Raw genomic sequence first — 55846 nt, 5'->3', positions numbered from 1 at the left:
CTTCCAGAACGCGCTGATGCTCGACATGCTCGGCAACGTCGCGGAGTTCGGCAATTCCAACGTGTTCATGGCCAAGGACGGCGTGGTCTACACGCCGGTGCCGAACGGCACCTTCCTCAACGGCATCACCCGCCAGCGCGTCATCAGCCTGCTTCGCGCCGACGGCGTCACCGTGGTCGAGAAGACGCTGCGCTATGCCGACTTCCTCGCCGCCGACGAGATCTTTTCCACGGGCAATTTCGCAAAAGTCGCGCCGGTGATCCGCATCGACGATCGTGAGCTGAAACCGGGCCCGCTCTATACGCTGGCGCGCAAGCTCTATTGGGACTTTGCCCATGCGGTGAAGCTGGCGGCGTAGGCGGCAATCCCGTCGTTGCGGAAGCTTGAGCGCGCTGCTTCTTCATCGTCGTCCTGGCGAAAGCCAGGACCCATACCGCGCGGTCCATCCGTGGAGATCGCTAGCAGTACCGGGCGACGGGTCTTCGCCAAACCACTCCCTGGGGTAATGGGTCCTGGCTTTCGCCAGGACGACCTTGCGGGAGCAGTCGGCTCACTTCGGCGCGGTGGGGCAGGACTTACTCGTCCTTCTTCGACATCCGCTCGAGGCGTTCCTGCATGTCCTTCATCTGCTGGCGCAGATCGTCGATGTTGCTGTCGTTCGGCGCTTCGGCGGTCGCCTCGGGGGCCGGCTCCGCGGAGCCTGCGGGGCGGGCTGCGCCGGGCGCGAAAGGCTTGAACATCGAGAAGGTCTGCTGGAACAGCTCCATATTGCGGCGGACCTGTTCCTCCAGCGGCGCAAACGGGGTCCCGGACAGCGAGGTGGCGATCTGTTTGCGGAACTTCTCCTGCTCCTGCGTGAGCGAGGCGATGGCCTGCTCCAGATATTTCGGCACCACCATCTGCATGCTGTCGCCGTAGAAGCGGATCAGCTGGCGCAGGAAGGTGGTCGGGAGCAGGTTCTGGCCGGCTTTGTTCTCCTGCTCGAAGATGATCTGGGCAAGCACGGAGCGGGTGATGTCGTCGCCGGTCTTGGCGTCGTAGACCAGGAAATCTTCGCCGTCCTTGACCATGGAGGCGAGGTCTTCCAGCGTCACGTAAGTGCTCGTCCCGGTGTTATAGAGCCGACGGTTCGCGTATTTCTTGATGGTGGTGGGTTGGTCTGATTTCGCCATGGGCTCTCACTTGCAAGACGCGGAGAACGGGAACCTGACGGGCTATGCCGCAGGGCGGGAAGAGTACGCAACGCAACAAAATAAGCATTTTCAAAGGGGTCACGCTACCGTTTTGTGCGCCACGGTTAATCGGGCAGCAAAAACGTGCTTGCGAAAGCGCCAAGAACGCTATTTTGAATGCGCTGCGGGATGAATTCGGCCGCCGGCCGATTGACATGCCTCAACGACGTTAACAGGATGCCGTCCGAGACTGGCGAGCCGTTTTCCCCAGCCCCGTCTGCCCCCATACAACCCAGGAGATGCCCATGTCAGACGATGTCGTCATCGTCAGCGCCGCCCGCACCCCGGTCGGAAGCTTCAACGGAGCGTTCGCAACCCTTCCCGCCCATGATCTCGGCGCCATCGCCATCAAGGCCGCGCTGGAGCGCGGCGGCATCGAGCCCGGCCGGGTCTCCGAAGTCATCATGGGCCAGATCCTGACCGCCGCCCAAGGCCAGAACCCGGCCCGCCAGGCTTCGATCAATGCCGGCATTCCGGTCGAGAGCCCGGCCTGGGGCGTCAACCAGCTCTGCGGTTCGGGCCTGCGCACCGTTGCGCTCGGCTATCAGGCACTGCTCAACGGCGATTCCGAGATCGTGGTCGCCGGCGGCCAGGAATCCATGAGCATGGCTCCGCACGCCCAGTACCTGCGTGGCGGCGTCAAGATGGGTGCAGTCGAATTCATCGACACCATGATCAAGGACGGCCTGTGGGATGCCTTCAACGGCTATCACATGGGCAACACCGCCGAGAACGTCGCGCGGCAGTGGCAGATCACCCGCGCCCAGCAGGACGAGTTCGCGGTCGCCTCGCAGCAGAAGGCCGAAGCCGCGCAGAAGGCCGGTAGATTCAACGACGAAATCGTTCCCGTCACCATCAAGGGACGCAAGGGCGATGTCGTCGTCAGCGCCGACGAATATCCGCGCCATGGCGCAACGGTCGACGCGATGGCGAAGCTCCGTCCCGCCTTCGAGAAGGACGGCACGGTCACCGCGGGCTCTGCGTCCGGCATCAATGACGGCGCTGCGGTCGTGGTGCTGATGACCGCCAAGCAGGCCGCCAAGGAAGGCAAGACGCCGCTCGCGCGCATCGTGTCCTGGGCGCAGGCGGGCGTCGATCCGAAGATCATGGGCTCGGGCCCGATCCCGGCCTCGCGTGCCGCGCTGAAGAAGGCCGGCTGGAACGTCGGCGATCTCGACCTGATCGAGGCCAACGAAGCCTTTGCGGCGCAGGCTTGTGCCGTCAACAAGGATCTGGGCTGGGATACCTCTAAGGTCAACGTCAACGGCGGCGCGATCGCAATCGGCCATCCGGTCGGTGCTTCCGGAGCCCGCGTTCTGGTGACGCTGCTGCACGAGATGCAGAAGCGCGATTCGAAGAAGGGCCTCGCCACGCTGTGCATCGGCGGCGGCATGGGTATCGCGATGTGTGTGGCGCGCGACTGAGATAGTTGACGCATCATTTGTGCGTGCGCTGCACGCGTTGCTGAGTGCGTTGCACGCGATTAAAAAGGCGGCGGTTGCAAATCAAATATTCTTCGCAACCGTACAAGCCTCGACTAAAGAGAAACGCCCGGCTCGACGCCGGGCGTTTTGTTCTTGATGTCCGTCAAACGTCCCCCATAATCCGCACTTAAAAACGATCACTCAGAAACGTCCGAAGAGTCCAAGGGAAGGAAATACGATATGGCACGTGTTGCATTGGTGACGGGTGGTACGCGGGGCATCGGAGCTGCGATCAGCAAGGCGCTGAAGGCAGCCGGCTACAAGGTTGCGGCGAGCTATGCCGGCAACGATTCGGCGGCAGAGAAGTTCAAGGCCGAGACCGGCATCGCCGTCTACAAATGGGACGTCAGCAGTTTCGATGCTTGCGCCGAGGGCGTGAAGAAGGTCGAGGCCGAGATCGGCCCGATCGACGTGCTCGTCAACAATGCCGGCATCACCCGCGACACCGCCTTCCACAAGATGACGCTCGAGCAGTGGAACGCCGTCATCAATACCAACCTCGGTTCGCTGTTCAACATGACGCGTCCAGTCATTGAAGGCATGCGTGCGCGCAAGTTCGGTCGCATCATCTCGATCTCGTCGATCAACGGCCAAAAGGGACAATTCGGACAGGTCAACTATTCCGCCGCGAAGGCCGGTGACATCGGCTTCACCAAGGCACTCGCGCTCGAGAACGCCAAGGGCGGCATCACCGTCAACGCGATCTGCCCCGGCTACATCAACACCGAAATGGTGCAGGCCGTGCCGAAGGACGTCCTGGAAAAGAACGTGATCCCGCAGATCCCGGTCAACCGGCTCGGCGAGCCGGAAGAGATCGCGCGCGCGGTCGTGTTCCTGGCGGCCGACGAGGCCGGCTTCATCACCGGCTCGACGCTGACCATCAATGGCGGCCAATACCAGGCCTGATGACGCCAATTCTCTCCGCTGGATGTCGCTGAGCCAAATGCCTGTAGCTTCAGGCGCGACAAGGCGATAGTGAAGACGAAAATGCCCGGCCTCGTGCCGGGCATAAACGTCCTCAGAGCCTTTGATCGATGACTCCCCGCACGGCAACGCTGATCGGATTGACCGCGATCCTGATGTGGTCGCTGCTGTCGGTGATGACGGTGGCGACCGGAAAGATCCCGGCGTTCCAGCTGGCCGCGATGACGTTCGCGATCGGCGGTCTCGTCGGCCTGCTCACCTGGATCGGCCGCGGCGAGGCGGCCAAAAGCCTGCGTCAGCCGCTTGCCGTGTGGACCGTCGGTGTCGGCGGACTGTTCGGCTATCACGCGCTGTACTTCCTCGCGCTGCGTTTTGCGCCGCCGGCTGAAGCCGGCCTGCTGAATTATCTGTGGCCGCTCCTGATCGTGCTGTTCTCGTCGTTCCTGCCGGGCGAGCGGCTTGCCTTGCATCACGTCGTCGGCGCCGTGCTCGGCCTCGTCGGCACCGTGCTGCTGTTCGCCGGGAACGCCTCCGGCTTCACGCAGGGGCAATTGCCGGGACTGGCCGCGGCTTTCATCGCAGCGTTCGTGTGGGCGATCTATTCGGTGTTGTCGCGGCGATTGAAGGCGGTGCCGACCGATGCGGTCGCGGGATTCTGTCTTGCCACCGCGATGCTTGCCGCGCTGATGCATGGTCTGCTCGAAACCACGGTATGGCCTGACACGACGCTGCAATGGCTCTCCGTCATCGCGCTCGGCATCGGTCCCGTCGGTGCTGCGTTCTACGCCTGGGACATCGGCATGAAGCGCGGCGACATCCGCGTGCTCGGCGCCGCGTCCTACGCGACGCCGCTACTCTCGACCGGCTTCCTCATCGCCGCTGGCTTTGCGAAGGCGAGCGCCAACATCGCCATCGCCGCGATCCTGATCGCCGGCGGCGGCCTGATCGCGGCGAAGGACATGGTGCTGCGGAAGCGGTGAGGGCGCCGCTAAAGCGCCGGCTGCCAACCCGGCGGCCGATACATCGCCTCCGGAATCTGTCCGAGTTCGGAGCGCTGCAAGCGTTGCGGCATCAGGCCGTAGAACTCCTGGAAGCTGAGGATCAGCGGCCGCCATTTGTCCGGGTCGATGCGATTGGTGGCGCCATCCATCATGATTTCTGGGTGCGCGTGCACGCGGGTGATGCGGACCTCGATCGCAGCGAGATTGCCGCGCCAGACCAGGTCGTCCTGCGCCATCTCATGCACATGGGCGACCTTAGCTTCCATCTGTACGGGACACTCGGCCGCACGTGGTGCGGCGACTGTTTCGCCCGGCAGCGCGGTTAGTCCGCCACGACTGAACTTGTCCTTTTCGTGCCGATAGCCGCGATAGAGTTTGCCGGGCGGCACCGGATCCGATCCCGTGGTCCGTGCGAGGCGATCGACCGCGGCGACGAGATCGGCGGACGGCAGATTGAGCACGCATTCGCCCGTGCGAATCATGTTCTCGGTGGTCTTGGAATTCCGAGCCAGTCCCAGCATGCAGCGCCACCCGACCCACCATGCCGACGACATCGGCGCGAGATTGGAAGTGCCGTCTTCATTGGTTGAGCCGATGAGGACGACGGGCGTGCCGAAATACAAAATGGCCGGGTCGATCTGGACGGCGGCGGGGCCGAGTGTTCCGTGCATCGTGCGCTCCTGTTCGCTTGAAACGCTGTCCTAAGGCGTGACGCGGACCAAACCCACCCGATTCCAGATTGAGATTCAGGGCTCCCAACCTTTCGGCGCGAGCTCGAACTTGGCGAACTCGAATGCTGGCGCCACGGTGCAGCCGACCAGGGTCCACTCGCCGGTGGTCTCTGCCGTCTGCCACGCATCAGCCGGCACGATCGCCTGTGGCCGCTCGCCGTTCAACAGGTCCGTGCCGAGCCGCACCTCGTGCTGGGAGCAGCCGTCATGGGCGATGCGCAGCGTCAGCGGGCTGCCGGCGTAATAGTGCCAGCTCTCGACCGCATCGATGCGGTGCCAGTGCGAGCGCTCGCCGCGCGCCAGCAGGAAGTAGATGAGGGTCGAGCGCGCGCGGCCGTTGGAGTCGGTGGTCTGGTCGCGAAACGTCTCGCGATAGTGCCCGCCTTCGGGATGCGGTCGGAGTTCGAGGCGCGCGATGATCTCGGCTGCGGTTGGCATCGATTCCCGTCAGGATTTGGTCTTCAGGACTTGCTCTTCAAGATTTATTCTTGCGCTCGCGCAACTCGCCGAACACCGCGGTGGCATCCGCGCCCTTCATGTGCAGCCTGGCTGCGATCGACGGTTCATCGGCGCGCAGGAACACGTTTGTCCGCTTCTCGTCACCAAGCAGCGAGGGAATGGTCGGCTTGTTCTCGGCCCGCAGCCTCGCCACCTCGGCCGCGCGCGCCTGCAGCGCCGCATTGTCGGGGTCGACGGTCAGCGCGAACTTGACGTTGGACGCCGTGTATTCATGGCCGCAATAGAGCTTGAAGTCGTCGGGCAGGGCACGCAGCTTCAGAAGCGAATCCCACATCATCGGATAGGTGCCCTCGAACACGCGGCCGCAGCCGATCGAGAACAGCGTGTCGGCGGCGAACAGCGCTTTCTCGGTGTCGAACACATAGGAGATGTGGTCGAGCGTGTGGCCGGGCGTCTCCAGTATGCGCCCCAGCAAGTTGCCGACCTTGACGATTTCGGCATTGGCGACGCGCAGGTCGACGTCTGCGATCTTAGTGGTCTTGTCGTGCGGCGCGACGACGCGGCAATTGTATTTCTGCTTGAGTTCGGCGACCCCGCCGACATGATCGCCATGATGATGGGTGATCAGGATGTCGGTGAGCTGCCAGCCCTCGCGCTCGAGCGCCTTCAGGATGGGGCCGGCCTCCGGCGCGTCGATCGACGCCGTCGCCTTGGTTTCCACATCGTGGATCAGGTAACCGAAATTGTCGTTTAAACAGGGGAAAGTACGAATTTCGGCGGCCATGTCATCTCCGATCGCGCTCAGCTCCGTCAGACAAATATGGCGTTAACGTTGCGCAGGCAATGCAATATTCCGCGCGCGGCGGCCACCTCGTGCATGTTACATTGCGATCATGACCATTGATGTCGTCGACCTCCGCGAGTTCTACTCCCGTCGCCTCGGGATTGTGGCGCGGCAAATGATCAATCGCGGCATTCGGGAGCGCTGGCCGCGCGTTGATGGCCAGCGGGTGCTCGGCTTCGGCTATCCCACGCCCTATCTCGGATTGTTCCGCGAGGACGCCGAGCGCTGCCTCGCCTTCATGCCGTCGGCCCAGGGCGTCCTGAAATGGCCGACGGGACGGCCGGCGCTCGCCTCGCTGGTGGACGAGTTCTCGCTGCCGCTTCCCGACGCCGCGGTCGATCGCATCCTGCTGGTCCACGCACTGGAAATGTCGGACGATCCGGCCGCGCTTCTGCGCGAGGCATGGCGGGTGCTGTCGCCGTCCGGTCGCGTGATTGCGGTGATCCCGAACCGGCGCGGGGTCTGGACCCGCACCGACAGCACGCCGTTCGGTCACGGCCGGCCCTACTCGCGCTCGCAGATCACGGACCTGTTGCGCCAGACCTGGTTCACCCCGACCGCCTGGGGCGAGGCGCTGTTCATGCCGCCCTATGCCGGCGGCTGGGTGCTGAAATCCGCACAGATGTGGGAGCGGGCCGGCGCGGCGCTGTCGCTGCCCTTTGCCGGCGTGCACATCGTCGAGGCGACCAAGCAGGTCTACCGCGCGATCCCCGCCAAACGCGAGCGGGCGCGGCTGATTCCCTCATTGGCGAAGCCGGTGCTGGTGCCGTCCTCGACGACGGCGACGCGCAGCTAAAAACAAATCGTCCCGGTCAGGCCGGGACGATTCAGGTCAGGGTATCTGGCGCAGGATGTCCGGCGAAAAGCTTACTCGCCGGGGGCCACTTCGTCGCTCGAGGCGGCCGGAGCGGCTTCGCGCTCGGGGCGCGGGCCATTCGGCCGGCGGCGGCGCCGTGGAAAGCGCTCGCCACCACCAGCACCTTCGAAGCCGGCCTGGCCGGGCGCGCCACTGCTCACCTGCGGCTGCGGGCCGGTGATGAAGGAGGGCAGACGATCGACGCTGACGGCGTCGGCGACGACGGGCTGGGGCTGGTTCAGCGGCAGCGGTTGCGGCTGGGGTTGATATTGCGGCTGCGGACGATGGTCGCGTTCGCGATGCTCGCGCGGCTGCTGATTGTCGCGCTGATAGTGGTTGTCGCGGGGCTGATGATCACGCGGCTGGTGATCGCGCGGGCCGTCGCGGTCGCGCGTGAAGGGCTGCGGTGGCGGCTGTGGGACAAAACCCGGCTCCTGGCCGAAGTTCGAGAAATTCTCGCCGTCGTCCTCGCCGTCGTCGCCGCTGCTATTGCTGATGGGCTCGTCGCCGCGTGGCTGCTGGTTCTGCCGGAACTGTTCCTGGGCCGTCGCAATCAGGCGAAAATAATGCTCGGCATGCTGGTAGTAATTCTCGGCCGCAACGGGGTCTCCGGAGGAGCGCGCGTCGCGCGCGAGCTGGAGATATTTTTCAGCAATATGCGAAGCCGTGCCGCGGATCTTGATGTCGGGTCCGTTGGACTCGTAGACCCGGGTCATCGGGTTCTGGCCGCGCCGGTTATTATTGTTGTTATTGTTATTGTTATTATTGTTGCGGTTGCGCATCCGCTGCTTGTTCTGACCGTTTCTCATGTCCTGCCTTTAATTCCAGCCCTAAAGGTTGCACGCATTACTGATTGCCGAGAGTGACCTGATGACAGCGGTTCACATCGCTTGCGCGCAACCGCACGCAAGAGCGGATTGATCCCTGCCGATGTTCGTCGACCGTCGCGTTCAACAAAAGACGCGTTCCCCACCGCCAGCATCCATCGCCAGCGAACCCATTCATATCGCCTGCCGAAACAAGCCCTGCTTTGTTGCGTAAGTCTTCAAGCGCAATATCAGGCTTTCGTTCACGTTGCGGTCGGTAAGCAGCGCAGCTCAAATGGCCATCGCGCTCAACAGGACCTGCGGCTTGGAACCGTTATCAGTAAGCTCTCGCCCGAGAGCCCGGCTTTCGCCCGTAAGTCTACGGGGCCGGCACCGATGTGTTGATCGGAAGGTAGTCGTTCCCAAGGGATATTCCAAGAGGTTTTTTGCAGCCCAATCCGGCTTTTATGGGGGCATTTTCCGGGCCGAAACCGCCCGCGGGATGCCCGCCAGATCGGCCTTGGGTGGCCTGTCCATCACCAACGCGGCAGCAATCATCAAGGTTTCAATATTTCGGGCCTGGCCCTGTCCGGCCTCGACGATCAGCGCTCCGCCGGGGGCGAGACGTTCAGCCGCCTGCGGGATCAGGGCCCGATAGGCGTCGTAACCGTCATTGCCGCCGTCGAGTGCCAGATGCGGATCATGCTCGCGCACCTCGATGCTCAGTTTCGGAATTTCCGCCGACGGGATGTAGGGCGGGTTCGACACGACGAGGTCGAACGGGCCGCGGAGCGCGGCTGCGTAGGAGCAGGCGGCGAAGGTGGCGCGGTCGGCGAGGCCCAGAGCCGCGGCGTTGTCTCTGGCGGTCTTGAGCGCGCTCAGACTGAGATCGGTGCCGACGCCGAAGGCGCCGGGAATTTCGTGCAGCAGCGCGAGCAGGATGGCGCCGGAGCCGGTACCGATATCCGCGATGCGGATCTGATGGGAGTGTTGCCGCTCGCGAAAGAGTTCGAGCGCGCGTTCGACCACGGTCTCGGTATCGGGGCGCGGCACCAGCGTCGCTTCCGACAGACGAAACGGCAGGCCCCAGAATTCACGTGTGCCGAGAATGCGGGCGACCGGCTCGCCGGCGATGCGGCGCCCGGCATATTGCGCGAGCCGCGACGTCTCGGCTTCCGCGAGCCGGCGGGCGGCCTGCGCAACGAGGCCTGTGAGATCAAGTCCAAGTGCCGCGCCGAGCAGGATACGCGCGTCGAGCTCGGCTTCTTCGAGCTGCGCCGATCTCAGTTGCGCGGCCAGCGCGCGCCGCGCGCTCTCAACGGATAATCCGGTGAAGGGATTGCTCACGCGCCGGTCACGCCGCCGCGCCCTGGGCGGCGAGCTGTGCGGCCTGGTGCTCGGTGGTCAGCGCGTCGGTCAGTTCGCCCAGCGCTTCGCCCGCGATCACCTGCGGCAGCTTGTAGAGCGTCAAATTGATGCGGTGATCGGTGACGCGTCCTTGCGGGAAATTATAGGTGCGGATGCGCTCGCTGCGGTCGCCGGAGCCGACCTTCTCCTTGCGCTCGGCGGAGCGCGCCGCGTCGAGGCGTTGCTGCTCGGCGTCATAGATGCGCGAACGCAGGATGTTCATGGCGGAAGCGCGATTCTTGTGCTGCGAGCGGCTGTCCTGCATCATCACCACGATGCCGGTCGGGATGTGGGTGATGCGGATCGCCGATTCGGTCTTGTTGACGTGCTGGCCGCCGGCGCCTCCGGCGCGCATGGTCTCGATACGCAAATCATCGTTCCGGATCTCGACATCGACCTCCTCGACCTCGGGCATCACGGCGACGGTGGCGGCGGATGTGTGGATGCGCCCCTGCGTCTCGGTGTCCGGCACGCGCTGCACGCGGTGCACGCCCGACTCGAACTTCAGCTTCGAGAACGCGCCGCGGCCCTGCACCTCTGCGATGATTTCCTTATAGCCGCCGACGCTGCCTTCGCTGGCCGAGATCACCTCGACCTTCCAGCCCTGCAGGGCCGCGAAGCGCTCGTACATCCGGAACAAATCGCCGGCGAACAGCGAAGCCTCGTCGCCGCCGGTGCCGGCGCGGATTTCCAGCACCACGTTGCGGTCGTCCATGGCGTCCTTCGGCAGCAGCGCGACTCGGATCTTCTGGATCAGCTCCTCGATCTTCGGCGTCAGCTCGCCGCGCTCGGCTTCCGCCATGGCGCGCATCTCGGCATCGGTCGCGGGGTCGGCGATCAGCGCCTCGGTGTCGGCGAGCTCCTTGACGGCCGATCGATAGGTCTTGACCGCTTCGATCAATGGCGTGAGCTCGGCGAGTTCACGTGTGATCTGCACATAGCGTTCGGAAGCGAGCTGACCGAGCGATTCGGCCTCCAGCGAGGCGTGATGCGCGAGCAGGACGTCCAGTTTGGCTTCGGGGAGTGACGACATCGGTTCAGTCTCAAAATGCGGGAAAGGCGAGGCGACAGGAAGGGGCGACAGGCCCGCTACAAGGCCAGGCCTTCAGCCTCGGCAAATTCCGTCAGCTTCTGCCGGATCGAGACGCTGCCGGCGGGCGCGTCCAGCAACGGCCCGAGCATCGCTTCGGCCTTCTTGGCGTCGAGATCGATCACCATCGCCTTGACCGGGCCGAGCGCGGTGGCCGAGAGCGACAGCGAGCGATAGCCCATCGCGATCAGCGCCAGCGCACCGATCGGCTTCGAGGCCATCTCGCCGCAGAGCGACAGCGATTTCTTCGCGGCTTGCGTCTTGCGTGCGATGTCGCGCAGCGCGCGCAGGATCGGCGCCGACATGGTGTCGAAGCGCTCGGAGACTTTTGCGTTGCCGCGGTCGACCGCGAACAGGAACTGGAACAGATCGTTGGAGCCGACCGAGATGAAGTCGACCTTCTTGAGGAGTTCGTCGAGCTGATAAAGCAGCGCCGGCACCTCGACCATGGTGCCGATGTCGATTCTTTCAGGCAGCGTATGGCCGTGCTGGCGCAGATAGGTCAGCTCGCGCTCGACCAGCGCCTTCGCCGAATCGAATTCGGCGACCTCCGAGATCATCGGGAACATGATGCGCAGCGCGCGGCCGCCTCCGGCGCGCAGCAGTGCGCGGATCTGGCCGCGCAACAGGCCGGGACGGTCGAGCCCGAGCCGGATCGCGCGCCATCCGAGCGCGGGATTCTCCTCGATCACCGCTTCCATGTAAGGCAGCGCCTTGTCGCCGCCGATGTCGAGGGTGCGGAAGGTGACGGGCTTGGTGCCGGCGGCATCCAGCACGGTGCGATAGAGCGCGAGCTGGTCGCTGGTGCGCGGCAGGCTCTGGCCCACCATGAATTGCAGCTCGGTGCGGAACAGGCCGATGCCGGCGCTGCCGGTGTCTTCGATATGCGGCAGGTCGATCGCGAGACCCGCATTGATCATCAGCTCGACCTTCTGGCCGTCTTTGGTGACGCAGGGCAGGTCGCGCAGCGCCAGATACTGCGCCTGGCGGCGGGCGCGGAAGCGCACACGCTCCGCGAAGGCCGCTTCGACCTCCTGCGATGGGCGCACATAGATCATGCCGGAGGTGCCGTCGACGATGACAGCGTCGCCGGGATCGGCGATACCAGGCGCGTTCGGGACTTCGCCGACCGCGGGAATGCCGAGCGCGCGCGCCACGATCGAGACGTGGGAATTGGCGGTGCCTTCCTCCAATATGATGCCGCGCAGGCGCTTGCGGTCGTAGTCGAGCAGCGCCGCCGGGCCCATCGCGCGCGCGATGACGATGGCATTGTCGGGCAATTGTTCGCGTGACGGCGCGTGATCCTGGCCGACCAGCTGCCGCATCAGGCGATAGCCGAGATCCTCGAGATCATGCAGCCGGTCACGCAAATAGGGATCGGTCGAGCGCAGCATGCGCGCGCGGGTGTCGGATTGCACACGCTCGACGGCGGCTTCCGCCGTGAGGCCGGTGGCGACCGCCTCGTGCAGCTTGTGCGACCAGCCCTGGTCGTTGGCGAACATGCGGTAGGCTTCCAGCACCTCGCGATGCTCGCCGCCTTCCGCGACGTCGCCGCGCTCCAGCATGCGGTCGAGATCGGCGCGTAGCTTGGCGAGCGCGGTGTCGAGCCGCTTGATCTCCTTCGGCAGGTCCTCGGCGATGTAGTCCTTGATGACGACGCGCGGCTCGTGCAGCACGACATGGCCGAGCGCGATGCCTTCCGACAGGATGGCGCCGACCTTCTGCGCCGAATGACGTGCCGCGGGCTCATGGCCCGGCTGGGCCAGCGCGGACAGCTCGCCGGAGGCGATCAGCTCCGCCAGCACCATCGCGGTGGTCTGAAGCGCCTCGAGCTCCTCCTCGACATAGTTGCGCTTGGCGCGGTTCTGCACCACCAGCACGCCGAGCGTGTTGCCGGCGCGCAGGACCGGCACGCCAAGGAAGGAGTGGTAGATTTCTTCGCCAGTCTCGGGGCGGAACGAGAACGCCGGGTGGCTCTGTGCGTCGTTCAGATTGAGTGGGGTCGCCTCGCTGGCGACAAGGCCAACCAAGCCCTCATGGGCGGTCAGCACGGTGTGATGCACCGCCTCGCGGTTGAGGCCTTCGGTGGCATAGAGCTCGAGCGTGTTGTCGACGCGCAGCACATAGACCGAGCACACCTCGGCCACCATGTTGGCCGCGATCAGCACCACGATCTTGTCGAGCCGCTCCTGGGCCGAGACCTGCTCCGCCATGGTTTCGCGGAGCCGTCTCAACAAGACGCGGGGACCTCCCGACGCGCTCCGCATGAACCGTCAATCTCCTCCGTCTGCCGGGGCCGAAAGGACCCGCGGCGGCTCGCCCAGAAATCCAGAAAAACAACAAATTTGCTCGTCCGGCGCCAGCCCCGGCGGTTGCCTGGGCCGAATCAGCACCGCCTCAACTGGGGCACAGTTTCCGGCAGCCCACCCTGTTCGCCGTATAGCGAATTGGGGCTTGTTTTGCCAAGCAAAACGCCTGCCAAACGCGAAAGTGTGGAGACCTCAGCGTTTGCTGCGACCGCTAAGAGAAAATTAGCCTAAGCTTGGTCGAGACCGTAGAGCGTATGCAGGGTGCGCACCGCAAGCTCGGTATAGGCGGTGTCGATCAGGACCGAGAATTTGATCTCGGAGGTTGTAATGGCCCGGATGTTGATATTCCGTCCTGCGAGGGCCGAGAACGCCTGGGCGGCAACGCCGGCATGGCTGCGCATGCCGCTGCCGATCACCGAGATCTTGGCGACATCGGTCGCGGTGTCGAGCCGGGCATAATTGATCTGGCCCTTGGCCGCGGTGATCGTCTCCTTGGCCCTGGTGTAGTCGGCGGCCGGAACCGTGAAGGTGAGGTCGGTGGTCTTGCCGTCCTCGGAGACGTTCTGCACGATCATGTCGACGTTGATGTTGGCCTCCGCGAGCGGGCCGAAGATCGACGCCGCCACGCCGGGTTTGTCCTCGATCTGGCGTACCGAGATCTGGGCCTCGTCCTTCGAAAAGGCGATGCCGGTGACGACGTGGCTTTCCATGATCTCCTCCTCGCTGCAGATCAGCGTGCCGGGCGGCTGGTTGGCATGCGGGTCGATATCCTCGGGCTTGTCGAAGCTCGAGCGGACGAAAATCGGCATGTTGTGGACCATGCCGAGTTCCACCGAGCGGACCTGGAGCACCTTGGCGCCCTGGGAGGCTAGCTCCAGCATGTCTTCGAACGCGATCTTGTCGAGCCTCTTTGCCTTCGGCACAATTCGCGGATCGGTGGTGTAGACACCGTCGACGTCGGTGTAGATGTCGCAGCGGTCCGCCTTGACGGCGGCGGCGATTGCCACGGCCGAGGTGTCGGAGCCGCCGCGGCCGAGCGTGGTGATGCGGTTGGTCTCCGGGTTGATGCCCTGGAAGCCGGCGATCACGGCGACTTCCTTGCGCTCCCTGAAGCGCTTGATGATCTCGCTGCCGTCGATGCCCTCGATCCGGGCCGAGGCATGGGCGTCGCTGGTCGTGATCGGGATCTGCCAGCCCTGCCAGGAGCGGGCCTGGATACCCATGCCCTGAAGCACGATGGCAAGCAGGCCGGAGGTCACCTGTTCGCCCGAGGCGACCACGGCGTCGTATTCGCGCGCGTCGTGCATCGGCGAGGCCTCGGTGCACCAGGCCACCAGCTCGTTGGTTTTACCGGACATCGCCGAGACGACCACGGCCACTTCATGGCCGGCGTCGACCTCACGCTTCACATGGCGTGCGACGTTGCGGATACGTTCGATGTTGGCGACGGATGTGCCGCCGAATTTCATCACGAGGCGGCTCATGACGACGCGTGCATTCCCTCATAAGGATAAGTATGGTGACCCGCGCTGGACGGGTGCCTGCGATACCGACCGCGCGTATACAGAGGGGCGGGGCCGGGGGCAAGCGGGTTCCTGCCCAGGCCAATCCGGGCAATGGGTTATTCGAGGTCATGGCGCGTTATATCGACGAGATCCTGCAACCGGGCGAGCGGGTGCTGTATTCGACCAATGCGCACTGGATCTTCTATTTTCCGGCGATCCTGGCCTGGATCGTGGCGCTGGCGCTGTTCGTCCTGTCCCGGCAAACCATCGTCGAGGGGCTCGTCCTGCTCTGTCTCGTCGCGGCCGGCCTGGTGGCTCTGGCGGCGCTGTACTGGACCGTGAAGGGCTGGTTCCATCGCTTTACCACCGAGACCGACGTGACCAATTTGCGGGTCGTGCACAAGACCGGCTTCATCAAGCGCCGGACCTTCGAGATGGCGCTGGACAAGGTCGAGAGCGTCGATGTGAATCAGACCATTCTTGGACGTATTCTCAACTATGGCGACGTCACCATCAACGGCGTGGGGGAGGGTCGCGAAACCATCCGGACCATCGCCTCGCCGCTCGCCTTCCGCAGTTCGATCACCACGCGGTAGGACCGCGCGTAACCATGAGCATGCAGCAAAATACTTCCGCAACAGCGACCACCGCGCCGGGCTCGACCGTCGACGCCGCCGAGATCGCGAAATTCTCAAAACTTTCGGCCGAGTGGTGGGACCCTAACGGCAAGATGGCGCCGCTGCACCGGATCAACCCGCTGCGGCTCGGCTACATCCGCGATGCCGCCTGCCGCAAGTTCGAGCGCAATGTGCGCAGCCTCAACTGCCTCGGTGGTCTGCGCGTGCTCGACATCGGCTGCGGTGCCGGCCTGCTCTGCGAGCCGCTGTCGCGCCTGGGCGCGCAGGTCATCGGCGTCGACCCGTCGGTCAGCAACATCGCGGCCGCGAAGCTGCATGCCGACAAGGCGCATCTCGCGATCGACTATCGCTGCACCACGGTTGAGGAGATCGATCCGCGCGAGCGCTTCGACATCGTGCTGGCGATGGAGGTGGTCGAGCACGTCGTCGACGTCGGCGTTTTCCTGAAGCGCTGCGCCGCGATGCTGAAGCCGAACGGCCTGATGGTGGTCTCGACGCTGAACAGGAACTGGAAGAGCTTTGCGCTCGCCATCGTCGGCGCCGAATACGTCCTGCGCTGGTTGCCGCGCGGCACCCACGAATGGAACAAGTTCGTCACTCCCGACGAGCTGACGAAATACCTGCTCGACAATCGCCTGGTCATCACCGAGCAGACCGGCGTCGTCTACTCACCCTTCGCCGACAAATGGACCCTCTCGTCGGACATGGACGTGAACTACATGGTGGTGGCGGAAGGCATGGTGTGAGGCCGCGCCGCTTCCAAACATTCGGCGTCGTCCTGGCGAAGGCCAGGACCCATTACCCCAGGGTCTAGTTAGGCGAAGGCTGATAACCACGAATCTTCGCCAAACCGCTCCCTGGGGTAATGGGTCCTGGATCTGCGCTTCGCTTGTCCAGGACGACGATTGAGTTTGTGGCGATAGCATCGCTCCCATGACGTTCGTGTGGTTGACCCATTGAACAGCTAGCGGCAGGTTGGCCGCGATCTCTGGCCCCCCGCACCCCATCCCCATGTTCACCATCGCCAGCCTCTGGATTCCCTTTACCGTCATTGCCGCGCTCGGCCAGGTCGCGCGCAATGCGATGCAGCGGTCGCTGACGAAGCCGCTGGGGACCTGGGGCGCAACCAATATCCGCTTCCTGTTCGGCTTTCCGTTCTCGCTGCTGTTTCTCGCGGTGGTGCTGGTCGCCACCGGTGATCATCTCGGTATGCCGCCCGGCGTGTTCTGGCCGTGGCTGCTGCTCGGCGCGCTCAGCCAGATCGTCGCGACCGGCCTGATGCTGCTCGCCATGAACGACCGTTCCTTCGTGGTGACGACCGCCTATTTGAAAACCGAGGCGATCCAGACCGCCATCTTCGGCTTCGTCTTCCTCGGCGATCATCTGACATGGCTGAAGGTGCTTGCGATCGTGATCGCGACAATCGGCGTCGTCATCACCGCGCTGCGGCCCGGCGGCGAGAAGAGTTTTGCCGAATTGAAGCCGACCATCACCGGTCTCGTCGCGGCGGCAGCGTTCGCGTTGTCGGCGGTCGGTTTCCGCGGCGCCATCATCAACGTGCCTGATGTCTCGTTCGTGACGGCGGCGTCCTTCACGCTGGTGCTCGGCCTGTTCGTGCAGACGCTGATCCTGACGATCTATCTGCTCTGGCGCGCGCCGAAGGTGCTTCAGGCGATCCTGGGGCTTTGGAAGCCATCGCTGCTCGCCGGCTTCATGGGCGCGTTCGCCTCGCAGTTCTGGTTCCTGGCGTTCGCGCTGACGGCCGCCGCCAATGTCCGCACCCTCGCTTTGATCGAGGTGCTGTTCGCGCAAGGCGTGGCGTATTATTCGTTCAAGCAGCCGATCGCGCCGCGCGAGGTTATTGGCATCGCGCTGATCGTGATCGGCGTGGCGGTGCTGGTGGGAGTTTAATTCCGATCTTCCGGCAGCGTCGGCAGCGGCGACACCTCGATGCCTTCGTCGATCAGCGACTTGGCCTCGTCGGGCGAGGCCTCGCCGTAGATCGGACGATGCTCCTTGTCGCCGTAATGCATCGCGCGGGCTTCGGTGGCGAATCGCTCACCGACATTGTCGGCGTTCTTCACGATGTGGTCGCGCAGCTCCTTGAGCTTGGCACGCAGCTCGCGCTCCTGCGCCATCAACAGCGAGGTCGGTGCGGATTGCGCAGCCTCGGGCGCGGGCGTCGTGGCGGTGGGCTCGGGCGGCGGCGTGGCGCGTCCGCGGCCCTTCTTGCCGACGATGCGCGGCGCCATGATCGCCTTGTCGACCTTGGCCGAGCCGCAGATCGGACAGGTCACGAGCTTGCGCTTCACCTGAGAATCGTACGCGGCCGAGCTCTGGAACCAACTCTCGAAGTCGTGGCTCCGGTCGCAGCGGAGCGCGTAGCGGATCATGCCGATCCCCGCACCAGGTGCAGATGGTCCGGCCCCGCCTTGGGGTCGGCGACGCCGAAGCGGCGGCCGTGCTGGAGCGAGGGGATGGCGCGGCGCGCGGTCTCGACCTTGGCCGGGTCGATTTTTGCCATGATGATGCCGGGCTCGACATCGCCCTCGGCGAGAATCTCGCCCCAGGGATCGATGATCAGCGAATGGCCATAGGTCTCGCGCTTGTTCTCGTGCAGGCCTGCCTGCGCCGCGGCGAAGATGAAGCACCCGGTCTCGATCGCGCGCGCACGCAACAGCACATGCCAATGCGCCTCGCCGGTCTTGCGGGTGAAGGCCGAGGGTACCGTGATGAAGTATGCGCCGCTTTCGGCCAGCGCGCGGTAGAGCGCGGGGAAGCGCACGTCATAACAAATCGTCAGGCCGACGCGGCCCCAGGGCAGGTCGGAGATCACCGCCGTCTCGCCCGGCTGGTAATTGGCGGATTCGCGATAGCTCTCGCCGTCCGGCAGCTCGATGTCGAACATGTGGATCTTGTCGTAGCTCGCGAGCACATTGCCCTCGGGCCCGATCAGGAAGGAGCGGTTGACCGCTTTCTCTTCGGAAAAGCGCAGCGCCAGCGAGCCGACATGGATGTGGATCTTCAGTTCGGCCGCGAGCGCCCGGTACGCCCTCAGCGAGTTGTCGTCGTCCTGACTCTGGAGGTGCTCGAACAGGGCCTTGCGGTTGAGCTGCATCATGTTGCTGACTTCGGGCGTCTGCACGTAGTCGGCGCCGTTGGCCGCAGCCTGGCGGATCAGCCTAGTGGCCTGCGCGAGGCTCGGCTCGGGCATCAGGCCGGTGCGCATCTGCACCATCGCCGCCGTGAAGGTCCTGTTGTCGCTCATGACTCCGCCTTGACGCTTTCGAGCATGGCGTCGAGCTTGCCTTCGCGATCGAGCGCGTAGAGCTCGTCGCAGCCGCCGATATGGGTTCCGCCGATCCAGATTTGCGGGAAGGTCGAACCCTCGCCGGCGCGATCGTACATCTCCTGACGCCAGGACGGATTTTTGGCGATATCGAACTCCGTGAAGGTCGCCTTCTTGCGGGTCAGCAGCGACTTGGCGGCGGAACAATAGCCGCAGCCCGGCCTCGTGTAGATCTCGACAGCAGCGGTCATCTTGCCTGGCGCTTTCATGTCATGAATTCATTGAATTATATGGGACTTCACCGGGTCTCGACAACCCGGGCAAACACCAGCACGTCCACTTGCGCCGCTTTGGCCCGGAGCAGGGCCCGCGCACAGGCATCCAGCGTCGCCCCGGACGTCAGGACGTCGTCGATGAGGACAATGCGCCGACCCTGAACCTCCGCCTGACGGTCGGGGGATACCTGGAATGCGCCCTGCACATTGGTGGTGCGCTGGGCCCGCGACAGGCCGATCTGCTGCTCGGTGGCGCGGACCCGGCGCAGCACCTCAGCCTTCGCTTTCACCCCGCTTTGCTGCTCGATGATCCGCGCCAGCGCTCCGGACTGGTTGTAGCGGCGGCGCCAAGCCCTTCGCCAATGCAGGGGAACCGGCACCAGCATGTCGGCCTCGGCGAGCAGCTCGCCGCCCGCGCGCGCCATCCAGCGGCCCATGGCAGGCGCCAGATCCGTGCGGTCCTGGTATTTCAGCGCATGCACCAGGGTGCGTGCGACGTCGTCATAACGCACCGCAGCGCGCGCCCGCTGGTAGGCCGGCGGGCTCGCGATCGCCTCCATCGACAGCATGTCGGGGCCGGGATCGTACACAAAAGGAATGCCGAGCCGCGGGCAGTAGGGCCGTTCGATGAACGACAGCCGTGCCCAGCACGCCGCGCACACGCCCTCGCCGTCGACCGGCTCGCGGCAGGACACGCACAGCGTCGGCAGCGCGATGTCGAGCGCAAGCCGTGCCGCACGTGACAGCACGTGGCGGCCAGCCGTCCATGCGGCACGCAGGGGAGCGGCGATGGAGCTGAAGGGGGCGACGTCGGATGCCATGGCCGAAAGCTAGCGCCGCACGCACCGGATTGCCAGAACCAGCATGATCGGCGTAACCAGCGGCATGGCTCAAGACCCGCAAACCCCGCCCGCTTTGTTCGATCGTGCTTTGCTGCACGCGCGACAGCGCCGCGCGCAGGCGCAAGGTGCCGTGAGCTTCCTGCTGGATCGGGTCGCCGAGGACATGTCCGACCGGCTGGCGGCGGTGATGCGGGAGTTTCACACAGCGGCAGATCTCTGGACGCCCGGCGAGGGTCTCGCGGTCCTGCGCGCGCGACTGCCCTCGATCGAGCGCATTGAGCTCGATGCGTCGGGTGCGGAGAAGCTGCCTTTTGCGCCGGAAAGCCTCGACCTCGTGCTCTCGGCGCTAGCGCTGCAATTCGTCAACGATCTGCCGGGTGTGCTCGCGCAAATCCGTCGCGCGCTGAGGCCGGACGGGCTGCTGCTGGCGGCGATGATCGGCGGCGACAGCCTGACCGAGCTGCGTCAGGCTTTTGCCGCCGCGGAGGCCGAATGCGAGGGTGGCGTGTCGCCGCGCGTCGCACCGTTTGCCGATCTGCGCGACGTTGGCGCGCTGTTGCAGCGGGCGGGGTTTGCGCTGCCGGTCACCGATGTCGACCGCGTCGTGGTGCGCTACGCCAACGCGTTCGCGCTGATGCAGGATATCAGGCGCATGGGCGCCGCCAATGTACTGATCGAACGACGCCGCACGCCGAGCCGGCGATCGACGCTGCTGCGGATGGCCGAAATTTACGCGGAACGCTTTGCCGATGCCGACGGCCGCATCCGTGCGACATTCGATATCATCTGGCTCTCCGGCTGGGCCCCGCATGCGAGCCAGCAGCAGCCGCTCAAGCCCGGCTCAGCCAAGGCGAGCCTGGCGGAGGCGGTGAAGAAGGCGAGAGGGACGTAACTCCTCATGGTGAGGAGGCGCGTCAGCGCCGTCTCGAACCATGCAGGCCCGGCTCTCATCCGCAGCCATCCTTCGAGACGACCGCTGCGCAGTCTCCTCAGGATGAGGTCTGAGCTCACATCAGCAGATCGATCAAATGCGGGATTAGCGGAATGTCCGCGGGCGGCATGGGATAGTCGCGCAGCTTGTTGGCGCGGACCCAGGCCAGGGTCTGGCCTTCGCGTGGCGTGACCTGTCCCTCCCAGCGTCGGCAGATGTAGAGCGGCATCAGGAGGTGAAAGGTCTCGTAGCCGTAGCTTGCGAATGTCAGCGGCGCCAGGCAGGGCTCCGCGACGGTGATGCCGAGCTCCTCGTGGAGTTCGCGGATCAGGCTCTGTTCCGGCCGCTCGCCGGGCTCACACTTGCCGCCGGGAAATTCCCAGAGGCCGGCCAGCGTCTTGCCCTCGGGGCGCTGCGCGATCAGGACGCGGTTGTCGGCGTCGACCAGCGCACAGGCCACCACCAGCGTCAGTTTGAGATCAGCCATGCCTGGAATGTCGCTCGCTGAAGGTCATTCGCAACGATTCGTTAACCCTGTTAAGGCCTGTGTTTCCGAGGTCTCCATAAGTCATATTTAATCCGCGGTTCCTAGAGTGGAAACGCCGAAACCAATCCGGGCCAGATCCATGCGCGCTGAGTGTCGTACCATCTTCCGCCGGTTCCTCCGCGACCGGCGCGGCAATGTGGCTGTGATCTTCGCAATCTGCTGCGTGCCTCTGATCACGTTCGTCGGCAGTGCGATCGACTACTCCCGCGCCACGCAGGTCCGGGCGAAACTTCAGGGCGCGGCCGACGCGGCCAGCGTCGGTGCCATCGCCAAAGCCTCGCCGGGGTTTGCCGCCGCGGGCTCGATGACCGCGGACGGCTCGATCGCGGTCGGCGTCACCGACGCCCAGAAAATCTTCGATGCCAATCGCGCCAACCTGACCGGCTATACGCTCAACAGCGTCACCCAGACCGTCGTCAAGACCGGCTCGACCATCAACTCGACCGTCTCGTTCACCGCCTCCATCAACACCATGTTTCTCGGCTTGATCGGCAAGACCACGCTGACCATGAGCGGCACGTCGGCGTCGACGGTCAATATGCCGCTCTATGTCGACTTCTATCTCCTGCTGGACAATTCTCCGTCGATGGGCGTCGCAGCGACACCGGCCGACATCACGAATTTGCAGGCGAAGACGGGCGGATGTGCATTTGCCTGTCACGACACCACCAAAGCGGCCGGCACAAGCAACTACGCCATCGCCAAAGCAAATGGCATCACGACCCGAATTGACGTGGTGCGCCAGGCGAGCGCCAACTTGATGGACACGGCCCAGAGCACGCAGACCTACTCGAACCAGTTCAGAATGGCGATCTACGATTTCGGCGCTTCGTCGGCGACGATCGGATTGAGAAATCTGTTCTCGCTCTCGTCGAGCCTGACCTCCGCCAAGACGGCGGCGGGAAATATCGACCTGATGTCGGTGGCCGGTCAGAATGATGCGTATACTGCCGACAAGGATACTCCGTTCACCACTATTTTTCCGGCAATCAATAGTGCAATCGCCTCGCCGGGAGCCGGCACATCTTCCGCCCCGCTGAAATATTTGTTTTTCGTATCGGACGGCGTTGCAGATGAAAGCAATGCCTCTTGCCTGAAGACGATGTACAATAGTCATTGGGGAAACATAGCGCCGCGCTGTCAGTCTCCTATCAATCCCGCGCTGTGTACGACGTTGAAGAACCGCAATATCAAGATCGCGGTCCTGTATACGACGTATCAGCCGCCTACCGACAACTGGTACAGCGACTGGATCGCGCCCTTCAACCCGGGGCCGTGGGGCCCATCGCCGAACAGCGAGATCGCGCAGAACATGCAGAGCTGCGCGTCGCCGGGATTCTATTTCGAGGTAAGCCCCACCCAGGGCATTTCGGCCGCGATGAACGCGCTGTTCAAGAAGGCGGTCGCCGACGCGCGGATTGCAGGGTGAGGCAGCCGTAAACTCTACGACCTGTAATCCCCGTTGATCGCGACATACTCCTTGGTGAGGTCGCAGGTCAGCACGCGGTCGCGGCCCTTGCCGAGGCCGAGCGAGACCTTGATCGCGATCTCCGGCGCCTTCATCGCTTCCGACACCTGCGCCTCGTCATAGGACGGATCGCGCGCGCCGCTCTTGGCGACGCGGATGCCGTTGAAGGAGATCGAGAGCTTGTCGCGGTCCGCCGGCTCTCCTGCCTTGCCGACCGCCATCACCACCCGGCCCCAATTGGCGTCCTCACCGGCGATAGCGGTCTTCACCAGCGGCGAGTTCGCGATCGACATCGCGATCTTACGCGCTGAGGCCTTGGTCTTGGCGCCCTCGACGGTGATCTCCACCAGCTTGCGCGCGCCTTCGCCGTCGCGGGCCACCTGCTCGGAAAGATTGGCGAGCACCTGGTTGAAGGCCTTGACGAAGGCTTTCAGGCGCGGGTCGCTGGCCCGGCTGATCTTCGGCGCGCCGTGTTCTGCAGCAGCACCGGTGGCAAAGGCCAGCAGCGTGTCCGAGGTCGAGGTGTCGCCGTCGATCGTGACCGCGTTGAACGTATCTTCGACGCCACTCTTGAGCAGCGCCTGCAGCGCGGCAGGCGCGATCGGTGCGTCGGTGAAGATGAAGGACAGCATCGTCGCCATATCGGGCGCGATCATGCCGGCGCCCTTGGCCATGCCGTTGATGGTGACCTTGGCCTTGCCGAGCTTCACGGTCGCGGTCGCGACCTTCGGGAAGGTGTCGGTGGTCATGATCGCCTTGGCGGCGGCGAGATAATCGCCGGCCTCGGCGGTTTCAGCGAGCCGACCAAGCACGCCGTCGAACTTGGTCGCATCCAGCGGCTCGCCGATCACGCCGGTCGAGGCCAGGAAGATTTCTCCCTCGGTGCAGCCGACGGCCTTGGCCGCGATCTTGGCGGTCAGTGCGGTGGAACTGCGACCGGTCTTGCCGGTGAAGGCATTGGCGTTGCCGGAATTGACCACCAGCGCGCGCGCCTTGCCGCCCTTCAGCTTGGCGCGGCACCATTCCACCGGCGCGGAGGGGCATTTCGACTTGGTGAAGACGCCTGCGACCGCGGTGCCCTTGTCCATCACCGCGAGCAGAACGTCGGTGCGGTTCTTGTAGCGGATGCCGGCCTCGGCCGTCGCGAGACGGACCCCCGCGATCACGGGCATGTTCGGAACGTTCTTCGGGGCGAGGGGAGAGACGGAGGAGGACATCGCGGGCGCCTTGATGGGATCTGGATATGCAGATGCCCGGCGCGGGGGCCGGGCATCACAAAGGCTTAGATACTCTTCACGTCACCGAAGTGACAGCGAATTCTTACTTCTTCGCGGGCGGCGCCATCTTGCTGTCGGACGGCTTCGCGTCGGCAGGCTTGGCATCGGCAGGCTTGGCATCGGTAGACTTGGCATCGGCAGGCTTGGCCGCATCAGCCGGCTTGGCGTCCTTGGCCGCATCCGCCGGCTGGTCCAGCCGTTCGACCTTGGCTTCCGCGCGCAGCTTGGCGACGTAGTCGGCCTGGGCCTTGCGGGTGACATACTGCTCGATCTGCGCCTTGACCTGCTCGAAATCAGGCGCCTTGCGGCTGCGCTTTTCCTCGACCTTGATGACGTGCCAGCCGAACTGCGACTTCACGGGGTCGGAGATCTTGCCCGGCTCGAGCGCGAAGGCGATTGCCGAGAATTCCGGCACCATCTGCTCCTTGGTGAAGAAGCCGAGGTCGCCGCCGTCGGCCGAGCCCGGATCCTTGGACTTCTTCTTGGCGAGTTCGGCGAAGTCGGCGCCCTTGTCGAGCTCGGCCTTCACCGCCTTGGCCTCGTCCTCGGTCTCGACCAGGATGTGGCGGGCGTGCACTTCCTGCTCGCCGGTGATCTGCTTGGAGGCCTCCTCATAGACCTTCTTCATGGCATCCGGGGTGGTGGCGGCCTTGCCCTCGCCGGCGAGCAGGCTGTCCATCAGCAGGCGGTTGCGGGCGAACGCGAGCCGCTTCTTGAACTCCTCGCCGTCGGCGAGCTTCTTGTCCTCGGCGGCTTTGCCGACGATCTTCATGTCGATCAGGAAGGACAGGACGTTCTCGTCCTTGGTCGCCGGGTCCATCTGGGCGAGGCTCGGCCCGAGTTCCTCTTCGGCCATGGCGACGTCGCTCTTCTTGATTTCCGCGCCATTGACCTTCGCCAGCACCGGATCGTCGGCAGCCCGGCCGGGACCTGCGATCAGCGCCAGCGCAAGGCAGCCCACGAGGGCGGTGGCGAGGCCGAAGCGCAGGCCGGTTTTGGTTACCGGGAACGAGGTGGTCATGGAAAATCCTTTTGTTGAAGCAGGGGGCTGCTCGAGCGGGGCGGACACTCGCCCAATTCAGGGGGCCTTGGCAACGCGAAAAGTCTGTCAAAATGATGAATTAGCCGCAATGCACCCGCCGTTGACAAGGCCCCGACCGGGCCATATCTCTGCCCGGTCGCGTCCATGCGATGGCGTTTATTTTGCTGCGTTTTTGGCCGTTGAACCCAGACTTGCCCAACTCCCACCCATATGGCGCATGGACCCCCCGCAGTCCGGGCTCCGGCGCCCGGCAGGCGTCACGGTGAGTTGATAGGCAAGCGGGCGACAACCTCTTGGCTGCAACGCGAACGCGGTTGAATCGCGAACACAGGAACTAAGCATGATCGGCGCGCTCGCCCGCAAGTTTTTCGGCTCCGCCAACGACCGGCGGGTGAAGGGATATCAGTCCCGCGTCAACGCGATCAACGCGCTGGAGCCCGAGGTCTCGAAACTCTCCGACGAGGCCCTCAAGGCCCGCACCGCCGAGTTCAGGAAGCAGCTCGCCGAGGGCAAGACGCTGGACGACCTCCTGGTCCCCGCTTTCGCCACCGTCCGCGAAGCCGCCAAGCGCACGCTCGGCCAGCGCCATTTCGATGTCCAGCTGATCGGCGGCATGGTGCTGCACGAGGGTGACATCGCCGAGATGAAGACCGGCGAAGGCAAGACGCTGGTCGCGACGCTCGCGGTCTATCTCAATGCGCTCGCCGGCAAGGGCGTCCACGTCGTCACCGTCAACGACTACCTCGCCCGCCGCGACTCCGCCTGGATGGGACAGATCTACGGCTTCCTCGGCCTGACCACCGGCGTGATCGTGCACGGCCTCGACGATTCCGAGCGCAAGACGGCCTATGCCTGCGACATCACCTACGGCACCAACAACGAATACGGCTTCGACTATCTGCGCGACAACATGAAGTACCGGCTCGAGGACATGGTCCAGCGGCCGCACTTCTACGCCATCGTCGACGAAGTCGACTCTATCCTGATCGACGAAGCGCGCACGCCGCTGATCATCTCCGGCCCGCTCGACGACCGCTCCGACTTCTACAACACCATCGACGGTTTCCTGCCCAAGCTCGACAAGTCCGATTACGACGTCGACGAGAAGCAGCGCACGGTGACGCTGACCGAAGCCGGCATGGAGAAGATCGAGACGCTGCTGCGCGATGCCGGCCAGCTGAAGGGCGAGTCGCTCTACGACGTCGAGAACGTTTCTGTCGTGCACCACATCAACCAGGCGCTGCGCGCCCACACGCTGTTCACGCGCGACAAGGACTACATCGTCCGCGACGACGAGGTCGTCATCATCGACGAATTCACCGGCCGCATGATGCAGGGCCGCCGCTATTCCGAAGGCCTGCATCAGGCGCTGGAAGCCAAGGAGCACGTGCAGGTCCAGCCGGAAAACCAGACGCTGGCCTCGATCACCTTCCAGAACTATTTCCGGATGTACGAAAAGCTCGCCGGCATGACCGGCACGGCGCTGACCGAAGCCGACGAATTGTTCGACATCTACAAGCTCGAGGTCGTGGAGATCCCGACCAATCTGCCGGTCGCCCGTCTCGACGAGGACGACGAGGTCTATCGCACCCAGAACGAGAAATACGCCGCGATCCTGGCCGAGATCGAGCGCGCCAATGCGCGGCTGCAGCCGGTCCTGGTCGGCACCGCCTCGATCGAAAAATCGGAAGTGATCGCCGAATATCTCAAGAAGCACGGCTATCGGCAGATCGATTTCGGCAACGAGAATTCGATGCAGAAGCTGTACGCCGCGGCCCGCGCCGGCAAACCGGCAAAGCTGTTCGCGGTGCTGAACGCGCGCTTCCACGAGCAGGAAGCCTACATCGTCGCGGAAGCCGGCGTCCCCGGCGCAATCACGATCGCGACCAACATGGCCGGCCGCGGCACCGACATCAAGCTCGGCGGCTCGCTGGAAATGCGGATCCAGCAGGAGGCTGCTTCGATCGAGGACGAGGCCGAGAAGGCCTTGAAGATCGAGCAGATCAAGGCCGACATCGAGCACTTCCGCGATATCGTCCTGAAGGCCGAGGAAGAGGTCGAGATCGAGCCGGCGAAGGGTTCGAAGCCGGCCAAGACCGTGAAGAAGCCCGGCGGCCTCTACATCATGGGCTCCGAACGCCACGAATCCCGCCGCATCGACAACCAGCTCCGCGGCCGTTCCGGCCGTCAGGGCGACCCCGGCCGCTCGAAATTCTTCCTGTCGCTGGAAGACGATCTGATGCGCATCTTCGGCTCGGATCGCCTCGACAGCATGCTGCAGCGTCTCGGCCTGCAAGAGGGCGAGGCCATCATCCATCCCTGGATCAACAAGGCGCTCGAGAAGGCGCAGCAGAAGGTCGAAGCCCGCAACTTCGACATCCGCAAGAACCTGCTCAAGTTCGACAACGTCCAGAACGACCAGCGCAAGGTGATCTTCGACCAGCGCGTCGACCTGATGAAGGACGACAGCGTCGCCGAGACCGTTGCCGACATGCGCCACGCCTTCATCGACGACCTCGTCGCCAAGCACGTGCCCGAGCATGCCTATGCCGAGCAGTGGGACGTCGCGGGCCTGAAGGAAGAGCTCAAGCGCGTGCTCGATCTCGACCTGCCGGTCGATGACTGGGCCAAGGAAGAGGGCATCGCCGACGAGGAGCTGCTCACGCGCATCGAGACCCGCGCCGACGAGCACATGGCCGCAAAGGTCGGGCAATGGGGCCCCGACGTGATGCGTTACGTCGAGAAGACCATTCTGCTGCAGACGCTCGACCATCTCTGGCGCGAGCATCTGATCATGCTCGACCATCTGCGCCAGGTCATCGGCCTGCGCGGCTACGGCCAGCGCGATCCGTTGCAGGAGTACAAGACCGAAGCGTTCAACCTCTTCCAGGAGATGAGCGCGCATCTGCGCGAGGCCGTCACGGCGCAGCTGATGCGGGTCGAGATCGTGCCGCCGGAGCAGGAAGCCCCGGTGCTGCCGCCGATGGAAGCGCACAAGTTCGACCCGAACACCGGCGAGGACGAAATGGCACTCGCCAGCGTCACGCTCGGAGCGCAGGCCACCGACGCCGCGTTGCGTGATCCCAAGAACCCGGCCAGCTGGGGCAAGATCGGCCGCAACGAGGATTGCCCGTGCGGCTCAGGCAAGAAGTACAAGCATTGCCACGGGCGGTATGCGTAAGGCTTGAATGTGAGGCGCCGACGTCGGTGCCCCACTGTCCCGCGAAAGCCGCGGCTTGCGCGAACTCGTAGCCCGGATGGAGCGAAGCGCAATCCGGGAATCCTGTCGCTGTGCGGGAAAGACCCGGATTACGCTTGCGCTCCATCCGGGCTACGGCCCTGCGGCGAGACGCGCAAACTGCTCGCCGCCACTCAATTCGAGCTGTCGATCAAGCTCTCCAGCAGCCGCTTCAATTCGCTCGTCGATTTGTCGCCGTAGCTCTCCAGGATGTGCTCCTCCTGGTCGACCGCGAGCGAGTTGAGCTTCTTGCTCAGCACCTTGCCGCGATCGGAGATGAACATCAGAACCTTGCGGCGATCGTTCGGGTCCTGCACGCGATAGACCAGCGTGTCGGAGACCATGCGGTCGATCATCTTGGTCAGCGTCGGATGGTTGAGCAGCACGGCATCCGCGAGCTCGCCCATCGAATGGCCGTTGCCATCCGACAGGACTTTCAGAATGCGCCACTGCTCGACGGGCACGCCTTCCTTGCTCAACCGCAGTTCGAGCTGCCGGTTGATCTCCCGGTTGGCTTGCGCGAGCAGGTAGGCGAGGTGTTCGGTGATCGGGGTGTTCGGTTTTGCCACGGCTAAGACTTTGTCTTGACCCAAATGAGTGAATGTCTTGCAATCGATGCTGCATCTATATGCACTTCAATTCTTGAATATTCAATATTTTCAAAATAGGATATTGCCCAACAATAGGGCGGGTGCCGCGGCCGCCTCTCGAATGAGCTTTCAAGTCTGGTATCAGACAGGAGTTGGCGTGCGCGCGACGGTAAACTTCCCGGCTCACGGCGGTCCGGCGTTACCGCCGTCCCTGCTGTTCAGGAATCTGTCGCCCGCGGCGGCAGATTTCGACCTGTCGCCGGCTGACGCGCATTTCATGAAGCGCCGCGGTGCACACAACAAGCTCCGCATCGGGGGCTTCATGTGCTGCACCGGTTCGCCCGGCGTTTGGGGCCCGTGCGCGACAAGCAGTGCGCAGCTCGCGGTCGCCGAGATCAACAGTCGCGGCGGCATTCTCGGGCGCGAGATCGAGCTTTCGATCTACGACGCCGGCGGTCCGCTCGACGGGATTCTGAGCCGCGCCGAGCAGGCGATCGCGTCCGATGAGATCGATCTCATCGTCGGACTGCATACCAGCGCGGTGCGCGTGGCGCTGCGCAAGGTCACCACCCGCCACCGCATCCCCTACATCTACACGCCCGTTTACGAGGGCGGCGAGCAGACGCCGGGCGTCATGGCGATCGGCGAGACGCCGCGCTGGCAGAGCCGCCCCTCCATCCACTGGCTCGCCGACGTCAAGAAGGCGGCGCGCTGGTACCTGATCGGCAGCGACTATGTCTGGCCCTGGCAATCGCACCGCGCGGTGAAGCGCTACATCAAGGAGGCCGGCGGCCATGTCGTCGGCGAAGAGTTCGTTCCCCTCGGCGAAGACAACCACGAGCCGCATCTGGAGCGCATCCGTGCCGCGAGGCCGGACGTCGTCCTGATCTCGTTGATCGGCACCGACAGCATCACGTTCAATCGCGCGTTCGGCGAATGCGGCCTTGGCGCCACGACGCTGCGGCTGGCCGGGGCGATGGACGAGACCGTGCTGCTCGGAATCGGCGCCGACAACAGCGAGAATCTGTTCTGCGCCTCAGGCTATTTCCCCGGCATCGGATCGCGGGCCAACGACGACTTCCAGAGCCGCTATCGCGCGATGTTCGGACCGAACGGCCCCCCGATCGGCTCGCTCGGTCAATCCAGCTATGAGGGACTGCGCTTCCTCGAGGCCGTGGCGAACAAGGCGGGCACGTTGGCGATGGGGCCGATGCTCGCGGCCGGCCGCAACATCGTCTATGGCGGCGCGCGCGGCCCCGTCACCGTCAGGAACGGACACACCCGGATGCAAATGTATCTCGCCGGGGCGGATGGCCTCGATTTCAAGCTGATCAAACCGATCTGATGCGGGCGCGGCCATGTGCAAACGCCCGAATCCAAAATAATAGTTGAAAAGGAAAATATTTCCGTCTGTAGTATCGAAGCGAAGCCGCCCCACCGGCGCCATGCCGGCGCAGGACGGCTTCCGTCCAATGCCAGGGATCAAGAAACTTCAGGAGAGCGCCGTGACAGTTGTCCTTCCCACGCCAGCCCAATTGCGCAGTGTCGCCGACCAGTGCGGCCTTTCGCTGACCGACGACGATGTCGCCTCGTTCCGCGGCCTGATGCAGGGCTCGATCGAAGCCTACAATCTCGTCGGAGCCATGCCGGACGAGGTGCCGGAGGTCAAATATCCGCGCACGCCGGGCTATCGGCCCTCGCCGGAAGAGAACCCGCGCAACGCCTGGTATCGCAAGTCGACCGTGAAGGGTGCGGCGAGCGGCAAGCTCAAGGGCAAGACGGTCGCCCTGAAAGACAACATCATGCTCGCCGGCGTTCCCATGATGAACGGCTCGGCGACGCTCGAAGGTTACGTCCCCGATTTCGACGCCACCATCGTCACGCGCATGCTCGATGCCGGCGCCGAGATCGCCGGAAAAGTCCATTGCGAATCCTTCTGCATGTCCGGCGGCAGCCACACCAATGCGGTCGGCGCCGTCCACAATCCGCACAAGATGGGTTATTCGGCCGGCGGCTCGTCGTCAGGCTCAGGCGTCGTCGTCGCGCTCGGCGAGGTCGACATGGCGATCGGCGGCGACCAGGGTGGTTCGATCCGCATGCCGTCCTCGTTCTGCGGCACCTACGGCATGAAGCCGACCTGGGGCCTCGTGCCCTACACCGGCATTATGCCGATCGAGGTGTTCGTCGATCACACCGGCCCGATGACGGCGACCGTCGCCGACAACGCGCTGCTGCTGGAGGTGCTGGCCGGCGACGACGGCTACGATCCCCGCATCAAGGCACCCAAGGTCGAGGAGTACACCACGGCGCTCGGCCAGGGCGTCAAGGGCATGAAGATCGGCATCCTCAAGGAAGGCTTTGAGCAGGCGACGGCCGAAGCCGCCGTGAACGAGAGCGTGCGGGAGGCCGCGAAGCGTTTTAGGGATCTCGGCGCCACGGTCGAGACGGTTTCGATTCCGATGCATCTCGCCGGCCCCGCGATCTGGACGCCGATCGGCACCGAGGGCATGACCCAGACCATGATGTATGGCGACGGCTATGGTCTGTCCCGCTCCGACCTCTATTCGACCACGTTGATGGACTTCCATCGCGGCTGGCGGCGGCAGGCGGATTCCCTGTCCGAGACCACAAAGCTGTTCCTGCTGCTCGGCACCTACATCAACAATACTTTTGGTCCGCGCTATTACGGCAAGGCGCTCAACATCTCGCGACGCCTGACCGCGGCTTACGACAAGGCCTTCAAAGACTACGATTTGCTGCTGCTGCCGACCACGCCGATGAAGGCGACGAAGCTGCCGGAGCCCAACGCCAGCCGCGAGGACTATGTCGCGCGTGCGCTGGAGATGATCTCCAACACCGCGCCGTTCGACATCACCCATCACCCCGCGATGTCGCTGCCCTGCGGCATGGTCGACGGCCTGCCCGTCGGCCTGATGCTGGTCGGCCGCATGTTCGAGGAATCCACCATCTACCGCGCCGCCCACGCCTTCGAGCAGATCGGCGACTGGAAGAAGATGTGAGCGAGGGACCAATGCAGACGGGCGGACCAGAGCGTTTTCAAGCGAAGTGGATATCGGTTCGCGTCAAGAACACGCGTCAAAAAAAGAACGCATCATATGGCTAACGCGTTCGTCGCGGCGTTCGAGATCCTGAGCTTTGGCGCGATCATCGTCCTGATCGTGCTGGGGCTCGGGATCATCGCCAGCATGATGGGCATCTTCAACTTCGCGCAGGGCGAGTTCGTCCTGCTCGGGGCCTACATTACCTATCTCGCCTACGCCAAGGGCCTGCCGATCTGGGCCGGCATGGTCGCCGCGCCCTTCGTCGTCGGCGCGCTCGGCTTCGTGCTGGAGGCGCTGATCATCCGACGCTTCTACGCCGCCCCCATCGTCGCCATGCTCGGCACCTATGCGCTCGGCCTGATCATCCGCGAATCCGTGCGCGGCCTGATCGGCGGCTTCTATCTCACCGTGCCGGAGCCGATCGGCGGCTCGATCGATATCGGCGCCATGCACATCTCGGCCTGGCGCTTCACCATCATCGTCATCACGGCGCTGGTGATGGGCGGCTGTTATCTGCTGCTGGCGCGCACCAGCTTCGGCCTGCGCGTGCGCGCCACGCTGGAAAATCCGTCGCTGGCACGCGCCTCCGGAATCTCCACGCCGCTGATCTACGGCGCCACCTTTGCGTTCGGCGCGGCGCTTGCCGGCCTTGCCGGCGCGCTGATCGTCCCCGTGTTCAGCCTGTTCGCCGATCTCGGCCTGCGCTTCCTGATCCAGGGCTTTGTCGCGGTCATGGTCGGCGGCGTCGGCTCCTTCATCGGGCCGGTCGCAGGCGCCGGCGTCATCGGCACGCTCAGTGCCGCGCTCCCCTGGGTGATGGCGCCGGTCGTCGCCGATGTCCTCGTCTTCGTACTCGCCATCGTTTTCATCAAATTCCGGCCGCAAGGCCTCATCGCTGGAAAAGGGGTTTAGTCACATGTCCGATCGCACTCAGCTCTCCCGCCGCCGCTTCCTCTCGAATTTCGCCTTTGCCTCCGGGGCGGTCGCAACCGGCGTCGGCAGTTGGGTGATCCCGGCGCCCTGGGCCAATGCGGCCGAAGCCCCGATCAAGGTCGGCATCGCCACCGACCTCACCGGGCCGATCGCCTACGCCGGCAATGCCGACGCCAACGTCGCCAAGATGGTGATCAAGGAGATCAACGCCGGCGGCGGTCTGCTCGGCCGCCCGCTCGAGCTCTACATCGAGGACACCGCCTCGAACGAATCCGTCGCGGTGGGCAACGTCCGCAAGCTGATCCAGCGCGACAAGGTCGACATGGTGCTCGGCGGCATCACCTCGTCGATGCGCAACGCCATCAAGGACCCGATCGTCGCGCGCGGCAAGACGCTCTACATCTATCCGCAGCTCTACGAAGGCAAGGAGTGCACGCCCTATCTGTTCTGCACCGGGCCGACGCCCGCGCAGCAGTGCGACGAGTTCATTCCCTGGCTGATCAAGAACGGCGGCAAGAAGTTCGCGCTGCCGAGCGCCAACTACGTCTGGCCGCACACGCTCAACGTCTACGCCCGCAAGGTGATCGAGGCCAACGGCGGCGAGGTGGTGTTCGAGGAATATTATCCGCTCGACCAGGTCGATTTCTCCTCGACCGTCAACCGCATCATCTCCAACAAGGTCGACGTCGTCTTCAACACCGTCATCCCGCCTGGCGTCGGCCCGTTCTTCAAGCAGCTTTATGAAGCCGGCTTCCTGAAGAATGGCGGACGGCTGGCCTGCGTCTACTATGACGAGAACACGCTCAACATCAATCAGGCGGCCGAGATCGAGGGTCTCGCCAGCTGTCTCGATTATTTCAAGGTGCTGACCAAGGAGAACCCGTTCGACGCGAAAATCCAGGCGGCCTACGAGAAGGATTTCCCGGGCAACTTCCTGTTCGCCGCCGGCAGCGCCGCCACGGGCACCTATCGCGGGCTGAAGCTGTGGGAAGCCGCCGTCAAGGAAGCCGGCAAGATCGACCGCGAATCGGTCGCGGCGACGCTCGACCACGCCAAGATCGCCGAAGGCCCCGGCGGACCGGCCGAGATGGTGCCGGGCAAGCGGCATTGCAAGATGAAGATGTACACCGCGGTCGCCAAGGGCGGGAACTACGAGATCGTCGGACGCAGCGACGGCCTCGTCGATCCCAAGGAATGCTAGAGTCGAATGCCGAAAGCGATGGGCGCAGTGAAGCAGGCAGTCCCCGCCGAGATCGGCGGGGAACAGAACGTCGCCATGCTTGAACACGGATCAGCAGGAGTAACTGGTTCGCAGCGAAAAGTCCTGCCGATCGTGGAGGGCGTGGTGCTCGTCGCCGCGCTGCTCGCGCCGCTGGTGCTGCAGGACTACCTCACGGTGTTCGCAACGCGGGTGATCATTCTCGCGCTGTTCGCGCTGTCGTTCGATCTGGTGTGGGGCTATGCCGGCATCATGAGCTTCGGCCAGGCGCTGTTTTTCGGCTCGGCCGGCTATGGCGTGGCGCTGCTCGCGCGCGATCTCGACATCACCAACATCTTCCTGGTGCTCCCTGCGGGAACGCTGATCGGCCTCACCTTCGCGCTCCTGCTCGGTGGCTTCCTGCTGCTGGGACGGCATCCCTCCAGCGTGATCTTCGTCTCGCTGGGCACGCTGACCGGCTCCTACGCAGCCGACCGGCTGGCGCGCGGCTGGTACTATCTCGGCGGCCAGAACGGCATCCCCTCGATCTCGTCGATGACGCTCGGCAGTTACGAATTCTCGGAAGGGCCGCCGTTCTACTATCTCGTGCTTGGCCTTCTTGTCGTGGTCTACCTGCTTTGCCGTTTTCTGGTGCGCTCGCAGTTCGGGTTGGCGCTCGCGGGATTGCGCGAGAACGAGCAGCGCATCGCTTTCTTCGGCTACAAGGCGCAGCACCTCAAGGCGATCATCTTCGCGATCGGCGGCGCGGTGGCGGGTCTTGCCGGCAGCCTTTACGCCTTCCACGAAGGTTTCGTCTGGCCCAACATGGTCGGCGTCGTGGTCTCGACGCAGGTCGTGCTCTACGTCCTGTTCGGCGGTTCCGGCACGCTGATCGGCGCCGTCATCGGTGCCGTCATCGTCGAGGGCGTCAGCTTCTGGCTCTCGGACAATTACCGCGAGGTCTGGCCGATCATCCTCGGCGTGCTGCTGTTGCTCGTGATCCTGTTCCGGCCGCTCGGCCTGATCAGTTTCGTGCTCGGCGAGCGCGAGCGGGTCGGCAGCTTTGGTGGTAAATCCAGGAAGACCGGGAAGGAGAAGCGCGATGCCGCTCCTTGAAGCCACCGGCGTCAAGAAGATCTTCGGGAAGCTCACCGCGCTCGATGGCGCAGCGCTCACTGTCGGCGAGAACGAGTTTCACGGCCTGATCGGCCCGAACGGCTCCGGCAAGAGCACGCTGATGAAGTGCATTGCGGGCGCCGAGGTGCCGACGCAGGGCAAGGTGAGTTTCATCAACACCGACATCACCGCGTTCACGCCGACGGAGCGTGCCCGCGCCGGCATGAGCCTGAAATTCCAGATCACATCCGTACTGCCGACGCTGACGCTCTACGACAACATCCTGCTCGCGCTGCAGGCGCAATCCTCGCTGTTCGACCTCGTGTTCTCGCGCACGCGCGGGCTCCTGCACGATCAGGTCATGACCATGCTGACGCAGTTCCGCCTCGCTGATCGCGCCTTCGATGCGGCGGCGGCGCTGTCGCACGGACAGCAGCAATGGCTGGAGATCGCGATGGCGCTTGCCTGCAAGCCGAAGCTGCTGCTGCTGGACGAGCCGACCGGCGGCATGAGTCTGGAGGAGCGCCGCGTCACCGGCGAATTGCTGCAGCCGATCAAAAAGCATTGCTCGCTCGTCATCGTCGAGCACGACCTCGATTTCATCCGCGACATCTGCGATCGCCTCACCGTGCTCGACCAGGGCAAGGTGCTGGCGTCCGGCACGGTGTCGGAGATCCAGGCCAACAAGGCCGTTCAGGAGATCTATTTGCGCCGTGCCTGAATTTTTGGACATCAAGCATCTCGACGCCGGCTATGGCCGCAGCCAGGTCCTGTTCGACGTCAACCTCGGCATTCCCTGGCGCGGCGGTGTCGCCGTGCTGGGCCGTAACGGCGCCGGCAAGACCACGCTGATGAAGACCATCGTCGGCGAGCTGCCGGCGTGGAAGGGCGAGGTCGCCTTCGATGGCCGCGACATCAGCCGCCGCGCGACCCAGGAGCGCGTGCGCGCCGGCATCGGCTACGTACCGCAGGAGCATTCGGTGTTCGCGCGCCTGTCGGTGCGCGACAATCTCGCGGTCGGCTCGCTCGCGAGCAGAAAAGCTGACGCCGTTGACCACGTGCTGACCATCTTCCCAAAGCTCGGCCAGCGCCTCGACCAGCCGGCCGGCACGCTGTCAGGCGGCGAGCGCAAGATGCTCGCCATCGGCCGCGCCATGCTGGGCGATCCAAAGCTGCTTCTGCTCGATGAGCCGACCGAAGGCGTCTGGATCGGCGTGATCGAGGAGATCACCGAGCGCCTGATCGAGCTCGCGAAAACCATCGCCGTCATCATTGTCGAGCAGCACCTCGACCTCGCGCTCCGCGTCGCCGATTACGCCTACGTGCTGGACCGCGGCCGCGTCGCGCTGCAAGGCGAGGCAGGCGAGGTGAGGGGCAATCCGGAGCTGCTGCGGTATCTGGCGCCGTAAGGCGCGCGCGTGAAGCGCGTCGCTCTCACACCGACCTCGGCTGTCATGCCCCGCGAAGGCGGGGCATCCAGTACGCCGCAGCTTCTCGATCGATAAGGGGTGCCTCTGGAATACTGGATTCCCCGCCTTCGCGGGGAATGACGGCGTCAGGCTGGGATGGATCGGAGAGACTAAGCGGAGCGCAGGCCTACTTCACCGCTCCAAACCGGCTGTCGAACGAGTTCGACTGGACCACCGGAGCGGCACCCATGATCTGGGTCGCTTCACCCGCGCCATCCGACACCGAGGGCTTCAGCGTCGGGCGCGTCGCCGCAAGGCGGGTGTCGGGCTTCGCTGGTTCGGCGGGCTTGGCGACGGCAACAGCCGGCTTCGGCGCATCCTTCGCTGCATCCTTGGACTTGTCGTGTCCCGGCACGAACCGGGTCACCGCGGCCTTCAGTCGGGACGCCGCGGTCGGCGGCGTCGTGGTCGTCGCGGCCGGGGCGACGGATGCCGTGGCTTGCGGCGGCGGCGTGGTCGCCGTCGCGTCGGCGTTGCCCACGCCCATCTTGCGGCCGAGGTTGGAGAAGAAGCCGGATTTCTCGGGCGGCGCTGCGGTGGCGACGCGGGCGTTGGCGGCGGGCGCGCTGACGGCGACGACCGGCTCTTCCTGCGGCGAGGGCGCGGCTGCATCGAGATTCGGCTTCGGCGGATTGACGTGCCCGGGGATCGTGCCCGGCGCCTTCGCCATCGCCAGCATCTGCAAGGTCGTGCCTTCGGCGCCCTCCGACAGACCGGTCGAGCCTTCCGGAATCTTCGCGGCGAAGATCTTGTTCATGCCGCCGTCGATGCCGGTGTTCATGCGCGCAACGGGCGTGCCGCGCGAAACCAGCTTGCTGTACTCCGCCTGGTCGCGCGCATCCTTCTCGCGCACGGCGCTGGCGATCTCCTCGGGGATCACATAGGCCGGGCACTTTGCGGACGCGTCGAACACCGGATCACGCTTGGCGTCGGCCGGCTTCGCCGCGTCGAACACGTACTTCTTCTCGCAGAAATCGACCTTCGGCTCCTGCCGCGTTACCTCGAAATGATCATAGCCTTCCTTGATCATCTTCCAGAACGGCATGTTCGGATTGTTCCGGTGCTTGGCCATGTTCACCGGCGTCATCTTGAACGGATAGGCCTGCAGCTGGAACGCCTTCTGACCGCCGAAGAAAGATTCGCGCCCGAGCGAATAGATCTCGGCGATCTGCTCGTCCGTCATCGCGTAGCAGCCGCGCGACGAACAATCGCCATGCACCATCAGCTGCGAGCCGCTGCGGCCCAAGGCCTTGTCGAACGCGTTCGGATAGCCCGTGTTGAACGACAAATAGTACGCGGACTGCGGATTCATCTGGCCCGGATTGATCGAGTAGAATCCTTCCGGCGCCTGGCGGTCGCCTTCGCGCACCTTCGGGCCGAGGTCGCCCGACCAGCGACAGATCGGATAGGTCTTGAGCAGCGCGAACTGGCCGTTGCGGGTCTGCTTCCAGACCTCGAGCTCGGCCTCCTGCTTGAACAGCCGCACCAGGATCGGGGATTGCAGGTCCATGTTCTTCTCGACCATCGCGGCGAGAAGTTTTGGCGGCACCGGCTGGTTGGCCTTGGCATTGGTCGCAAGCGAAACCTGGTCGGTGTCGCAGCCGGCCAGCACAAAGCTGGCGGCAAGCGCCGCCGAAACCAGAAACGCGCGAGCAAGCGAACGAGAAATCAAGATGGACCCCACACCGTCCAGGGCATCGCGCGCAAACCCCAATCTTGAAGCATGATCCGACCGGAGACCCGGACCCGTCGCGACGGGCTTTTTCGCAATCACGCTCCAGCGCTTATGCCCTGAAGCCATTGATTAAAATTCTAACCTCTGGGTCATGTGGTCGCAACCCGAACGGGGATCACGAGCCCGTTGGCCCAAAGGCGTGGTCAACGAAGACTTAAACTGGGCCGTAACTTGGGCCTCGCGGCCAAACCGGTACAGAGATCGCTGATTTGGGCAAAAAAAGGGTTAACGCGGGGTTACCGGGGGCTCTTCACCTCCCCCCGCAAGCGGGGGAGGGAGCGCACCGCCGCTGCGGGCCCCAAACCGCCCGAATCAGCCCAGTTTCCGGCCGATATCGAGGAATTTCTGCCGCCGATGCTTGCGGATAGCGTGCCCGTCGAGGCCTCGCAGCTCATCAAAGGCCTTGGCGATGGCATCGCCCGTGGTGGCGATCATGGCGGCGGGGTCGCGATGGGCGCCGCCGACCGGCTCCTTCAGGATGCTGTCGATCACGCCGAAGCGGAGCATGTCCTGGGCCGTGATCTTCATGTTGTTGGCGGCTTCCTGCGCCTTGGAGCCGTCGCGCCAGAGGATCGAGGACGCTGCCTCGGGCGAGATCACGCTGTAGATCGCGTGCTCCAGCATCAGGACCTTGTTGGCGGTGGTGATGGCGATGGCGCCGCCCGACATGCCCTCGCCGGTGATGATGGCGACGTTCGGCACGGTCAGCGCCATGCAGGCATCGGTCGAGCGCGCGATCGCCTCGGCCTGGCCGCGCTCTTCCGCGCCGATGCCGGGATAGGCGCCGGCGGAATCGGCGAGCGACAGCACCGGCAGGCCGAACCGCTCGGCCATCTCCATCAGCCGCACGCATTTGCGATAGCCCTCGGGCCGCGCCATGCCGAAATTATGCTTGATGCGGCTCTCGGTGGAATCGCCCTTTTCCTGGCCCATCACGCAGATGGCCTCGCCGCGGAAGCGGCCGAAGCCGGCCACCAGCGCCTCGTCCTCGCCGAACTTGCGATCGCCGGCGAGCGGGGTGAACTCGGTGATCAGGCCCTTGATGAAGTCGTTGAAATGCGGCCGCTGCGGATGCCGCGCGACCAGCGTCTTCTGCCACGGCGTCAGGTTCAGATAGAGGTCGGCCATCGCCTGCGCCGCCTTGTCCTCGATCCGCCCGATCTCCTCGGCGATGTCGCTGCCGGAGGCCGCAAGCGTCCGCAATTCATCGAGCTTGGAATCGAGCTCGGCGACGGGCTTTTCGAAATCGAGATAGCTGCGCATCTGGTCTGGCATCAACTCAATATAGGGAGAACGGGGCGAGGCGGCGAAGCGGATTCGATGTCGCGGAAAGAAGTGTAGGTTTGTCAATGAGTTGGCTTGTGTACTCGCTGGGAGTACCGGCCAAATCAATCGTAAGGCCCCGGCTCTTTCTGCGGAGATGTGGCCGAAGTCAAGGCGGTTTCGGGTCGTGACCCGTACCGTAGCCCGGATGAGCGAAGCGATATCCGGGGCAGGTCGCCCCGATCGTCAATCCCGGATGTCGCTTCGCTCATCCGGGCTACTGCAGCTACGGCACCAACTACTTCTCCGCCAGCGGGTGCAGGTCGCGGACCAGGCTCTTCAGCCGCTCCTCGACCACGTGGGTGTAGATCTGGGTCGTCGAGATGTCGGTATGGCCGAGCAGCGTCTGCACGATGCGCAAGTCGGCCCCGTTGTGCAGCAGGTGGCTGGCGAAGGCGTGGCGCAGCACGTGGGGGGAGACCAGCCGGGCCTGCAGCCCTGAAGCGACCGCAAGCTCCTTCAAATCGCGGGCAAAATGCTGCCGCGTCAGATGCCCGCTCTCGCCGAACGAGGGGAACAACCATTTCGAGGCCGCCACGCTGTTCTTCTTGTCGGACTTGTTGTTGTCCTTGGCGGCCTCCGTCGCCGCGAGATAATCGGCCATCGCCTGGCGTGAGGCCTCGTTGAGCGGCACCAGCCGTTCCTTGTTGCCCTTGCCGCGCACCACGATCATGCGGGCGTCGCGCTTCGCGGCCGTGCGCGGCAGCGCCACCAGCTCGGAGACGCGCAGGCCAGTGGCGTAGAGCACCTCGAGCAGACAATAGAGTCTCAGGGCGCGCAGCCGTTTCGAGGGCGAGGCAGCCTCCGCCTCGCTCAATTCCTTGGCGCGGCGGAGCATGCGGTCGACATCCGCGATCGACAGCACCTTCGGCAGGCCGCGGCCGCGCTTCGGGCCCGACAGGATCGCCGCGGGATCGTCGGTTCTGATGCGTTCGTTCAGAAGGAAGCGATAGAGATGCCGCATCGCCGACAGCCGTCGCGCGACGCTGGTGGACTTGAAGCCGCGCGTGTCGAGATCGGCGAGATAGTCCCGCAGCGTCTGTGTTTCCGCGTCCGCGAATGCATGGCCGACGCGGCCGAGAAACTCGGAGAAGTCGGTGAGGTCGCGGCGGTAGGCATCGAGCGTATTGGGGCCGGCGCCCTGTTCCGCCGCAAGCATGTCGAGGAACAGGCCGGTGAGTTTTGTATCTGAGGGCTTGTTATCGGAAGGTCTGGCACGCATGCCCGGCAGCCTAGCTGCTATTTCTTGAGAAACTTATCCGGCGGGATCGTCACCGTCATTTCCCGCGGCTTGGGATTGACGAAGTTCGCCAGCGCGAAGACCACGCCATAGACGATGCCGGCGATCACGGCGACGACCGTCAGGAAGCGGAACAGGCTGGGCATCGGCAGGATCTCGGAGAGGGTCTCGGTCAGGGGCTTGGCGGGCAAATTAACCAATGAAATCATCCAACACGTTCGCCGTTTCGAGGCAAGAGTCCTCTGGCGAGGGCCCCTGCGGGGTCGTATAGGTGGCCAAAGGATGCCGCCTTTGGCGGCAGATCGAGCGAGACCCAATCGAGCGAGACCGATGCCCGACGCCGCGTTGCCGATCCAAGCCTCGCCCGAGGCCGACATCCTGTCGGCGCTGGGGACGCGCTCGATCGTGCTCGTCGGCATGATGGGGGTGGGCAAATCCACCATCGGCCGCCGCATGGCTCTCCGGCTCAAGCTGCCCTTCGTCGATGCCGACACCGAGATCGAGGCGGCGGCCGGCATGACCATACCGGAAATTTTCGAGCGCCACGGCGAGCCGCATTTCCGTGACGGCGAGGCCCGCGTGATCGCGCGTCTGCTCGACGGCGGCCCCATCGTGCTGGCGACCGGCGGCGGCGCCTTCATGCGCGAGGAGACGCGGGGCCGTATCGCGGCGAAGGCGATCTCGATCTGGCTCAAGGCCGATCATGACGTCATCATGCGCCGCGTGCGCCGGCGCGCCGACCGTCCGCTGCTCCAGACCGCCGATCCCGAAGGGACCGTGACGCGCCTGCTCACCGAGCGCGAGCCGGTCTACGGCCATGCCGACCTCACCATCGCCTCGCGCGACGTGCCGCACGACAGAATCGTCGACGAGACCATCGAGACGCTACGCGCGCATCTTTGCGGCGAACGGGCGTCCCCGCCACCAGCCGACGTCGCGAGTGCCGCACGATGACCGCGCCCTTGAAACATTCCAATCCTGTCAACGTCGAGGTCGCACTGGAGAATCGCGCCTATGACATCGTCATCGGCCGCGGCGTGCTGGCTTCGCTCGGCGAACGCGTCGCGCGCCTGCGCCCCGGCGTGCGCACCGCGATCGTGACGGATCGCACCGTCGCGAAATACTGGCTCGAACCCGCCGAGGCTTCGCTCGCAGCCAGCGGCATTGCGACATCGCGCATCGTCGTCGAGGAAGGTGAGATCTCGAAGACCTATGCCGGTCTCGAAAAGGTCAGCGAAGCCCTGATCGCCGCGAAGATCGAGCGCAATGATCTCGTAATCGCGCTCGGCGGCGGCGTGGTCGGCGATCTCGCCGGCTTTGCCGCGGCAATCCTGCGCCGCGGCGTCGATTTCGTGCAGGTGCCGACCTCGCTGCTGGCGCAGGTCGATTCCTCCGTCGGCGGCAAGACCGGCATCAACTCGCCGCAGGGCAAGAATCTGCTCGGCGCCTTCCACCAGCCGGTGCTGGTGATCGCCGACACCGCCGTGCTCGACACGCTGTCGCCCCGGCAATTCCGCGCCGGCTATGCCGAGGTCGCCAAATACGGCGTGCTCGGGGACGAGGCCTTCTTCGCCTGGCTCGAGAAGAACCATTCCGACATCTCCAAAGGCGGCTCGGCGCGCGAGCATGCGATCGCGACCTCCTGCCGGGCCAAGGCCGGCGTGGTCTCGCGCGACGAGCGCGAGACCGGCGAGCGCGCGCTGCTCAATCTCGGCCATACGTTCGGCCATGCGCTGGAAGCCGCGACCGGCTTCTCCGACCGCCTGTTTCACGGCGAGGGCGTTTCGATCGGCATGACGCTGGCGGCGCAGTTTTCGGCGAAGCTCGGCATGATCGGCGAAGCGGATGCGACGCGCGTCGAGCGTCACCTCGTTGAGGCCGGCCTGCCGACGCGCTTGCAGGACATCGCGGGCTTCGCGCAGGAGGGGCTTGCCGATGCCGACGCGCTGATGGCTCTGATGGCGCAGGACAAGAAGGTCGAGCGCGGCAGGCTCACCTTCATCCTGCTGGAGGCTGTTGGGCGCGCCGTCGTCGTGAAGAACGTGGAGCCGGCTCCGGTGCGCGACTTCCTCAAGGACAAGCTCGCCCACAAGGCGTGACACGCGGTTGAACGGCGCTAAAGCGTTTTCGAGCGAAGTGGGTACCGGTTCGCGTCAAGAAAACGCGTCAGAACAAGAAACCAGAGTGGTTCATGGATTGGCTCGGATTCACCATCGTCATTCTCTGCCTGCTCGTCTCCGGCTTCTTCGCCGCGAGCGAGACCGCGCTGACCGGCGCCTCGCGCGCCAGCATGCTGCGGCTCTCCAAGCAGGGTAATCGCGACGCCGACGTGGTCTCGCAACTGCTCGACATGCGCGAGCGCCTGATCGGCGCGCTGCTGCTCGGCAACAACATCGCCAATATCAGTGCATCCGCCCTGGCCACCAGCATCTTCACGGCCTGGTTCGGCGACGTCGGCGTGCTCTATGCCACCGGCTTGATGACCGCGCTGGTCGTGATCTTCGCCGAGGTGCTGCCCAAGACCATCGCGATCAACGCGCCCGATCGCATGGCGCTGGCGGTGGCGCGCCCGATGCGGCTGACGATGTACGTGCTGGGGCCGCTGCTGCGGATCGTGGAAGTCATCGTGCGGCTGTTGATGCGCCTGTTTGGCCTTGCCGGCGAGCACCAGGCGATCCTGTCGCCGACCGAGCGCCTGCGCGGCGCGGTCGACCTGCTGCATCATGAAGGCAAGTTTGAGAAGCACGACCGCGACATGCTCGGCGGGCTGCTCGATCTGCGCGAGCTCCAGGTCTCCGACGTCATGATCCATCGCACCGAGATGACGATGATCAACGCCGACCTGCCGCCGGAGGATCTGGTGCGCGAGGTGCTGGCGGCCGAATACACTCGCATCCCGCTGTGGCGCGAGAAGCCGGAAAACATCATCGGCGTGCTCCATGCCAAGGATTTGCTGCGGGCGATCCGCGCGGCCGATGGCGAGACCTCGCGCATCGATGTCTCCACCATCGCGCTGCCGCCGTGGTTCGTGCCGGAGATGCGGCCCGTCTCCGAGCAGCTCAAGGCGTTCCGCCGCCGCAAGACCCATTTCGCCCTGGTCGTCGACGAGTACGGCGAAGTTGAAGGGCTCGTGACGCTGGAAGACATTCTGGAAGAGATCGTCGGCGACATCTCCGACGAGCACGACGTCGTGGTCGCGGGCGTGCGCGCCCAGCCGGACGGCTCGGTCGTCGTCGACGGCTCGGTGCCGATCCGCGACCTCAACCGCGCCATGGACTGGCACCTGCCTGACGAAGAGGCAACGACGGTCGCCGGCCTCGTCATTCACGAGGCGCGCTCGATCCCCGACCGCGGCCAGAGTTTCACCTTTCACGGCTTCCGCTTCCGCGTCCTCCGTCGCGAACGCAACCGCATCACCGCGCTCCGTATTTCCCCGGTGCCGCGCGAGACGGAGATGGAGGAAGCCAAGCGGCGACGAGCCGGGACGTCGTTTTAGGATTCGCATGACCCTGTTGCCCCTCATGGTGAGGAGCGCCGCAAGGCGCGTCTCGAACCATGCAGGCCAGGATGCCGCAGCGGGGGCCTGCATCCTTCGAGACGCGCGCAAGTGCACGCTCCTCAGGATGAGGAGAAATGGCGCCGTCTGACGCTCGAATTGGCGAGCTAGCTCCCGCCTTCTCCCGGCGCTTGCGCGTGGATCGCCAGCGCGTGCACGCTGCCGGAGAGTTCCGCGGCGAGCGCCGAATTTATCATGCGGTGGCGATCGACCCGGCTCTTCCCTTTGAAGGCGGAAGACACAATATAAACGCGGAAGTGCGTCTCGCCGCTCGGCCGATGGCCGGCGTGGCCCTCATGCAAATGTGACTCGTCCACGACTTGCAGGCTTTCCGGCGTGAAAGCTTCCTGCAACTTGTTGCTGATAGTGTCTCTGATGGCCATCTGGGTCATTACGGTGCGAGATCGCTCTCCGTATTGCATAGGCCGCCTCTGGCGGTCGTTCAAGGACGCCTCAGCATAGTTTCGGCTATGCTTTTCAGCTAATTGCAATGTCAAGACTTGAAGGTTTTTGCATTGCGTAGTCAAAGTCAGCCATGCCGATCGATTCATCAAAGTTCTTCGACTCCATCCGGATCAAGCCGAAAGGCAAGCAGCCGGAAGTGAAGCCGCGCGATGCCGTGGTCAATTGCGAATGGACCGGGTGTCAGAACAAGGGCGCGCATCGTGCGCCCAAGGGTCGCGACAATCAGCGTGAGTACTGGCACTTCTGCCTGAACCACGTGCGCGAGTACAACCAGAACTACAATTTCTTCTCCGGCATGAATGCCGACGCCGTCGCGCGCTATCAGAAGGATGCGCTGACCGGTCATCGCCCGACCTGGAAGATGGGCGCCAATGGCGGCGTCAAGAAAGGCGCGGAAGCCGAGATCGACGGCGCCTTCGATCCGTTCAGCATGTTCCAGGAGCTCAACGGCCGCACCGGCTGGCGCGCCGGTCCGCAGGCCGCGCCCAAGGCCGAGACGCGCAAGATCATGAACGCCGAGCGCAAGGCGCTCCAGGTGATGGGCCTTGGCCCGGAGTCCACGCTCGCCGACGTCAAGTCCAAGTACAAGGCGCTGGTGAAGCAGCACCACCCCGATGCCAACGGTGGCGACCGCTCCACCGAGGACCGTCTGATCGAAATCATCAAGGCGTATAATTATCTGAAGACCGTGGTGCGCGAGGCCTGAGGCCGCGCCACTGTCTTCCCTTCTCCCCTTGTGGGAGAAGGTGGCGCGAAGCGCCGGATGAGGGGTTGCTTCCTCAAATTCCAATGCAAGGGATTGTGCGGGGAGAGAACCCCTCACCCGTCTCGCCGCTGCGCGGCGAGCCACCCTCTCCCACAAGGGGAGAGGGAAAGACGCCGTTCCATCCGGGCTCCTTCATCACGCCTCCGGCATCGCCCCCACATATGACGAACTCGGCCGGATCAGCCGCCCGGTCCGCTGCTGCTCGCGCGCATGCGCGGTCCAGCCGGCGGCGCGCGCCACCGCGAAGATCGGCGTGAAGGCCTGCCTCGGGATCGCCAGCGCATCGAGCAGGATCGCGGTGAAGAACTCGACATTGGTCTCCAGCGGCCGGTCCGGATTCTTCTTGCGCAAGGCGCTGCGGATATAGGCTTCGACCTCGCCGGCAAACGGCAGGTCGGCGCCGTCCGAGGCCAGCGCCTCGATCGCGGTCTTGAGCACGTCGGCGCGCGGATCGCGCACGCGATAGACGCGGTGGCCAAAACCCATCATGCGCTCGCCGCGGGCGAGTGCTGCGTCCACCCAGGGCTGGATGCGTTCGCGCGAGCCGATCGCGTCGAGCATTTCCAGCACCGGTTCCGGCGCGCCGCCATGCAACGGACCCGTCAGCGCGCAATAGCCGGCGGTGACGGCGGCAAACAGGTCAGCCTGCGTCGAGGCCACCACGCGCGCGGTGAAGGTCGAGGCGTTCATGCCGTGGTCGCTGGCGGTGACGAGATAGGCGTCCAGCGCCGTGACCTCGCGTGGTTCAGGCGCGCGTCCATGCAGCATGCGAAGCGTATCGGCGGCATGGCTCGCGTTCGGATCGGGCGCCACGGGATCGAGACACCTGGCGCGGCGGACGAGCGCGCCCGCAATCACCGGGAATGCGCCGACGATCGTCGCCTCATGGGCGAGGCCGTGCTCGGCGCGAAGTCCCGCGACCGCCGCGCGAAACCCGTCGACGACGCCCATGCCGCGCGTTGCGGGCAGCAGCTCGTCCAGCCGCGCGAAGGCGCGCTCGCGTGCGGCGCCCAGGCTCGCGCGCACATTGGCTTCGCTCAGCGTGGTCATGCTGGCGCCGTTCCAGAGCCGGGTGGTGACGCCTTCAAAGCTCGACTGCCTGGCGAGGGTGCCTACATGCTCGCCGGCGATGATCAACTCGCCGCGCTCGCCGTCGACGTGGCTCAGCACGGTTTCGGCCGCGGGAACGCCGTCCAGCCCGATCTGGCTTTTGGTGAGGTGGATGTTCATGGCCCAAATCTCCTTTGCACCAGTGAAAGGTCGGGCTTCTCGACAGATTGATCAATCTTGATTATATAAATCAATATGAAGAATTCCGAGGGGCTTTACCTCTCCGCCCGGGAAGCCGCCGCCGAGCTCGCGATCTCGCCGGCCACGCTCTACGCCTATGTCAGTCGCGGCCTGGTCCGCTCCGAGCCGACGCCGGACTCGCGCAAGAACCGCTATCGCGCCGAGGACGTCCGGGCCCTGAAGGAGCGCCGGGTGCCGTCGCCGGAGCCGCGCGGCCTGCGCAGTTTCGATGCCGATCTGCCGGTCATGGACACGGAGATCTCCACCATCACCGAGGACGGCGCGATCTATCGCGGCGTCAATTGCGTCGATCTCGCCGAGCATGACACGCTGGAGCACACGGCGACGCTTCTGTGGGACGTTTCCGGCGTCGATCCGTTCGCGCCGGATAATCAGCCCGCGATATCCGAGGAGATGCGCGCGATCGCACAGGCCGCGCGCCGGGCGGCACCGATCGATCGCGCCATTGCCGTGCTGGCGCTCGCATCGAGCGCCGATCCCCGCGCGTTCACGCGTGCGCCGGATGGCCGCGCCATGGTCGGTGCGCGCATCGTCCGGCTTCTGGTCGCGACCATGCTCAACACGGAGCCGTCCGCCGAGCCACTGCACCAGCAGATCGCGAGGGCCTGGGCGCCCGACAACAAGCACGCGGCCGATCTGATCCGCCGCGCGCTGGTGCTGCTCGCCGAGCATGAATTGAACGCGTCCACCTTCACGGCGCGCTGCGCGGCCTCGACCGGCCTCAATCTTTATGACTCCGTCATCGCCGGCCTCGCCGCGCTGAAGGGACCGAAGCACGGCGGCGCCGGCGTGCTCGCCTCGCAGCTCGTCAAGGCGCTGGTGGATCGTGACGTCGAGCCGATGGTCCGCGAACGCGTCGCGCTCGGCGAACGCTTTGCCGGCTTCGGTCACGGCGTCTACAAGCGGGGCGATCGGCGCGCGCAGTCGCTGCTGAATGCCCTGGCCCGCACCGGCGCACCGCGAAAATTCACCAAGGAGGTGCCGGAGCGGATCGCGGAGGCGACCGGCGAGCTCGTCAATATCGACTACGCGCTCGCGGTGCTCGTGCACGCGTTGCGCCTGCCTGGAGGCAGCGAGCTCGCGTTGTTCGCGATGGCCCGCAGCGTCGGCTGGATCGCTCATGCGAGCGAGCAGCTACAGCACGGCAAGCTGATCAGGCCGCGGGCAAGGTATGTCGGGCCTGCGCCGGGGCGGAGGGCCGGGGTTGCCGATTAGAAATTTCGCTAGGACGACGCAGAGAGAGGTCTATCCCCGCGGCTTCGCCACCGCCACACCGCCGCCGTTCCGGCGGCGATAGATCCAGACCGCCAGGCCCAGCACGATCGCGACGCCGACCACGGTCAGGATCCAGATGTGCTTGCCGACATGTCCATGGTGGTGCAGCCCGGCATATTCGTGCAGCACCGACACCGCCAAAACACCCGGCAGCACATGCGCCGGCGCCCAGACCAGGATCGCCGGGATGTTGATGGCATAGAAGCGGGCCGGGGGCATGCCCAGCGCGCCCGCGGTGACCGGGACGAAGGCACGGATCGGCGGCACGAAGCGGGCGAAGAACACCGCCCAGGTGCCGAAGCGGTGGAAGAAATTCTCGCTCTGCTCGACCACGCGTGGATAATTGGTCAGCGGCCAGGTGTTGAGGATCTCCCGTTGCTGCCGGTGGCCGATCCAGTAGGCCGAACCGTCGCCGAGCACTGCGCCGAGCGCCGCCGCCAGCAACACCCATTGCAGCCTAAGCTCGCCGCCCGGGACCAAGGCGCTTAGCGCCAGGATGATGGTCGAGCCGGGGATCACCGACCCCACCACCGGAACCGCCTCCAGCAGGGCCGCCAGGAACAGGGTCAGATAGGCCAGCCACGCATGGGCCGAGACGAAGGAAATGAGGGGATCGAGAAAGGACGTCACGTCGTCTCTGTGGTGGGATTGGGCTTTGGGGTTGGGACCCTACATTCGGACCCTACATAAGTAACGAGCGGCGGTAAAAGTGCCACCCGCGTGGGCAGGACCGCGCCCTTGGCACGAAATTCAGGCGTGATTCGCAGGGCAGCCTTCCAAAAATCGCGTTCCTTGCCTATCTAAATGAAAAGACAACGGAACTTTGATTGGGGGGCGGGCTTCTGCCCGCACGTTGTCTCTGATAGGTTCGCGATCGCACCCAGCCGCAGCCAACGTGCAATAACTGGTCACGGGATCGCCCGGGACCTCGGAGGATTGATGACGACCGCCGCGATGTCCAAAGTTGAGGGAGTTTCCGGTTTGCCCGACATGAAGGTGTCGGTGCGCCAGGTGTTCGGGATCGACAGCGATCTCGAAGTCCCAGCCTATTCCGAAGTCGATCCTCACGTGCCCGAAGTCGATTCCGATTACCGCTTCGATCGCGCCACCACGCTCGCCATTCTCGCCGGCTTCGCCCACAACCGCCGCGTCATGGTCACGGGCTATCACGGCACCGGCAAATCCACCCATATCGAGCAGGTCGCCGCGCGGCTGAACTGGCCCTGCGTGCGCGTCAATCTCGACAGCCACATCAGCCGTATCGACCTGGTCGGCAAGGACTCGATCGTAGTCCGCGACGGCAAGCAGGTCACCGAATTCCGCGACGGCATCCTGCCCTGGGCGCTCCAGCACAACATCGCGCTGGTGTTCGACGAATACGACGCCGGCCGCCCGGACGTGATGTTCGTGATCCAGCGCGTGCTGGAGGTCTCCGGCCGCCTGACGCTGCTCGACCAGAACAAGGTGATCAAGCCGCACCCGTCGTTCCGCATGTTTTCGACCGCCAATACCGTCGGCCTCGGCGACACCTCGGGCCTCTATCACGGCACCCAGCAGATCAACCAGGGCCAGATGGATCGCTGGTCGATCGTCACCACGCTGAACTATCTCGCCCATGACGAGGAAGTGGAGATCGTGCTGGCCAAGGCCAAGCACTATCGCACCCAGGAGGGCCGCGACATCGTCAACAAGATGGTTCGCCTCGCCGATCTCACCCGCAACGCCTTCGCCAATGGCGATCTGTCGACGGTGATGAGCCCGCGCACGGTGATCACCTGGGCGGAGAACGCCGACATCTTCAGCGATATCGGCTTCGCCTTCCGCGTCACCTTCCTCAACAAGTGCGACGAGCTCGAACGTCCTCTCGTCGCCGAGTTCTACCAGCGCTGCTTCAACGCGGAGCTGCCGGAATCGGCGGTGAACGTGGCGCTCAGCTGATCGCGATGTGTCGTCCCGGCCGAGTGCGCAATTGCGCATGGGGGCCGGGACCCATGCCGCGAGGTCTCTCGGTGAAGCGACGCTGATAGTTTTCCCTGACGCAATAACCGTCGGTGGCTATGGATCCCGGCCTTCGCCGGGACGACGGTGAGATCGAGATGAGCACCACCTCCAACTCCAAATTCCGCAACACCAAGGAAGCCCCGACCGAGCCGTTCAAGCGCTCGGTGGCCTCCTGTCTGAAGGCGATCGCCAAGGCGCCCGAGCTCGACGTCAGCTTCGCCGCCGAGCGTCCCGGGCTCGCGCCGGGCAAGGCGCGGCTTCCCGAGCCCGCGCGAAAAATGACCAGGCGGGATGCCGCGATCGTGCGCGGCCATGCCGATTCCATCGCACTCAAGCTCGCCTGTCATGATCCAAAGGTGCATCGCAAGCTGATGCCGGGCAATCCGCAGGCGCGCGGCGTGTTCGAGGCGGTGGAGCAGGCCCGTGTCGAGGCGATCGGCGCGCGGCGCATGGCGGGCGTTGCGAAAAACCTCACCGCGATGCTCGACGACCATTTCCATCGCGGCAAGTTCGACGAGATCACCGATCGCGCCGACGCGCCGCTCGCCGACGCGCTGGCGATGCTGGTGCGCGAACGCCTGACCGGCATGGCGCCGCCCACGGCCGCCAAGAAGATGGTCGATCTCTGGCGTCCCATCCTCGAAGACAAGATCGGCAGGCGGCTCGACCGGCTCGATACCGTGGTCGAGGACCAGACCAGGTTCGGCGATGCCGTGCATGATCTGCTGACGGCGCTCGAAATCGGCGACGAGCGCAGCGCCGACAGCGAAGACAATGACGAGAACGACGAGAACCAGGACGGCGACAACGATCAGTCCGGCGCCGAGGGCTCGCCCGATTCCGACGCCGCGCAGGAGATGAGCGCCGACCAGGCGCAGGCATCGAGCGAGGAGATGAGCGAGAGCGCGATGGAAAGCGCGCAGGCCTCGACCTCCGACACCTTCGACGACGGCGAGCTCGGCGACGACGAGACACCGGGCGAGGCGACGCGGCCGAATTCGCACGGCAAGAACGAGCCGCGCGGGCCGGAATATCACGCGTTCGCGCCGAAGTTCGACGAGGTCATCGCCGCCGAGGACCTCTGCGACCATGACGAGCTGGAGCGGCTGCGCGCCTATCTCGACAAGCAGCTCGCGCATCTGCAGGGCATCGTCGCCCGTCTCGCCAACCGCCTCCAGAGGCGCTTGATGGCGCAGCAGAACCGCGCCTGGGAGTTCGATCTCGAAGAGGGCATTCTGGACCCCGCGCGGCTGTCGCGCGTGGTGACCGATCCCTATCACCCGCTGTCCTTCATGCACGAGAAGGAGGCGACGTTCCGCGACACCGTGGTGACGCTGCTGCTCGACAATTCCGGCTCGATGCGCGGGCGCCCGATCACGGTCGCGGCGACCTGCGCCGACATCCTCGCCCGTACGCTGGAGCGTTGCGGCGTCAAGGTCGAGATTCTCGGCTTCACGACGCGCGCCTGGAAGGGCGGGCAATCGCGTGAGGCGTGGCTTGCCGCCGGCAAGCCGGCCAGTCCCGGCCGCCTCAACGATCTCCGCCACATCATCTACAAATCCGCCGACGCGCCTTGGCGCCGTGCGCGGAAGAATCTCGGCCTGATGATGCGCGAGGGGCTGTTGAAGGAGAATATCGACGGCGAGGCGCTGGACTGGGCGCACAAGCGCCTGCTCGGCCGGCCCGAGCAGCGCAAGATCCTGATGATGATCTCGGACGGCGCGCCGGTCGACGATTCCACGCTGTCGGTCAATCCCGGCAACTACCTCGAGCGGCACCTGCGCCACATCATCGAGGAGATCGAGACCCGCTCGCCGGTCGAGCTGATCGCGATCGGCATCGGCCATGACGTGACCCGCTATTATCGCCGCGCGGTGACGATCGTGGACGCCGAAGAGCTCGGCGGCGCCATCACTGAAAAGCTCGCCGAACTGTTCAGCGAGACCAACACCGCGCCCACGCAACCGGCCGGTCGCCCGCGACGCAAACTGCATTCGTGAGCAACCATCGATCCCGCCGCAGCTTTATCGGCCACGCGGCGGCGGGATTTTCCACTCTCGCACTGTCTCGCCTGGCGCAGGCACAGCCTGCGCCGAAGCCGGCGCTCATCGAGCACGCCGTCGCCGCGCCCGTCGGAATCGAGGTCAACGCGCGGCCGATCCCCAATTTCGAGCCGCGCGACCGCGCGCGCACGCGGTTCGGTTCGCTGGACTATCGCGGCGGCCTGGTGCTGACCTCGCCGCATCGCGGCTTCGGCGGCCTGTCCGGCTTCCGGTTTCTCGACAGCAAAGGCGAGCGCTTCCTCGCGATCTCCGACCAGGGCACCTGGTTCACCGGTCGCATCCGCTATTCCGGGCGGAGCATGACCGGTCTCGACGACGTCGAGGCCGCGCCGGTGCTCAATGCGGAGGGGCGACCGATCACGGAGAAGCGGCTGTGGTACGACACCGAGTCGCTCGCGCGTGACGGCGACCTCGTCTATGTCGGGCTCGAGCGCGTCAACCAGATCATGCGATTCGATTTTTCGAAGGGCGGCACGCGCGCCCGTGGCGAGGTGCTGCCGACCCCGCCGGCGGTGCGCAAACTGCCCTATAACAAGGGGCTCGAGGCGCTGGTGTTTGTCCCCAAAGGGCAGCCGCTCGCGGGCACCTTGATCGCGCTGTCGGAAGGCGGCTTCGATGCCGACGGCAATCTGATCGGCTTCTTGATCGGCGGTCCGACGCCGGGCCAGTTCAGCATTCGCCGCACCGACCAGCAGCTCATCAGCGACGCCGTGCTGCTGCCCTCGGGCGATCTCCTGATCCTCGAACGCAAATTTTCCTGGTTCACCGGCGTCGACATCCGCATCCGTGCGATCCCCCTGAAATCGATCGCGCCTGGCGCATTGGTCGACGGCCCCGTGCTGTTCAAGGCCGATCTCGGCCACGAGATCGACAACATGGAAGGCATCGACGCCCACGTCACGCCCGAGGGCGAGACCGTGCTGACGCTGGTGTCCGACGATAATTTCTCGATGCTCCAGCGCACCCTGCTGCTGCAGTTCGCGCTGGTGGAGTAGGGCGGCGCGGCCGCAATGCATGACGCTACGGGCCGCCATTCCCCCCGCGCGGCTGGCAATCCGCGTTTCCCTCACTACACTCCCCTGCATAGCCCTCCCTCCCTTTCGGAACTCCCCCGCATGAGCGCCCTGTTTTCCCCGATCGAGCTGCGCGGTCTGAATTTGAAGAACCGCATCGTGGTGTCGCCGATGTGCCAATATTCGGCCGAGGACGGCGTTCCCACCGACTGGCACTTCACCCACATCAACAATCTCAGCCTGTCGGGCGCGGCGATGTTCTGCATCGAGGCGACCCATGTCGAGGCGATCGGCCGCATCACGCCGGGCTGCCTCGGGCTCTACAGCGATGCCGCCGAGGCCGCGCTGAAGCAGATCCTCACGTCGGTGCGGAAACATTCTTCGACCGCGGTCGCGATGCAGCTCGCGCATGCCGGCCGCAAAGCCTCGAGCGCGCGGCCCTGGGACGGCGGCCAGTTGATCCCGCAGGACCAGGGCGGCTGGCAGACGGTGGCGCCGTCGGCGCTGCCGCACAAGGAGGGCGAGGCCGCGCCGCTGGCGCTCGATGCCGCCGGCCTCAAGCGCATCCGCGACGCCTTCGTCGATGCGGCGAAACGCGCCGATCGCATCGGCATCGACGCCATCGAGCTGCACGGCGCGCACGGCTATCTGCTGCATCAGTTCCTGTCGCCGATCTCGAACAAGCGCACCGACGAGTATGGCGGCTCGCTCGAGAACCGCATGCGCTTCCCGCTGGAGGTGTACGACGCGGTCCGCGCGGTGTTCCCGCACGACAAGCCGGTCGGCATGCGGGTGTCGTCGACCGACTGGGTCGAGGGCGGCTGGGATCTGGCGCAGACGATCGAGTTCGCCAAGGCGCTGAAGGCGCGCGGCGTCGACTGGATCGATGCCTCCTCCGGCGGCGTCTCGCCGCTGCAGAAGATCGCGCTCGGCCCCGGCTACCAGGTGCAGTTTGCCGAGGCCATCAAGCGCGAGACGGGTTTGCCCACCATCGCCGTCGGCCTCATCACGGAGCCGAAGCAGGCCGAAGACATCGTCGCATCCGGCAAGGCCGACATGGTCGCGCTCGCCCGCGGCTTGCTCTATGACCCGCGCTGGGCCTGGCACGCCGCAGCCGAACTTGGCGGCGAGGTCGAAGCACCCCCGCAATATTGGCGCTCGCAGCCCTCGACCCAGAAGGCGCTGTTCGGCAAGACGACGTTCGGGGCGCGGTAGGCTCTTCACCCTGCGGCCATCCTTCGAGACGCCCGCCTTTGGCGGGCCCTCAGGATGAGGACGGAGTGCGCGGCAGCGCTTTCGAATGGGCAAAGATGCCGCTCAGCCTCATCCTGAGGAGACCGCAAAGCGGTCGTCTCGAAGGACGAGGCGCTTGCGCCCCTCACGCATCCGTAACGCGTCTCACCTTCCACCTCACTTAAATCTGGCCTAACCTCGCGCGCGTCCAACTCCTCGCGGAGGCCCGCCATGCGGTTTCGTATCCGGAAAGCTGCCCACGTCATCGAGCGCGTGGGGCTTGCGATGGCGGGCGCGGCGTGCGGGCTGTTTGTCGGCGCTTATGTGGGATCCGCGATACCCGCGCTCACCACCGAGGGCTTCCTGCTGCTGATGATGGTGCTGGGCTTCGTCGGCTTCTATCTCGGCATCGACACGCCGCAGCTGCCGTTCGACGAGGCCCATGGCGACATCGACGCCGCGGAACTGTTGAGCGCCGCCGGCACGCTCTGCGCCACGCTCACCGCGCTCGCCTCCGTCGCCATCATCGTGCTCCGCCTCGAGCCGCACATCGCGTGGAGCTGGTTCGCCCTGTTCGGCTGGATCGCGGGCGTCGCGATGCAGATCGTCGCGGGGGCGAAGGCGCGGATGCGGAAGTAGGTTTCTTCCTTCTCCCCTTGTGGGAGAAGGTGGCGCGAAGCGCCGGATGAGGGGTCTCTCTCCGCAGATCCGACTGTGAGAGATGTACCCGCGGAGAGAGACCCCTCACCCGTCTCGCCGCTCTGCGGCGAGCCACCCTCTCCCACAAGGGGAGAGGGTGATCAAGCTGACGTCTCGCTTCCCCTAAAACACGACGCCCACTTTCGTGCCGCGCTTCCACGCCACGCGGCAGCGTTTCTTGGTGTTCACATGCAGCAGCTCGAAGCGATCGGGAATCTTCACCTGCCCGCCGAGATCGACGCAGGCCCCGCCCGGCGAATAGTCGATCAGCGTGCAGGGAATCACCGGCGCGCGCGGGTCGGTGATGATCTTGGCCTGGCGGGACACCAGGCCCGCAGGTTTGACGCGGGCATGTCGTCGCGGATGCATTGGCACTCTCCTCCAATTTCCGCGGATGGCGCGGGTGGTCTGGGAGATGATGCCAAGGAGTTGATTCGATCCGGCTAAGGCGGGGCGGAGAATTTTAATGAAAAGTGTCGGCGAATGGAGAAAGCGGCGGTAGCGGGGTGCTGTGGCTGTATCTCCGCGTCGTCCTGGCGAAAGCCAGGAGGTGGATTCACACTCGAAGTGCAACAGTTGAGAGGAGAAGGCCTCTGCCGGGGT

53 protein-coding genes (1 of these 53 cut by a window edge) are annotated in these 55846 nt (G+C 64.9%); 28 read left to right on the top strand and 25 right to left on the bottom strand.

Going from position 1 to position 55846, the window contains the following annotated elements; genetic code table 11:
- Positions 1-358, top strand: the 3' portion of a protein-coding gene (locus AC0L20_RS31070; RefSeq protein WP_473294383.1) for a branched-chain amino acid aminotransferase. It extends 530 nt beyond the left edge of the window; only the last 358 of its 888 coding nucleotides appear in the window; its start codon lies off the left edge, out of view; its stop codon occupies positions 356-358.
- A 217-nt stretch (positions 359-575) separates the two neighbouring features.
- Here the strand turns inward: AC0L20_RS31070 and phaR are convergent, their stop codons facing one another.
- Positions 576-1172, bottom strand: a complete 597-nt coding sequence (gene phaR, locus AC0L20_RS31065) for a polyhydroxyalkanoate synthesis repressor PhaR (protein WP_473294382.1) — start codon at positions 1170-1172, stop codon at positions 576-578.
- Positions 1173-1477: 305 nt separating this feature from the next.
- Here phaR and AC0L20_RS31060 point away from each other — a divergent pair, with 305 nt between their 5' ends.
- The 3 genes from AC0L20_RS31060 to yddG all read left to right on the top strand — a co-directional run bounded on the left by AC0L20_RS31060 (position 1478) and on the right by yddG (position 4620).
- Positions 1478-2656, top strand: coding sequence for an acetyl-CoA C-acetyltransferase (locus AC0L20_RS31060; protein WP_007599150.1), 1179 nt, complete (start codon positions 1478-1480; stop codon positions 2654-2656).
- Between the two features lie 240 nt (positions 2657-2896).
- Complete coding sequence (gene phbB, locus AC0L20_RS31055) at positions 2897-3622, top strand: acetoacetyl-CoA reductase (protein WP_456766678.1); 726 nt, start codon at positions 2897-2899, stop codon at positions 3620-3622.
- 128 nt (positions 3623-3750) lie between these two features.
- Complete coding sequence (yddG, locus tag AC0L20_RS31050; RefSeq protein WP_473294381.1) at positions 3751-4620, top strand: aromatic amino acid exporter YddG; 870 nt, start codon at positions 3751-3753, stop codon at positions 4618-4620.
- Between the two features lie 8 nt (positions 4621-4628).
- Here the strand turns inward: yddG and AC0L20_RS31045 are convergent, their stop codons facing one another.
- The 3 genes from AC0L20_RS31045 to gloB form a co-directional block, all read right to left on the bottom strand.
- Entirely contained in the window at positions 4629-5312 is a 684-nt protein-coding gene (locus AC0L20_RS31045) for a flavin reductase family protein (protein ID WP_473294380.1), read from the bottom strand.
- Between the two features lie 75 nt (positions 5313-5387).
- Positions 5388-5810, bottom strand: a complete 423-nt coding sequence (locus AC0L20_RS31040) for a cupin domain-containing protein (protein ID WP_247396468.1) — start codon at positions 5808-5810, stop codon at positions 5388-5390.
- 37 nt (positions 5811-5847) lie between these two features.
- On the bottom strand, positions 5848-6615 hold the full coding sequence (gene gloB / locus AC0L20_RS31035; protein WP_473294379.1) for a hydroxyacylglutathione hydrolase: 768 nt from the start codon (positions 6613-6615) through the stop codon (positions 5848-5850).
- A 109-nt stretch (positions 6616-6724) separates the two neighbouring features.
- On the opposite strand from gloB, the gene AC0L20_RS31030 reads away from it, so the two are divergent.
- Complete coding sequence (locus AC0L20_RS31030; RefSeq protein ID WP_456766674.1) at positions 6725-7471, top strand: methyltransferase domain-containing protein; 747 nt, start codon at positions 6725-6727, stop codon at positions 7469-7471.
- Positions 7472-7542: 71 nt separating this feature from the next.
- Here AC0L20_RS31030 and AC0L20_RS31025 read toward each other — a convergent pair whose 3' ends face one another.
- The 5 genes from AC0L20_RS31025 to AC0L20_RS31005 all read right to left on the bottom strand — a co-directional run bounded on the left by AC0L20_RS31025 (position 7543) and on the right by AC0L20_RS31005 (position 14627).
- Positions 7543-8340 carry a DUF4167 domain-containing protein gene (locus AC0L20_RS31025; protein ID WP_456766673.1) on the bottom strand — a complete coding sequence of 266 codons (798 nt, stop codon included), beginning with the start codon at positions 8338-8340 and terminating at the stop codon, positions 7543-7545.
- A 462-nt stretch (positions 8341-8802) separates the two neighbouring features.
- Positions 8803-9684, bottom strand: a complete 882-nt coding sequence (prmC, locus tag AC0L20_RS31020) for a peptide chain release factor N(5)-glutamine methyltransferase (protein WP_473294378.1) — start codon at positions 9682-9684, stop codon at positions 8803-8805.
- A gap of 7 nt (positions 9685-9691) precedes the next feature.
- Complete coding sequence (gene prfA / locus AC0L20_RS31015; RefSeq protein ID WP_473294377.1) at positions 9692-10777, bottom strand: peptide chain release factor 1; 1086 nt, start codon at positions 10775-10777, stop codon at positions 9692-9694.
- A gap of 56 nt (positions 10778-10833) precedes the next feature.
- Positions 10834-13101 carry a phosphoenolpyruvate--protein phosphotransferase gene (gene ptsP / locus AC0L20_RS31010; RefSeq protein ID WP_247432538.1) on the bottom strand — a complete coding sequence of 756 codons (2268 nt, stop codon included), beginning with the start codon at positions 13099-13101 and terminating at the stop codon, positions 10834-10836.
- A gap of 269 nt (positions 13102-13370) precedes the next feature.
- Positions 13371-14627: an aspartate kinase gene (locus AC0L20_RS31005; protein ID WP_247363095.1), complete on the bottom strand. Its 1257-nt coding sequence runs from the start codon at positions 14625-14627 to the stop codon at positions 13371-13373.
- A 149-nt stretch (positions 14628-14776) separates the two neighbouring features.
- On the opposite strand from AC0L20_RS31005, the gene AC0L20_RS31000 reads away from it, so the two are divergent.
- The 3 genes from AC0L20_RS31000 (at position 14777) to AC0L20_RS30990 (ending at position 17197) form a co-directional block, all read left to right on the top strand.
- Positions 14777-15244: a PH domain-containing protein gene (locus AC0L20_RS31000; protein ID WP_473294376.1), complete on the top strand. Its 468-nt coding sequence runs from the start codon at positions 14777-14779 to the stop codon at positions 15242-15244.
- Between the two features lie 14 nt (positions 15245-15258).
- A complete protein-coding gene (ubiG, locus tag AC0L20_RS30995) occupies positions 15259-16032 on the top strand; it encodes a bifunctional 2-polyprenyl-6-hydroxyphenol methylase/3-demethylubiquinol 3-O-methyltransferase UbiG (RefSeq protein ID WP_473294375.1) in 774 nt (257 codons plus the stop codon).
- Between the two features lie 265 nt (positions 16033-16297).
- Positions 16298-17197 (top strand): EamA family transporter, encoded by a 900-nt coding sequence (locus AC0L20_RS30990; RefSeq protein WP_473294374.1) that lies wholly within the window; start codon positions 16298-16300, stop codon positions 17195-17197.
- On the opposite strand, the gene AC0L20_RS30985 is transcribed toward AC0L20_RS30990, so the two are convergent.
- The 4 genes from AC0L20_RS30985 to AC0L20_RS30970 are packed head-to-tail and all read right to left on the bottom strand — an operon-like array spanning position 17194 to position 19671.
- Complete coding sequence (locus tag AC0L20_RS30985) at positions 17194-17679, bottom strand: DUF1178 family protein (RefSeq protein WP_247464461.1); 486 nt, start codon at positions 17677-17679, stop codon at positions 17194-17196. The two genes, AC0L20_RS30990 and AC0L20_RS30985, sit on opposite strands and share 4 nt — an antisense overlap.
- On the bottom strand, positions 17676-18554 hold the full coding sequence (locus AC0L20_RS30980; RefSeq protein ID WP_473294373.1) for a carbon-nitrogen hydrolase family protein: 879 nt from the start codon (positions 18552-18554) through the stop codon (positions 17676-17678). The genes AC0L20_RS30985 and AC0L20_RS30980 overlap by 4 nt, the downstream gene beginning before the upstream one ends.
- A complete protein-coding gene (gene grxC / locus AC0L20_RS30975; protein ID WP_473294424.1) occupies positions 18551-18826 on the bottom strand; it encodes a glutaredoxin 3 in 276 nt (91 codons plus the stop codon). Before grxC ends, AC0L20_RS30980 begins: the two co-directional genes overlap by 4 nt.
- Before the next feature lie 47 nt (positions 18827-18873).
- Positions 18874-19671, bottom strand: a complete 798-nt coding sequence (locus tag AC0L20_RS30970) for a ComF family protein (RefSeq protein WP_473294372.1) — start codon at positions 19669-19671, stop codon at positions 18874-18876.
- A 43-nt stretch (positions 19672-19714) separates the two neighbouring features.
- Between AC0L20_RS30970 and AC0L20_RS30965 the strand changes: the two genes are divergently transcribed.
- Complete coding sequence (locus AC0L20_RS30965; protein WP_473294371.1) at positions 19715-20584, top strand: methyltransferase domain-containing protein; 870 nt, start codon at positions 19715-19717, stop codon at positions 20582-20584.
- 115 nt (positions 20585-20699) lie between these two features.
- Here the strand turns inward: AC0L20_RS30965 and mutT are convergent, their stop codons facing one another.
- Positions 20700-21110, bottom strand: a complete 411-nt coding sequence (gene mutT / locus AC0L20_RS30960) for an 8-oxo-dGTP diphosphatase MutT (protein ID WP_027515145.1) — start codon at positions 21108-21110, stop codon at positions 20700-20702.
- Between the two features lie 139 nt (positions 21111-21249).
- Between mutT and AC0L20_RS30955 the strand changes: the two genes are divergently transcribed.
- On the top strand, positions 21250-22599 hold the full coding sequence (locus AC0L20_RS30955; RefSeq protein WP_473294370.1) for a TadE/TadG family type IV pilus assembly protein: 1350 nt from the start codon (positions 21250-21252) through the stop codon (positions 22597-22599).
- A gap of 14 nt (positions 22600-22613) precedes the next feature.
- Here AC0L20_RS30955 and argJ read toward each other — a convergent pair whose 3' ends face one another.
- Complete coding sequence (gene argJ, locus AC0L20_RS30950) at positions 22614-23855, bottom strand: bifunctional glutamate N-acetyltransferase/amino-acid acetyltransferase ArgJ (RefSeq protein WP_473294369.1); 1242 nt, start codon at positions 23853-23855, stop codon at positions 22614-22616.
- Between the two features lie 103 nt (positions 23856-23958).
- Entirely contained in the window at positions 23959-24936 is a 978-nt protein-coding gene (locus AC0L20_RS30945) for a peptidylprolyl isomerase (RefSeq protein ID WP_473294368.1), read from the bottom strand.
- Between the two features lie 361 nt (positions 24937-25297).
- Between AC0L20_RS30945 and secA the strand changes: the two genes are divergently transcribed.
- Positions 25298-28138 carry a preprotein translocase subunit SecA gene (gene secA, locus AC0L20_RS30940; protein WP_473294367.1) on the top strand — a complete coding sequence of 947 codons (2841 nt, stop codon included), beginning with the start codon at positions 25298-25300 and terminating at the stop codon, positions 28136-28138.
- Between the two features lie 191 nt (positions 28139-28329).
- Here the strand turns inward: secA and AC0L20_RS30935 are convergent, their stop codons facing one another.
- Positions 28330-28764, bottom strand: a complete 435-nt coding sequence (locus tag AC0L20_RS30935) for a MarR family winged helix-turn-helix transcriptional regulator (RefSeq protein WP_007599198.1) — start codon at positions 28762-28764, stop codon at positions 28330-28332.
- A gap of 178 nt (positions 28765-28942) precedes the next feature.
- On the opposite strand from AC0L20_RS30935, the gene AC0L20_RS30930 reads away from it, so the two are divergent.
- The 7 genes from AC0L20_RS30930 (at position 28943) to AC0L20_RS30900 (ending at position 36503) form a co-directional block, all read left to right on the top strand.
- Positions 28943-30130 (top strand): substrate-binding domain-containing protein, encoded by a 1188-nt coding sequence (locus tag AC0L20_RS30930; protein WP_473294365.1) that lies wholly within the window; start codon positions 28943-28945, stop codon positions 30128-30130.
- Positions 30131-30290: 160 nt separating this feature from the next.
- Positions 30291-31805: an amidase gene (locus tag AC0L20_RS30925; protein WP_473294364.1), complete on the top strand. Its 1515-nt coding sequence runs from the start codon at positions 30291-30293 to the stop codon at positions 31803-31805.
- Positions 31806-31901: 96 nt separating this feature from the next.
- Positions 31902-32759, top strand: coding sequence for a branched-chain amino acid ABC transporter permease (locus AC0L20_RS30920; RefSeq protein WP_063992465.1), 858 nt, complete (start codon positions 31902-31904; stop codon positions 32757-32759).
- Positions 32760-32763: 4 nt separating this feature from the next.
- Entirely contained in the window at positions 32764-33981 is a 1218-nt protein-coding gene (locus AC0L20_RS30915) for a substrate-binding protein (protein ID WP_007599205.1), read from the top strand.
- A 6-nt stretch (positions 33982-33987) separates the two neighbouring features.
- Complete coding sequence (locus AC0L20_RS30910) at positions 33988-35094, top strand: branched-chain amino acid ABC transporter permease (RefSeq protein WP_473294363.1); 1107 nt, start codon at positions 33988-33990, stop codon at positions 35092-35094.
- On the top strand, positions 35081-35815 hold the full coding sequence (locus AC0L20_RS30905) for an ABC transporter ATP-binding protein (RefSeq protein ID WP_473294362.1): 735 nt from the start codon (positions 35081-35083) through the stop codon (positions 35813-35815). Before AC0L20_RS30910 ends, AC0L20_RS30905 begins: the two co-directional genes overlap by 14 nt.
- Positions 35808-36503, top strand: a complete 696-nt coding sequence (locus AC0L20_RS30900; RefSeq protein ID WP_007599215.1) for a branched-chain amino acid ABC transporter ATP-binding protein — start codon at positions 35808-35810, stop codon at positions 36501-36503. The genes AC0L20_RS30905 and AC0L20_RS30900 overlap by 8 nt, the downstream gene beginning before the upstream one ends.
- A 187-nt stretch (positions 36504-36690) precedes the next feature.
- Here AC0L20_RS30900 and AC0L20_RS30895 read toward each other — a convergent pair whose 3' ends face one another.
- From AC0L20_RS30895 to AC0L20_RS30880, 4 genes are all read right to left on the bottom strand, one after another.
- Positions 36691-38235, bottom strand: coding sequence for a L,D-transpeptidase family protein (locus tag AC0L20_RS30895; RefSeq protein WP_473294361.1), 1545 nt, complete (start codon positions 38233-38235; stop codon positions 36691-36693).
- Between the two features lie 375 nt (positions 38236-38610).
- A complete protein-coding gene (locus tag AC0L20_RS30890; protein ID WP_473294360.1) occupies positions 38611-39573 on the bottom strand; it encodes an acetyl-CoA carboxylase carboxyltransferase subunit alpha in 963 nt (320 codons plus the stop codon).
- A gap of 286 nt (positions 39574-39859) precedes the next feature.
- Positions 39860-40843 (bottom strand): site-specific tyrosine recombinase XerD, encoded by a 984-nt coding sequence (gene xerD / locus AC0L20_RS30885; RefSeq protein WP_473294359.1) that lies wholly within the window; start codon positions 40841-40843, stop codon positions 39860-39862.
- A 17-nt stretch (positions 40844-40860) separates the two neighbouring features.
- Positions 40861-41007, bottom strand: a complete 147-nt coding sequence (locus tag AC0L20_RS30880; protein ID WP_035669499.1) for a hypothetical protein — start codon at positions 41005-41007, stop codon at positions 40861-40863.
- A 184-nt stretch (positions 41008-41191) separates the two neighbouring features.
- Here AC0L20_RS30880 and AC0L20_RS30875 point away from each other — a divergent pair, with 184 nt between their 5' ends.
- The 3 genes from AC0L20_RS30875 (at position 41192) to AC0L20_RS30865 (ending at position 44357) form a co-directional block, all read left to right on the top strand.
- Positions 41192-41815 carry a shikimate kinase gene (locus AC0L20_RS30875; protein ID WP_456766657.1) on the top strand — a complete coding sequence of 208 codons (624 nt, stop codon included), beginning with the start codon at positions 41192-41194 and terminating at the stop codon, positions 41813-41815.
- Positions 41812-42960 carry a 3-dehydroquinate synthase gene (gene aroB, locus AC0L20_RS30870; RefSeq protein ID WP_473294358.1) on the top strand — a complete coding sequence of 383 codons (1149 nt, stop codon included), beginning with the start codon at positions 41812-41814 and terminating at the stop codon, positions 42958-42960. Before AC0L20_RS30875 ends, aroB begins: the two co-directional genes overlap by 4 nt.
- 92 nt (positions 42961-43052) lie before the next feature.
- Positions 43053-44357 carry an HlyC/CorC family transporter gene (locus tag AC0L20_RS30865; RefSeq protein ID WP_007599226.1) on the top strand — a complete coding sequence of 435 codons (1305 nt, stop codon included), beginning with the start codon at positions 43053-43055 and terminating at the stop codon, positions 44355-44357.
- Positions 44358-44524: 167 nt separating this feature from the next.
- On the opposite strand, the gene AC0L20_RS30860 is transcribed toward AC0L20_RS30865, so the two are convergent.
- Positions 44525-44800 carry a BolA family protein gene (locus tag AC0L20_RS30860; protein ID WP_026232423.1) on the bottom strand — a complete coding sequence of 92 codons (276 nt, stop codon included), beginning with the start codon at positions 44798-44800 and terminating at the stop codon, positions 44525-44527.
- 152 nt (positions 44801-44952) lie between these two features.
- Here AC0L20_RS30860 and AC0L20_RS30855 point away from each other — a divergent pair, with 152 nt between their 5' ends.
- A complete protein-coding gene (locus tag AC0L20_RS30855; protein WP_027515160.1) occupies positions 44953-45588 on the top strand; it encodes a J domain-containing protein in 636 nt (211 codons plus the stop codon).
- A gap of 195 nt (positions 45589-45783) precedes the next feature.
- On the opposite strand, the gene AC0L20_RS30850 is transcribed toward AC0L20_RS30855, so the two are convergent.
- Positions 45784-46878 carry a citrate synthase/methylcitrate synthase gene (locus AC0L20_RS30850; RefSeq protein WP_473294356.1) on the bottom strand — a complete coding sequence of 365 codons (1095 nt, stop codon included), beginning with the start codon at positions 46876-46878 and terminating at the stop codon, positions 45784-45786.
- Between the two features lie 75 nt (positions 46879-46953).
- On the opposite strand from AC0L20_RS30850, the gene AC0L20_RS30845 reads away from it, so the two are divergent.
- Positions 46954-48174 (top strand): citrate synthase, encoded by a 1221-nt coding sequence (locus AC0L20_RS30845; RefSeq protein WP_473294355.1) that lies wholly within the window; start codon positions 46954-46956, stop codon positions 48172-48174.
- 30 nt (positions 48175-48204) lie between these two features.
- Here the strand turns inward: AC0L20_RS30845 and AC0L20_RS30840 are convergent, their stop codons facing one another.
- Positions 48205-48864, bottom strand: a complete 660-nt coding sequence (locus AC0L20_RS30840; protein WP_473294353.1) for a DedA family protein — start codon at positions 48862-48864, stop codon at positions 48205-48207.
- Between the two features lie 309 nt (positions 48865-49173).
- Between AC0L20_RS30840 and cobS the strand changes: the two genes are divergently transcribed.
- The 5 genes from cobS to AC0L20_RS30815 all read left to right on the top strand — a co-directional run bounded on the left by cobS (position 49174) and on the right by AC0L20_RS30815 (position 55183).
- Positions 49174-50172, top strand: a complete 999-nt coding sequence (cobS, locus tag AC0L20_RS30835) for a cobaltochelatase subunit CobS (RefSeq protein ID WP_473294352.1) — start codon at positions 49174-49176, stop codon at positions 50170-50172.
- Between the two features lie 158 nt (positions 50173-50330).
- The gene (cobT, locus tag AC0L20_RS30830; RefSeq protein ID WP_027567980.1) at positions 50331-52235 is read left to right on the top strand and encodes a cobaltochelatase subunit CobT; all 1905 of its coding nucleotides are present in this window, start codon (positions 50331-50333) and stop codon (positions 52233-52235) included.
- Entirely contained in the window at positions 52232-53293 is a 1062-nt protein-coding gene (locus tag AC0L20_RS30825) for an esterase-like activity of phytase family protein (protein WP_473294351.1), read from the top strand. Before cobT ends, AC0L20_RS30825 begins: the two co-directional genes overlap by 4 nt.
- Positions 53294-53413: 120 nt before the next feature.
- Complete coding sequence (locus tag AC0L20_RS30820; protein ID WP_473294350.1) at positions 53414-54526, top strand: NADH:flavin oxidoreductase/NADH oxidase; 1113 nt, start codon at positions 53414-53416, stop codon at positions 54524-54526.
- Positions 54527-54775: 249 nt separating this feature from the next.
- Complete coding sequence (locus AC0L20_RS30815) at positions 54776-55183, top strand: hypothetical protein (protein ID WP_456766647.1); 408 nt, start codon at positions 54776-54778, stop codon at positions 55181-55183.
- 183 nt (positions 55184-55366) lie between these two features.
- Here AC0L20_RS30815 and AC0L20_RS30810 read toward each other — a convergent pair whose 3' ends face one another.
- Positions 55367-55612 (bottom strand): PilZ domain-containing protein, encoded by a 246-nt coding sequence (locus tag AC0L20_RS30810; protein WP_007599245.1) that lies wholly within the window; start codon positions 55610-55612, stop codon positions 55367-55369.
- Positions 55613-55846 lie beyond the last annotated feature (234 nt).

This window comes from Bradyrhizobium sp. Kon58 (genome assembly GCF_055807455.1).
This window is presented reverse-complemented; position numbering and strand designations above follow the sequence as displayed.

What these genes read in the sequence shown, in the direction of transcription:
- aroB (WP_473294358.1), top strand. Translation starts at nt 41,812, where the DNA reads ATGACCGCGCCCTTGAAACATTCCAATCCTGTCAACGTCGAGGTCGCA.
- AC0L20_RS30985 (WP_247464461.1), bottom strand. Translation starts at nt 17,679, where the DNA reads ATGATCCGCTACGCGCTCCGCTGCGACCGGAGCCACGACTTCGAGAGT.
- cobT (WP_027567980.1), top strand. Translation starts at nt 50,331, where the DNA reads ATGAGCACCACCTCCAACTCCAAATTCCGCAACACCAAGGAAGCCCCG.
- AC0L20_RS30905 (WP_473294362.1), top strand. Translation starts at nt 35,081, where the DNA reads ATGCCGCTCCTTGAAGCCACCGGCGTCAAGAAGATCTTCGGGAAGCTC.
- AC0L20_RS30880 (WP_035669499.1), bottom strand. Translation starts at nt 41,007, where the DNA reads ATGCCCAGCCTGTTCCGCTTCCTGACGGTCGTCGCCGTGATCGCCGGC.
- argJ (WP_473294369.1), bottom strand. Translation starts at nt 23,855, where the DNA reads ATGTCCTCCTCCGTCTCTCCCCTCGCCCCGAAGAACGTTCCGAACATG.
- gloB (WP_473294379.1), bottom strand. Translation starts at nt 6,615, where the DNA reads ATGGCCGCCGAAATTCGTACTTTCCCCTGTTTAAACGACAATTTCGGT.
- AC0L20_RS30845 (WP_473294355.1), top strand. Translation starts at nt 46,954, where the DNA reads ATGAAGAATTCCGAGGGGCTTTACCTCTCCGCCCGGGAAGCCGCCGCC.
- AC0L20_RS30970 (WP_473294372.1), bottom strand. Translation starts at nt 19,671, where the DNA reads ATGGCATCCGACGTCGCCCCCTTCAGCTCCATCGCCGCTCCCCTGCGT.
- ubiG (WP_473294375.1), top strand. Translation starts at nt 15,259, where the DNA reads ATGAGCATGCAGCAAAATACTTCCGCAACAGCGACCACCGCGCCGGGC.
- AC0L20_RS30910 (WP_473294363.1), top strand. Translation starts at nt 33,988, where the DNA reads ATGCCGAAAGCGATGGGCGCAGTGAAGCAGGCAGTCCCCGCCGAGATC.
- cobS (WP_473294352.1), top strand. Translation starts at nt 49,174, where the DNA reads ATGACGACCGCCGCGATGTCCAAAGTTGAGGGAGTTTCCGGTTTGCCC.
- yddG (WP_473294381.1), top strand. Translation starts at nt 3,751, where the DNA reads ATGACTCCCCGCACGGCAACGCTGATCGGATTGACCGCGATCCTGATG.
- AC0L20_RS30955 (WP_473294370.1), top strand. Translation starts at nt 21,250, where the DNA reads ATGCGCGCTGAGTGTCGTACCATCTTCCGCCGGTTCCTCCGCGACCGG.
- AC0L20_RS30915 (WP_007599205.1), top strand. Translation starts at nt 32,764, where the DNA reads ATGTCCGATCGCACTCAGCTCTCCCGCCGCCGCTTCCTCTCGAATTTC.
- AC0L20_RS30890 (WP_473294360.1), bottom strand. Translation starts at nt 39,573, where the DNA reads ATGCCAGACCAGATGCGCAGCTATCTCGATTTCGAAAAGCCCGTCGCC.
- AC0L20_RS31045 (WP_473294380.1), bottom strand. Translation starts at nt 5,312, where the DNA reads ATGCACGGAACACTCGGCCCCGCCGCCGTCCAGATCGACCCGGCCATT.
- mutT (WP_027515145.1), bottom strand. Translation starts at nt 21,110, where the DNA reads ATGGCTGATCTCAAACTGACGCTGGTGGTGGCCTGTGCGCTGGTCGAC.
- phbB (WP_456766678.1), top strand. Translation starts at nt 2,897, where the DNA reads ATGGCACGTGTTGCATTGGTGACGGGTGGTACGCGGGGCATCGGAGCT.
- AC0L20_RS31025 (WP_456766673.1), bottom strand. Translation starts at nt 8,340, where the DNA reads ATGAGAAACGGTCAGAACAAGCAGCGGATGCGCAACCGCAACAATAAT.
- phaR (WP_473294382.1), bottom strand. Translation starts at nt 1,172, where the DNA reads ATGGCGAAATCAGACCAACCCACCACCATCAAGAAATACGCGAACCGT.
- AC0L20_RS30820 (WP_473294350.1), top strand. Translation starts at nt 53,414, where the DNA reads ATGAGCGCCCTGTTTTCCCCGATCGAGCTGCGCGGTCTGAATTTGAAG.
- AC0L20_RS30990 (WP_473294374.1), top strand. Translation starts at nt 16,298, where the DNA reads ATGTTCACCATCGCCAGCCTCTGGATTCCCTTTACCGTCATTGCCGCG.
- AC0L20_RS31030 (WP_456766674.1), top strand. Translation starts at nt 6,725, where the DNA reads ATGACCATTGATGTCGTCGACCTCCGCGAGTTCTACTCCCGTCGCCTC.
- AC0L20_RS30860 (WP_026232423.1), bottom strand. Translation starts at nt 44,800, where the DNA reads ATGGCCATCAGAGACACTATCAGCAACAAGTTGCAGGAAGCTTTCACG.
- xerD (WP_473294359.1), bottom strand. Translation starts at nt 40,843, where the DNA reads ATGCGTGCCAGACCTTCCGATAACAAGCCCTCAGATACAAAACTCACC.
- AC0L20_RS31000 (WP_473294376.1), top strand. Translation starts at nt 14,777, where the DNA reads ATGGCGCGTTATATCGACGAGATCCTGCAACCGGGCGAGCGGGTGCTG.
- AC0L20_RS30980 (WP_473294373.1), bottom strand. Translation starts at nt 18,554, where the DNA reads ATGAGCGACAACAGGACCTTCACGGCGGCGATGGTGCAGATGCGCACC.
- AC0L20_RS30850 (WP_473294356.1), bottom strand. Translation starts at nt 46,878, where the DNA reads ATGAACATCCACCTCACCAAAAGCCAGATCGGGCTGGACGGCGTTCCC.
- grxC (WP_473294424.1), bottom strand. Translation starts at nt 18,826, where the DNA reads ATGACCGCTGCTGTCGAGATCTACACGAGGCCGGGCTGCGGCTATTGT.
- AC0L20_RS31060 (WP_007599150.1), top strand. Translation starts at nt 1,478, where the DNA reads ATGTCAGACGATGTCGTCATCGTCAGCGCCGCCCGCACCCCGGTCGGA.
- AC0L20_RS31005 (WP_247363095.1), bottom strand. Translation starts at nt 14,627, where the DNA reads ATGAGCCGCCTCGTGATGAAATTCGGCGGCACATCCGTCGCCAACATC.
- secA (WP_473294367.1), top strand. Translation starts at nt 25,298, where the DNA reads ATGATCGGCGCGCTCGCCCGCAAGTTTTTCGGCTCCGCCAACGACCGG.
- AC0L20_RS30865 (WP_007599226.1), top strand. Translation starts at nt 43,053, where the DNA reads ATGGATTGGCTCGGATTCACCATCGTCATTCTCTGCCTGCTCGTCTCC.
- AC0L20_RS31040 (WP_247396468.1), bottom strand. Translation starts at nt 5,810, where the DNA reads ATGCCAACCGCAGCCGAGATCATCGCGCGCCTCGAACTCCGACCGCAT.
- ptsP (WP_247432538.1), bottom strand. Translation starts at nt 13,101, where the DNA reads ATGCGGAGCGCGTCGGGAGGTCCCCGCGTCTTGTTGAGACGGCTCCGC.
- AC0L20_RS30965 (WP_473294371.1), top strand. Translation starts at nt 19,715, where the DNA reads ATGATCGGCGTAACCAGCGGCATGGCTCAAGACCCGCAAACCCCGCCC.
- AC0L20_RS30810 (WP_007599245.1), bottom strand. Translation starts at nt 55,612, where the DNA reads ATGCATCCGCGACGACATGCCCGCGTCAAACCTGCGGGCCTGGTGTCC.
- AC0L20_RS30945 (WP_473294368.1), bottom strand. Translation starts at nt 24,936, where the DNA reads ATGACCACCTCGTTCCCGGTAACCAAAACCGGCCTGCGCTTCGGCCTC.
- prfA (WP_473294377.1), bottom strand. Translation starts at nt 10,777, where the DNA reads ATGTCGTCACTCCCCGAAGCCAAACTGGACGTCCTGCTCGCGCATCAC.
- AC0L20_RS30815 (WP_456766647.1), top strand. Translation starts at nt 54,776, where the DNA reads ATGCGGTTTCGTATCCGGAAAGCTGCCCACGTCATCGAGCGCGTGGGG.
- AC0L20_RS30855 (WP_027515160.1), top strand. Translation starts at nt 44,953, where the DNA reads ATGCCGATCGATTCATCAAAGTTCTTCGACTCCATCCGGATCAAGCCG.
- AC0L20_RS30920 (WP_063992465.1), top strand. Translation starts at nt 31,902, where the DNA reads ATGGCTAACGCGTTCGTCGCGGCGTTCGAGATCCTGAGCTTTGGCGCG.
- AC0L20_RS30875 (WP_456766657.1), top strand. Translation starts at nt 41,192, where the DNA reads ATGCCCGACGCCGCGTTGCCGATCCAAGCCTCGCCCGAGGCCGACATC.